This window comes from Rhodobacter flavimaris (assembly GCF_021378075.1).
GTDB lineage: Bacteria > Pseudomonadota > Alphaproteobacteria > Rhodobacterales > Rhodobacteraceae > Rhodobacter > Rhodobacter flavimaris.
In genome coordinates this window covers 114,958-172,628 of the sequence record NZ_JAJUOS010000002.1, presented here as the reverse complement: position 1 = coordinate 172,628, position 57,671 = coordinate 114,958, and the positions used below count along the sequence as shown (strand labels likewise).

The 57,671-nt window shown below is 63.3% G+C and carries 43 protein-coding genes and 2 pseudogenes (2 of these 45 only partly in view); 26 read left to right on the top strand and 19 right to left on the bottom strand.

Features of this window, described 5'->3' with window-relative positions:
• Positions 1-1,976, bottom strand: the 5' portion of a protein-coding gene (locus LZA78_RS03515; RefSeq protein WP_255697144.1) for a cation-translocating P-type ATPase. It extends 730 nt beyond the left edge of the window; the window shows 1,976 of its 2,706 coding nt (coding positions 1-1,976); its start codon is at positions 1,974-1,976; the stop codon falls past the left edge of the window.
• Between the two features lie 943 nt (positions 1,977-2,919).
• On the opposite strand from LZA78_RS03515, the gene LZA78_RS03510 reads away from it, so the two are divergent.
• The gene (locus LZA78_RS03510; RefSeq protein ID WP_233675566.1) at positions 2,920-6,804 is read left to right on the top strand and encodes a DUF2339 domain-containing protein; all 3,885 of its coding nucleotides are present in this window, start codon (positions 2,920-2,922) and stop codon (positions 6,802-6,804) included.
• Positions 6,804-8,720, top strand: a complete 1,917-nt coding sequence (locus LZA78_RS03505) for a M48 family metallopeptidase (RefSeq protein WP_233675565.1) — start codon at positions 6,804-6,806, stop codon at positions 8,718-8,720. Before LZA78_RS03510 ends, LZA78_RS03505 begins: the two co-directional genes overlap by 1 nt.
• Positions 8,721-9,057: 337 nt before the next feature.
• Here LZA78_RS03505 and LZA78_RS03500 read toward each other — a convergent pair.
• Positions 9,058-9,998, bottom strand: a pseudogene (locus LZA78_RS03500) (IS5 family transposase).
• Positions 9,999-10,064: 66 nt separating this feature from the next.
• On the opposite strand from LZA78_RS03500, the pseudogene LZA78_RS03495 reads away from it, so the two are divergent.
• Positions 10,065-11,189 (top strand): annotated as a pseudogene (locus LZA78_RS03495) (O-antigen ligase domain-containing protein); the annotation flags it as partial.
• 3 nt (positions 11,190-11,192) lie between these two features.
• Here LZA78_RS03495 and LZA78_RS03490 read toward each other — a convergent pair.
• The 4 genes from LZA78_RS03490 to LZA78_RS03475 form a co-directional block, all read right to left on the bottom strand.
• The gene (locus LZA78_RS03490; protein WP_233675564.1) at positions 11,193-14,363 is read right to left on the bottom strand and encodes an AAA family ATPase; all 3,171 of its coding nucleotides are present in this window, start codon (positions 14,361-14,363) and stop codon (positions 11,193-11,195) included.
• A 9-nt stretch (positions 14,364-14,372) separates the two neighbouring features.
• Positions 14,373-16,004 (bottom strand): FAD-binding oxidoreductase, encoded by a 1,632-nt coding sequence (locus LZA78_RS03485; protein WP_233675563.1) that lies wholly within the window; start codon positions 16,002-16,004, stop codon positions 14,373-14,375.
• A 182-nt stretch (positions 16,005-16,186) separates the two neighbouring features.
• Positions 16,187-16,561 (bottom strand): DUF3307 domain-containing protein, encoded by a 375-nt coding sequence (locus tag LZA78_RS03480; protein WP_233675562.1) that lies wholly within the window; start codon positions 16,559-16,561, stop codon positions 16,187-16,189.
• A gap of 195 nt (positions 16,562-16,756) precedes the next feature.
• Positions 16,757-17,476: a Crp/Fnr family transcriptional regulator gene (locus LZA78_RS03475; RefSeq protein WP_233675561.1), complete on the bottom strand. Its 720-nt coding sequence runs from the start codon at positions 17,474-17,476 to the stop codon at positions 16,757-16,759.
• 333 nt (positions 17,477-17,809) lie between these two features.
• On the opposite strand from LZA78_RS03475, the gene LZA78_RS03470 reads away from it, so the two are divergent.
• On the top strand, positions 17,810-18,130 hold the full coding sequence (locus LZA78_RS03470; protein ID WP_233675560.1) for a hypothetical protein: 321 nt from the start codon (positions 17,810-17,812) through the stop codon (positions 18,128-18,130).
• A gap of 570 nt (positions 18,131-18,700) precedes the next feature.
• On the opposite strand, the gene LZA78_RS03465 is transcribed toward LZA78_RS03470, so the two are convergent.
• The gene (locus LZA78_RS03465) at positions 18,701-19,462 is read right to left on the bottom strand and encodes a DeoR/GlpR family DNA-binding transcription regulator (protein WP_233675559.1); all 762 of its coding nucleotides are present in this window, start codon (positions 19,460-19,462) and stop codon (positions 18,701-18,703) included.
• Between the two features lie 251 nt (positions 19,463-19,713).
• Between LZA78_RS03465 and glpD the strand changes: the two genes are divergently transcribed.
• From glpD to LZA78_RS03415, 10 genes are all read left to right on the top strand, one after another.
• Positions 19,714-21,312, top strand: a complete 1,599-nt coding sequence (gene glpD, locus LZA78_RS03460) for a glycerol-3-phosphate dehydrogenase (RefSeq protein WP_233675558.1) — start codon at positions 19,714-19,716, stop codon at positions 21,310-21,312.
• A 13-nt stretch (positions 21,313-21,325) separates the two neighbouring features.
• On the top strand, positions 21,326-22,414 hold the full coding sequence (locus LZA78_RS03455) for an ABC transporter ATP-binding protein (RefSeq protein WP_233675557.1): 1,089 nt from the start codon (positions 21,326-21,328) through the stop codon (positions 22,412-22,414).
• Positions 22,415-22,424: 10 nt separating this feature from the next.
• Positions 22,425-23,501 (top strand): ABC transporter ATP-binding protein, encoded by a 1,077-nt coding sequence (locus tag LZA78_RS03450; protein ID WP_233675556.1) that lies wholly within the window; start codon positions 22,425-22,427, stop codon positions 23,499-23,501.
• A 94-nt stretch (positions 23,502-23,595) separates the two neighbouring features.
• Positions 23,596-24,465 (top strand): carbohydrate ABC transporter permease, encoded by an 870-nt coding sequence (locus LZA78_RS03445; protein WP_233675555.1) that lies wholly within the window; start codon positions 23,596-23,598, stop codon positions 24,463-24,465.
• Between the two features lie 2 nt (positions 24,466-24,467).
• Complete coding sequence (locus LZA78_RS03440) at positions 24,468-25,337, top strand: carbohydrate ABC transporter permease (protein WP_233675554.1); 870 nt, start codon at positions 24,468-24,470, stop codon at positions 25,335-25,337.
• A 24-nt stretch (positions 25,338-25,361) separates the two neighbouring features.
• Positions 25,362-25,634, top strand: coding sequence for a DUF2160 domain-containing protein (locus LZA78_RS03435; protein ID WP_233675553.1), 273 nt, complete (start codon positions 25,362-25,364; stop codon positions 25,632-25,634).
• A gap of 81 nt (positions 25,635-25,715) precedes the next feature.
• Complete coding sequence (locus LZA78_RS03430) at positions 25,716-27,428, top strand: ABC transporter substrate-binding protein (protein WP_233675552.1); 1,713 nt, start codon at positions 25,716-25,718, stop codon at positions 27,426-27,428.
• Positions 27,429-27,526: 98 nt separating this feature from the next.
• Positions 27,527-29,011 (top strand): glycerol kinase GlpK, encoded by a 1,485-nt coding sequence (gene glpK / locus LZA78_RS03425; protein ID WP_233675551.1) that lies wholly within the window; start codon positions 27,527-27,529, stop codon positions 29,009-29,011.
• Positions 29,012-29,037: 26 nt separating this feature from the next.
• Positions 29,038-30,186 (top strand): iron-containing alcohol dehydrogenase, encoded by a 1,149-nt coding sequence (locus LZA78_RS03420; protein WP_233675550.1) that lies wholly within the window; start codon positions 29,038-29,040, stop codon positions 30,184-30,186.
• A gap of 83 nt (positions 30,187-30,269) precedes the next feature.
• The gene (locus LZA78_RS03415) at positions 30,270-30,755 is read left to right on the top strand and encodes a hypothetical protein (RefSeq protein ID WP_233675549.1); all 486 of its coding nucleotides are present in this window, start codon (positions 30,270-30,272) and stop codon (positions 30,753-30,755) included.
• A gap of 93 nt (positions 30,756-30,848) precedes the next feature.
• Here LZA78_RS03415 and LZA78_RS03410 read toward each other — a convergent pair whose 3' ends face one another.
• From LZA78_RS03410 to speB, 3 genes are all read right to left on the bottom strand, one after another.
• Entirely contained in the window at positions 30,849-31,013 is a 165-nt protein-coding gene (locus LZA78_RS03410) for a hypothetical protein (RefSeq protein ID WP_233675548.1), read from the bottom strand.
• A 145-nt stretch (positions 31,014-31,158) separates the two neighbouring features.
• On the bottom strand, positions 31,159-32,253 hold the full coding sequence (locus tag LZA78_RS03405) for an extracellular solute-binding protein (RefSeq protein ID WP_233675547.1): 1,095 nt from the start codon (positions 32,251-32,253) through the stop codon (positions 31,159-31,161).
• Positions 32,254-32,274: 21 nt separating this feature from the next.
• Positions 32,275-33,249, bottom strand: coding sequence for an agmatinase (gene speB / locus LZA78_RS03400; protein ID WP_233675546.1), 975 nt, complete (start codon positions 33,247-33,249; stop codon positions 32,275-32,277).
• Positions 33,250-33,373: 124 nt separating this feature from the next.
• Here speB and LZA78_RS03395 point away from each other — a divergent pair, with 124 nt between their 5' ends.
• Positions 33,374-34,153, top strand: a complete 780-nt coding sequence (locus LZA78_RS03395) for a helix-turn-helix transcriptional regulator (protein ID WP_233675545.1) — start codon at positions 33,374-33,376, stop codon at positions 34,151-34,153.
• 43 nt (positions 34,154-34,196) lie between these two features.
• On the opposite strand, the gene LZA78_RS03390 is transcribed toward LZA78_RS03395, so the two are convergent.
• The 3 genes from LZA78_RS03390 to LZA78_RS03380 form a co-directional block, all read right to left on the bottom strand.
• On the bottom strand, positions 34,197-34,631 hold the full coding sequence (locus LZA78_RS03390) for a c-type cytochrome (RefSeq protein ID WP_233675544.1): 435 nt from the start codon (positions 34,629-34,631) through the stop codon (positions 34,197-34,199).
• Positions 34,632-34,720: 89 nt separating this feature from the next.
• A complete protein-coding gene (locus LZA78_RS03385) occupies positions 34,721-35,050 on the bottom strand; it encodes a hypothetical protein (RefSeq protein ID WP_233675543.1) in 330 nt (109 codons plus the stop codon).
• A 260-nt stretch (positions 35,051-35,310) separates the two neighbouring features.
• On the bottom strand, positions 35,311-35,907 hold the full coding sequence (locus LZA78_RS03380; protein WP_233675542.1) for a cupin domain-containing protein: 597 nt from the start codon (positions 35,905-35,907) through the stop codon (positions 35,311-35,313).
• A 368-nt stretch (positions 35,908-36,275) separates the two neighbouring features.
• Here LZA78_RS03380 and LZA78_RS03375 point away from each other — a divergent pair, with 368 nt between their 5' ends.
• The 8 genes from LZA78_RS03375 (at position 36,276) to mgtE (ending at position 48,260) form a co-directional block, all read left to right on the top strand.
• The gene (locus tag LZA78_RS03375; protein ID WP_233675541.1) at positions 36,276-37,232 is read left to right on the top strand and encodes a TAXI family TRAP transporter solute-binding subunit; all 957 of its coding nucleotides are present in this window, start codon (positions 36,276-36,278) and stop codon (positions 37,230-37,232) included.
• A 120-nt stretch (positions 37,233-37,352) separates the two neighbouring features.
• A complete protein-coding gene (locus LZA78_RS03370; protein ID WP_233675540.1) occupies positions 37,353-40,115 on the top strand; it encodes a TRAP transporter permease in 2,763 nt (920 codons plus the stop codon).
• Between the two features lie 10 nt (positions 40,116-40,125).
• Positions 40,126-40,557: a universal stress protein gene (locus tag LZA78_RS03365; RefSeq protein ID WP_233675539.1), complete on the top strand. Its 432-nt coding sequence runs from the start codon at positions 40,126-40,128 to the stop codon at positions 40,555-40,557.
• A 53-nt stretch (positions 40,558-40,610) separates the two neighbouring features.
• On the top strand, positions 40,611-41,588 hold the full coding sequence (locus LZA78_RS03360; RefSeq protein WP_233675538.1) for a carbon-nitrogen hydrolase family protein: 978 nt from the start codon (positions 40,611-40,613) through the stop codon (positions 41,586-41,588).
• A gap of 64 nt (positions 41,589-41,652) precedes the next feature.
• A complete protein-coding gene (locus LZA78_RS03355) occupies positions 41,653-44,385 on the top strand; it encodes an aminotransferase class I/II-fold pyridoxal phosphate-dependent enzyme (protein ID WP_233675537.1) in 2,733 nt (910 codons plus the stop codon).
• A gap of 13 nt (positions 44,386-44,398) precedes the next feature.
• Positions 44,399-45,859, top strand: a complete 1,461-nt coding sequence (locus LZA78_RS03350) for a biotin carboxylase (protein WP_233675536.1) — start codon at positions 44,399-44,401, stop codon at positions 45,857-45,859.
• The gene (locus LZA78_RS03345) at positions 45,859-46,857 is read left to right on the top strand and encodes a C45 family autoproteolytic acyltransferase/hydrolase (RefSeq protein WP_233675535.1); all 999 of its coding nucleotides are present in this window, start codon (positions 45,859-45,861) and stop codon (positions 46,855-46,857) included. The genes LZA78_RS03350 and LZA78_RS03345 overlap by 1 nt, the downstream gene beginning before the upstream one ends.
• Positions 46,854-48,260, top strand: coding sequence for a magnesium transporter (gene mgtE, locus LZA78_RS03340; RefSeq protein ID WP_233675534.1), 1,407 nt, complete (start codon positions 46,854-46,856; stop codon positions 48,258-48,260). Before LZA78_RS03345 ends, mgtE begins: the two co-directional genes overlap by 4 nt.
• 4 nt (positions 48,261-48,264) lie before the next feature.
• On the opposite strand, the gene LZA78_RS03335 is transcribed toward mgtE, so the two are convergent.
• The gene (locus LZA78_RS03335; RefSeq protein WP_233675533.1) at positions 48,265-49,170 is read right to left on the bottom strand and encodes a MurR/RpiR family transcriptional regulator; all 906 of its coding nucleotides are present in this window, start codon (positions 49,168-49,170) and stop codon (positions 48,265-48,267) included.
• A gap of 118 nt (positions 49,171-49,288) precedes the next feature.
• Between LZA78_RS03335 and LZA78_RS03330 the strand changes: the two genes are divergently transcribed.
• Both LZA78_RS03330 and LZA78_RS03325 read left to right on the top strand, forming a co-directional pair.
• Positions 49,289-50,617 (top strand): aspartate aminotransferase family protein, encoded by a 1,329-nt coding sequence (locus LZA78_RS03330; protein WP_233675532.1) that lies wholly within the window; start codon positions 49,289-49,291, stop codon positions 50,615-50,617.
• Positions 50,614-51,393, top strand: coding sequence for a beta-keto acid cleavage family enzyme (locus LZA78_RS03325; protein ID WP_233675531.1), 780 nt, complete (start codon positions 50,614-50,616; stop codon positions 51,391-51,393). Before LZA78_RS03330 ends, LZA78_RS03325 begins: the two co-directional genes overlap by 4 nt.
• A 47-nt stretch (positions 51,394-51,440) precedes the next feature.
• Here the strand turns inward: LZA78_RS03325 and LZA78_RS03320 are convergent, their stop codons facing one another.
• Positions 51,441-52,115 (bottom strand): GntR family transcriptional regulator, encoded by a 675-nt coding sequence (locus LZA78_RS03320; protein WP_233675530.1) that lies wholly within the window; start codon positions 52,113-52,115, stop codon positions 51,441-51,443.
• A 134-nt stretch (positions 52,116-52,249) separates the two neighbouring features.
• On the opposite strand from LZA78_RS03320, the gene LZA78_RS03315 reads away from it, so the two are divergent.
• Positions 52,250-53,284 (top strand): trans-3-hydroxy-L-proline dehydratase, encoded by a 1,035-nt coding sequence (locus LZA78_RS03315; protein ID WP_233675529.1) that lies wholly within the window; start codon positions 52,250-52,252, stop codon positions 53,282-53,284.
• 40 nt (positions 53,285-53,324) lie between these two features.
• Here the strand turns inward: LZA78_RS03315 and LZA78_RS03310 are convergent, their stop codons facing one another.
• The 4 genes from LZA78_RS03310 to lhpI all read right to left on the bottom strand — a co-directional run.
• The gene (locus LZA78_RS03310) at positions 53,325-54,575 is read right to left on the bottom strand and encodes an NAD(P)/FAD-dependent oxidoreductase (RefSeq protein WP_233675528.1); all 1,251 of its coding nucleotides are present in this window, start codon (positions 54,573-54,575) and stop codon (positions 53,325-53,327) included.
• Positions 54,576-54,644: 69 nt separating this feature from the next.
• Complete coding sequence (locus LZA78_RS03305; RefSeq protein WP_233675527.1) at positions 54,645-55,577, bottom strand: 4-hydroxyproline epimerase; 933 nt, start codon at positions 55,575-55,577, stop codon at positions 54,645-54,647.
• On the bottom strand, positions 55,568-56,527 hold the full coding sequence (locus tag LZA78_RS03300) for a dihydrodipicolinate synthase family protein (RefSeq protein WP_233675526.1): 960 nt from the start codon (positions 56,525-56,527) through the stop codon (positions 55,568-55,570). Before LZA78_RS03300 ends, LZA78_RS03305 begins: the two co-directional genes overlap by 10 nt.
• Before the next feature lie 55 nt (positions 56,528-56,582).
• Positions 56,583-57,671, bottom strand: partial view of a cis-3-hydroxy-L-proline dehydratase gene (gene lhpI / locus LZA78_RS03295; protein WP_233675525.1) — the 3' portion only. 600 nt of this gene lie beyond the right edge of the window; only the last 1,089 of its 1,689 coding nucleotides appear in the window; its start codon lies beyond the right edge, outside the window; it ends in the stop codon at positions 56,583-56,585.

The window sequence follows — 57,671 nt, the reverse complement described above, 5'->3', positions numbered from 1 at the left end:
TTGGCCACCTCGGTCCCGCGATGGCCCATGGCGATGCCGATATCTGCCTTTTTAAGCGCAGGAGCGTCGTTCACGCCGTCGCCGGTCATTGCAACCACATGGCCCGCCCGCTGATATACAGAAACCAGTGTCAGCTTGGTTGCCGGATCGAGTCTGGCAAAGACATCGGCACATAGGATACGGGCGCGCAACGCCTCGCTCATTGCCTCAAGCTCAATCCCGTGCAACTCGCTTCCGTCCATAACCTCAAGCGTGCCATCTCCAAGCCCCGCGGCGCGCGCGACTGCGCGGGCCGTGTCAGCATGATCCCCGGTTACCATTACGACCCGCACACCGGCGTTTCGGCTCGCCCGTATGGCGTTGGGCACATCCTCGCGGATTGGATCTCGCAGGCATACAAACCCGATCAGGATCAGATCACAGTAAGGGTCAACCCCAACGTCCTCTCTGTGTTTCATGGCGAGAGCCAACAGGCGTAGGCCTTGTTGCGCGGCCTCGGCATTGCGCCGCTGCCAGTCCTGTCTTGCGCCATCACCAAGCGCTATGGCAGTTCCATCGGCAGCAAGAACCCGCGTGCAAAGCCCCAACACTTCTTCTGCAGCGCCCTTGACGGCGATGAGTTGCCCGGGGGCGTCTTCAAGCACCATCGCCATCATCTTGCGCGAAGGATCGAATGCATGCTCCTTTAGCTCGGGGTAGCGTTGCCGCAGGGCGCTGCGATCAATATTGGCCTTGCGGGCCGCGGCAATCAGCGCAAGCTCCATTGGATCGCCCGCGCGCTCGTCGCGCGACCCATCGCCTGCCTCAGCAGTATTACACAGCGCACCGACCCGAAGCGCCCATGTGAGCCTCTCATCGGGCTGCACCGGTGCTCCGTCGCCGGTCTTGAAAGAGGTATCGTCGTCCTCGGCGCCAACGGTCACATCAAGTCCGTCCAGAAGATAGCCGACGACCGTCATGCGGTTCTCGGTCAGCGTTCCTGTCTTGTCGGTGAGGATGACGGTTGTGGCGCCGAGCGTCTCGACTGAGGAAAGCTGCCGGATCAAGGCGTTTCGCGCGCTCATCCGCCACAGGCCGCGGGCAAGCGAGAGGGTGGCGACCACGGGCAACCCCTCGGGCACCGCAGCCACGGCGAGCGCGACGCCGATCTGGATCATCGTCGCGATATCAAAGCCGCGCAATATACCCGCGCCAATCGTAAGAAGGGCCAGAATGACGGTCAACCAGACCAGTTTGCGCCCGAGCATGTCCAGTCGCCGCTCAAGCGGTGCGACCTCGCCCGACGCGCTCTGGACCATTTCGCTGATCTGGCCGATCTCGGTATCCATGCCCGTCGCGACCACGATCCCCTCACCGGTGCCCTTTGTGATCGCCGTGGCCTGATAGGCCATGCAGAAGCGATCCCCAAGCAGTGCATCCGGCTCGACCGCCTCGATGGATTTTTCGACCGCGCGCGACTCACCCGTCAAAACGGATTCGTCCACCTCAAGGCTGGAAACCTCGACAAGGCGGAGGTCTGCGGGGACAACATCGCCCGGTTCCAAGACGACGATATCCCCGGGAACAAGATCGCAGGCGTCGATCATGCGTTCTTTGCCGCCGCGCCGGACCCGAGCGTGACGTCGGCTAAGCTGGATCAGTTTCTCCATCGACCGCGCTGCACGCAGTTCCGTAAAAAACCCGATGATGCCGTTGATCAGCAAGACCACGATGATCGCGATGCCCTCGGCCACGTCACGCGAAAGGAATGAAATTGCGGCGGCTCCGGCCAAAAGCCAGACGATCACGCTTGCGAACTGATGGCGGAGGATGAGCGTCAGGCTCTTGGGTTTTTGGCGTCGCAGGGTATTCGGCCCATGCGCGCTGAGCCGCGCCGCCGCTTCGTTTGGGGACAGGCCCGTGCCCGTGTCTGTCCCAAGCAGACGTGTCTGCGCCTCTGGTGACGACGCATAGGGGGCTGAGTGCGAAGAGGCCAGCGCCGCGTATCCTTGTTCCTGTCACGGGCAGGGTGCGCAAAGCGTTTGACCTGAACCGCTCCTCGAAGACTGCCAGCGTTTATCCCCTTTCGGCAAGCCCGTTGCCCCGGAGACATCAAGATTTGACGGGGCAGGCCAGGACAAATTCCGCAGAGGGTTTTGTCAGAAGAACCTGGCTTGAGGCGGGTAGGGCGGTCACGTGGTCTTTCTGGGTGACGAGCCGAGCGCCACTGCATGTGGTAGAATGTCGATCGCAAGGGTAACGTTTGTTAGGACTTCGAGAAGACGCAAGGCAAGATAGCGGCATTGAAATTCTTGAAGAAATTTTCCAAATATCTCGGTGCGGTCGATAAGCTTGTGACAATCGCCTTCGTACTTCGGAGATGCACTTGGCGAACTCGGTATCCGTGATTGTCAATTGCCCGGTCGATGCGATGTATGGCCAGGTGGGGAATTTTACGTTCCATTCTGAAGGCGGGAGCGTGCGGTGTTTCTCTTTACACAGATACGAACATTGTAGAACTTCGCATCCGTTCACGCGATCGCGTCAAAGCACTTAACCAGGAACGTCGCCTCTCAAGCAAACCCCAGTTAAATACTAACCTTGCCGCGGCTCTAGCCGAGGCTTGCGTTTCTGCGGTGAATAAGGGGCTGCGCTACGGTCCTAGCTAAGACGGGTTTGACTTTTCTCGCGAGCAGCTTTCAGTGTCTCGGAAACACGCGCGGTCTATCCGGTGGTAAGTGCGTGAAGTATCGCGGCCGCAGTTCAACGCACTCCCATCGGGCAGCGTAAAATGCTTCTGGCACTCATTGGCGTCAATCTAATCAAGGCGAAGACGCTGGGCAGTGCGCAGGAAGGTTGAATACCTGATCGCGCCTGTTGATCTAGGGCAAAGACCGCATGGCCTCTTCGCGAGACGATTGTCCTATGGACGCATTACTCATGATCATCCCGCTCATCGCGGGGTTTGCCCTTATTGCGACTCCTATCGTCGCTTGGATTGCCCTGTCGCGCACCAAGCGGTTGCGGGATGATGTGAGCCGTCTGAAGGCCTCCAACGCGGCGTTATGGGCTGAGATATCTGCGCTCCAGAAGTCTGAGGTTCGGGTGGTCAAGGCGGACCCTCAACAAACCGAAGCTGTCAGGCCTGTCGCGGATCTGGGGGAAGCACCCGCTGCAGAGATTGCGAAGGAGCAAGCCCTCCCGGCGCAGGAGAATGAGCCGGATCTTGGGCTGGAACGGCCCGAGCAACCGCCGAAGGAGGCGGCCACAGTTGGTGAGACGGCCGTAGCTGCCAAGGCCGAAGAGACGTCAGAGATCGTTCAGGGGCCGTGGAACCTGCCTGCGGCCGAGCCCGCCGCGCAGCGTCCGGCGCGAGAGTCGCTCCCTGCCGAATACGAGCCGCCAGCGCTACGCGCCAAGCTTATGCAGCTTGCCGGGAAATTCGATAAGCCATCTATACCTGAAAGCGAGGCGGGAGGGCAGGCCGCGCCAGAGCTCAAACCTGCGGCGAAACCGTTCATCCCACCGCAACCCGGCCTGTTGCGGCGCGTGTGGGGTATGATATTCCCAGCCGATACCGATTGGGAGACATTGATCGGTCGGAACTGGCTCAACATCATCGGCATCATCGTGCTGGTCGTTGGCCTTGTCCTGCTCATCCAGCAAAGCCTCCTGATCGTGTCGGCTCTGGGTAAGATCGCTATCGGCGTGGGTGTCTCGGGCTTGCTGATGGGGTGCGGGGAGTACCTCCGGAGGTCTCGGAAATATCGGGTCTTTGCCTTCACGCTGGTCGGGGGAGGTTGGGGGCTGCTCTATTTCACGGCCTTTGCCGCCTACAACATCGAAGCCGCGCAAGTCATTGACAACGCCTATGTGGCGATGCTTGCGCTGCTTGCCGTGGCCGTCGGGATCATCCTGCAGTCGTTCAGCTACAAGCGCGAGGTCGTCACCGGCCTCGCCTATGGTTTGGCGTTCCTTGCGCTCCATCTCAGCCCGCTGTCGATCTATTCGCTGCTGGCAACTGCCGTTCTCGCGGCGTCCATACCTTTTGTGGTACGCCGCACCGACTGGAGGCTACTGGGCATCGTTACCTCAGTGGCCAGCTACGCGACCCATGCGCGCTGGCTCTGGGCAACCGGACTGCCGGTCGATGCGCCTGAGACCCAGATGATCCTCGGGGGGCTTGTGCCGAGCCAGGCCTTCTGGGGGAACATTGCCATCCTTTGCGTCTACTGGGTTGTATTCGGGGCGAGTGTACTTCTTAGCCGCTCCGATAGCCCGCGCTCCGGGATAATGGACCTCGGGTTGACGGTCATCAACACGGTCGGCTTCGTCGGGCTGCTCGCATGGGAAATGGAGACCTATCTACCCGGCAAGCTGCATTACGCTGCTGTGCCGGCAATGACGGCCTATGTCGCCCTGGCGCTGGCCGATTTGCGGCTTAAACGCTATCGGCTTACGCGCTTCAACGGGTCGATGGGAGTGGCGCTCTTTGCGGGCACATTGCCGCTTGCGATCTATTCCGAGGGGTTGTCATGGAGCTGGCTGGCACCCTATTGGGCGATCGGTGGGCTGATCCTGTGGAAGGTTGTTTTCCGCTTCAATGACCTGCTCTTTCGTTCTCAGGCCGATGTGTTGCTCCTGCTGGCAACTCTCGCGGCTTGCGTCGTCAACCTTTATCCAGAACAGCCATTTCCCGGTTGGAACATCCTGCTGCTGGGGCTCGTGCCGATCTTGTTCGCCGAGTTGGTCGTCGAGACCTTGCATCGGTCTGCTCCTGAAGCACGCTTGAAAGCTGACCAGTTCGCCGCCCAGGTTTCTTTGCTGGTTCTGCCGCTTCTGGGTGGCCTTGCGATCTGGCTCACCCTTCCGCCACTGAATTCTGGGCTTGCCATGGTGGGGGCGGGTGTTGCGCTGCTGGAGTTGGGTGCGTGGACTCGGCGCGGATATGTGCGTGTGCAGTCCTATCTGATTGGCGTCGCCGGTTTTGCAGTGATGGTCGTCAAGGATATCGCGCTTCATTCTTCGGACGAGACCAGGCAGGTTGTTGTCGGTGTCCTGATCGCTGGCGCCGCGCTTGCCTATTGGGCGGCTCTGAGGATGCGTCTCTCCAGCTGGCCGCTGACCAAGCAAGAGCGCGAAGGCGCATGGGTATGGGCCGCAGCCGCGACCACATTTGTTGCCGGGGCGGTTTATCACTGGCAGCCGATCGATCGCGTCCCGGTCGGCTGGGCGATTTGGGCGCTGGTCCTGATGGAATTCGGCCAGCGGCTTCGCTGGACAGCGCAGCGAGTGATCGCCTACGTGCTTTTCCTGCTGTCCGCGCTTGTCGGACTGATGCTTGACGATACGCTGCACCCTGCCGTCATCGGATCTTCGGCATGGCATTTTACAGCCTTGCTGGCGCTGCTTTTTCATGTCGCTTCTTACCGTACCTTGCGCCCGGCTTGCGACTTGACCGTAGAGGAGAAGACCCTTTCCACAGCGTTGCTTGGTGCCGGAGCCGTGTTCGTCGGGCTTAGCACCTGGGACAGGCTGCCATCTGGCTGGGTTGCGCCGACATGGGCCCTCTGGGCTGTGGCGGTCCAGATGATCGCGGGCAGCCTGCGTAAGAGGCAGCCCTTGATGGTCACGGATATGGCGGCGATTGCGGCCTTCGGCCTGAGCGTGGCGGTAAACATTTACGATGTCTTTGGCACCCTTGCACCCGCTACCTTGCAAAACACGGCCAGCCTGTCGGTCGTGATCGGCGCGCTCTACCTCTATGCGTACCGAATGCCGCGTCCCTCGACGCCATTGGGTGCAACGCCTTTCGTTCATCTCGGTACGCTCCTGATGGCTTTGGCGCTTTGGCGGGAATTGCCGTCGATCGCCGTGGCACTTGGGTGGGGCGCAATGGCCTTCGGGCTGATCGAGATCAGCGGGCGCACGAAGTTCCGGGCCTTTCCCCAACAGGCGCAGATGTTGATCCTTGCCGCGACAGTCAGGCTGTTCTTTGCCAACTTCGTCGTGGCTGGAGAGACCATGGGGATCTCTCATCGCCTTGTTTCGGTCGGAGCGATCATCGCGCTGGTCTACTATATGCGTGTGCTTCGGCTTTCCGGTTGGGGAGCGGGCTTGCGTTTGCTTCCTGCTCCCGTCTTCTCGTGGATCGGAGCGGCTCTGCTGGTCATTCTCGCCCGGTTCGAGGTCGGGCGCGAATATGCGGTGGCGCTCTGGTCCCTTCTGATCCTTTGCCTCGCGCTGTTGGGTATGCGCCTTAAGGACCGTGATTTTCGGTATCAGGCCTATATGCTGTGTGTGCTTGTCTTCGGGCGCGCTTGGGCGACGAATGCCTATCTTGAAGGCTCTCTATTCGGGATGTCGGAACGGATCGTCACGACATTGCCCGCGCTCGTGGCGCTGCTGTTTGTGGTAATCCTCCTGCCGAGGGCCTTCAAGCCGGGCGAGGGCGCACCGGTGCGCAGCAGGATCGTCAGGATGCTAAGATATGCAGACGGCCATGCTCGCTCGGTTGTCGCATTGCTCTTTGCCGCGCTTTTGACGTTGCTGATTTTCTACGAGATGGCGATTGATCTTGTCTCGATCGGTTGGGCGATTTCGGCGCTTGCGCTGCTTGCCATGGGCTTTGCCCTTAAAGAGCGCAGCCTGCGGCTATACGGCCTGCTTCTGCTACTCATATGCTTGGTGAAGGTCGTCTTCTACGACCTCGACGGTGTCGAAGCGATCTATCGCGTGATCTCGTTCATTGTGCTTGGTTTCGTGCTGCTGCTTGCCTCTCTCGGGTACAGTCGTTTTCGTGACGTCTTGGGGAGGTATTTGTGATGGGTCTGGGTACTCGAAATCTCTTCCGCGCGATCGTGTTGGCTTTCTTGGTGCTTGGCGGCGTGCTCATCGCCGCGAACCCACCGCGCTACAAAGTCGATCTGCAGACGCTGAGCGAGATCTGGGCCGATGTGTTCCGAGACCTCGATGCCGCGGCGCGCTCGGTGCGGATATCGACGCCGATGGAGGTCGAACTCGGTCGAGAAATCTCAGAGCGTTTCTGGGACAGCCCTGGCTCGGTAGAGGCACAGAAATATGTCGAGTCCGTGGGTCTCCGTCTCAGCCGGCATGTACAGCGTCAGAACATTCCTTGGACCTTCCACGTTGTCAATCAGCGTTACGCGAATGCCTGGGCCATTTTGGGAGGGCAGGTCTACATCACCCAAGGCATGTTGGACCTGATCGGAAGCGAGGCCGAACTGGCCGCGATCCTTGGCCACGAGATGGCGCACGTCGATCTTTATCACTGTGTCAATCGCGTGCAGAACCGTCTCGTTCTGGAAAAGCTCGGACTCGATGCAATCGGTGCGGTACTAGGTTTTGCCGAGGACTTCGTCGGTGTCGGCTACAGCGAGGTGCAAGAGCGCGAGGCTGACCGTCAAGGGATGCTGTTGGCTGCGAGCGCGGGTTATAGCCCACTCAAGTCCTTTGACACTTATTATAAATTCTACCTCAAATACGAGGCTGATGACGAGGCGCAGCGCCCGTCTGGCGGCCCCGAAGGCGAGGTTCTCAAGTCCCTCGGCGGATTTCTAAGCGACTATTTCGCGACGCACCCGCCGTTCGTCGATCGCCTGGAAGCGCTTCGGGCTTTGCTCGCAAGCAACAGCCCAAATTGGGAGGGGCGCCGCTTTTATATCGGTGCGCGTTCGTATCAGAGAATGCAGGCCGTGACGGGGATATTTCCTGCAGACGAGATGTGGAAGTTCTCGACAAAGTCCGCAGATTATCTCGCATTGCGCAGCGAGGTCGCTTTCTATGTCGGCCGACAAGGGGAAGCGGAGCGGTTTCTGAAGGATCTGAAAAGCGGCTATCCTGACGATCCGCGTCTGGAGCATCTTGATGCCCTTGTCACGGGGCAGCTTAAGCCAAAACCTCTGGCCGCACCCGAAGCCGTGCCGCCTACACAGCTTGGCTCGGTACCCACCAAAATCGACGCTCAGACCCGGCAATTCTACGAGATCGCGATGTCGGATTTTCAAGCTGGTGCGTATCCGCAGGCGATCTCAGGGTTCAAGTCGGCGCTAGCGCGTGTACCTGAGTACGACGATGCACTTGTCGGGCTCTCTTGGCTTTACACGTCTGCGGGCGTCCCCGGCTTCCGTGATCAGCAGCAGGCGAAGGAAATCGCCGAAAAGGCGGTGGCCGTCGCCAAGACGAGCGAGGCCTACAACGCCTTGGGCGCTGTATCGGCGCATCTTGGGGAGCTGGCGCAGGCAATGGCCTCCTACAGGAGCGCAATGTCCAATCCGGACTACGCCCAACGCCTGCGTTCCGACTTGGTCTATCAGGGTTACCTCACGGCCCGGTCGAACGCGGGAGATCTTGATAGAGCTCTAGAGCAAGCCTTGGCACATCGGCACATCCCGTTCATTCTCGCGCAATCCGTCGTGCGGGTCGAACATCTGATCGGACACAAGAGTGGATATCAGGCCCGGCAGGAGTTGATTTTCCTCAAGGCCATTTATCCAGAGCACAGGGATGTCTTACGACTCACGGCATATTTCGAGGCGCCAGAAAGGCTCGGGCTGGAGACGCTTGGGGCAGATGAGATCCTTTACTGTTATGATCCGAAGAATGATCGGGCCTTTATTGTCAAAGCAGACGTCCCGTCGAAGCGAGACTGTGGACTGTATGGCTTCAGAACAAGCCGGCAGGGCTATGAAGCCGTAATTGCGCGCCAAACCGCGAATTAAGACATCGCATGAAATGCGCGCCGAGATAGAAATATAACTTGGGACGTGCATGTAACCTGACCCGAGCCACTTCTAGCTATGAACCTGAGTCGAACCTGCAGCGTGGCGCTGGAATTGATCGGCACGGCAGATATGCAGCGAGCTGGTCGTTGGTTGGACGGAGGGGCAGAGAACAAAAAACTGCCACTCCGACCAAGGGGACGGGCAATGCAAGGGGTTCGGGCAGATCCGAAGTCTGCACAAATTCGTTGCGTACTTAGCCCGTGTCTTCAACCATTCAAACGGCGTTGTTGCGTAACTCACGCCTGAGACGTGATGCCCCTTTTCCCCTCCGTCATCATTCCACGCGGACGATCTCGGCCGTTCCGAAGGCCGAGAAGCGGTTCATGAGTGCAATGCGGATTTGGATTTCGGCGGTTTGGCGGTTTGGGGGTCAGGATCTCTTGCGGCGATGCGTTCGCCAAAGGCTTTCAGACATCGCATCTTCTCCTCGATACGGCTTCGGACGTGGTATCCCGTCCAGCGCTTCCAGAATGCCCGGCCGTAATGTCGTGTTGCGCGGAGGGCCTCGTTTCTGGCAGTCGCTGCCGGGCAATCCTCTTTCCAAGAGCGGCCGTTCCTGCGAATGGGGATGACAGCTACGGCCTGCCGGTCGATGATGGCGGTGTGGCCGCGGCGGGTGTCATAAGCGCCATCAGCGGTCACCGTGCCGATTTTTTCAGCCCTGGGAATCTGACCGAGCAGTTCCGGCAAAATCGGACTGTCGCCGTCGCTGCTGGGGGTAAACTCCACTGCCCGGATGTCCGAAGTCGCCGTATCCATGGCCAGATGCACCTTGTGCTACTGGCGCCGGCCCGGAACACCTTGCTTGCAGGCCTGCCATTCCCCGTCGCCGAGGAACTTGATCCCGGTGCTGTCCACCAGCAGATTCAGGGGCCCGTCGGCGCGGCGATAGGGGATCTGCACCTGCAGGGTCTTCTGCAGCCGGCATAGCATCGAGTAATCCGGAACCGGGCAATCAAGCCCGGCCAGGTGCAGGAGGCTCGCGACCATTCCGGTGGTCTGCCTGAGTGGCAGCTTGAACAGCACCTTGATCGACAGGCAGAATTGGATTGCCGCATCCGAGAAAACCGGTGGGCGTCCTGGACGGCCTTCATGCGGTGCGTGCCACGCCATCTTCTTGTCCAGCCAGACCAGCAGAGACCCGCGTGTGCGGAGCGCAGCGTTGTAGGCGGACCAGTTCGTCGCGCGGTAGCGGGCGGGCTTGGGCTTGCTCATGCCATCCGTCTAACCGCATGGATTCGTAGCGTGAATCCTTCACGGTGAGAGTTCTGCAACAATGCCATTGGAATGTTCGTGATGCTTTTGGTGCTTTGGACGGGGCATCTGGATTGGGGCCTCGGGATCAAGCAGACCGTCAAATCCTCAATCGGATGGGCCAAGGGCTGGGCGCTTCTGGCGCTGTTTCCGCTCGCCGGTGCGGTGCTGCCGATCCGGCGTGACCTTTTGATCCGGGCGCAGTGCAAGCTGGCGCTTTGGACGCTCTGCCTCGCGCCAGTGCTTCTGCTGGCCCCCTATCTTGGCCTTCCCGAGCGGATTTTCACCTCTCCGCTAAAGGCCGTGGGCGGCCCGGGGCCCGAGTATTTCTCGGTCTATCTCTTCACGTTCGACCCGGCCACCTGGACCCCGCGATGGCAGTTCTATGCCCCCTGGTCCCCCTTTGCCGCACTTCTGGGGGTGGTCATGGTGGTTTTCGCGCTGGAAGAGAGCGACCGAAAGTGGCGCGCGGCGGGCATGGCCGCGGGCGTTCTGATGATCGTAGCATCGAAGTCCCGGATGGGTGTCGTTGGGCTTGTCGCCTCTTCCCTCGGGCCGCGTCTCTTGCCGCTTGTCCTGAAGAGCTGGGCTTGGGTCGCAATCGGGGCGGCCACTGCGTCGCTGTCCGTTTTTGGTGATTGGCTCCTGCGCAGCCTCGGGGCTGGCATCGACTCGTTCAAAGGGGCCCGCGCAGACAGCACCCGAGTCCGCGCCACCCTGCAACGCATCGCCCATGAACGCTGGCAGGAAGAGGCATTCTGGTTTGGCCACGGAACGGTTCAGCCCAAGCCTCATATCGTGGAGTATATGCCCATCGGCAGTCACCATACATGGTTTGGCCTGCTCTTCGTCAAAGGGCTGGTCGGCGCGCTTGCGTTCGGGGTGCCGCTTGTCTGGCAGATCGTGCTTGCCTCGAAAGACGCAGCGACCAACCCTCGGGGGCGCTTGTCCCTGGGTATCGTCATGGTCCTGGTGCTTCTGTCCTTTGGCGAGAATATCGAGATCGAGGTCTACCTGCTTTGGCCGGCCCTTGTTCTCTTGGGCATACATGCCCGCGAACTGGCTTCCGACCGGGCAGGCAATATTTGTCAGGCTCATGCCCTGCGCAAAGCAACGTGGCCTGAGAAGGCCACGGTTCCCCCGGCGGAATAGGTCTCAAAACGTCGGGCCCACCGCGAATTTTGCTAGGTCGCGCTCCAGTCGCGCGGCGACCAGATCTCCGGATTGGCCGCGGGCGATCCTCAGGCCCTGTTCCATCAAGGCGCGGGCGGCGTCAGCGTCGCAATTGCACTCGAACGCCAGATGGGCGTCCAGCCGGTAAAGCTCTGCGGCGAAACGCACATCGCCGCCCTCGGAAATGGCGCGCGCGCGGTCGAGCGCCCAGGCCACCTCGCGCCAGCGCCCGGCCTTGGCGCAGGCCTCGGCGTAGAGCAGATACCACCAGTTGCCGAAGGCCTTGACGGCGATCAGGCGCTCGACGCCCTCGCGCGCCTTCGCAAGGCCCTCGTCCACGCCCCCTTCGCGGGCCCGCAAGAGGCCGACGAACAGGTCGCGATAGCCGCCCCAGTTCGGCAGAGAATGCTGGGTCATCAGGGCTTCAAGTTCGGCGATATAGGCCTTTGTCAGATCATGGCGGCCGAGCAGCTCGGAATGCATCGAGACGAAAACGAGCATATGGCCGCTGTCATGAACCCGCCGCATCGTGCGGGCATAGGCGAACATCCGGTCGCGCCAGAGGTCGGCATTGGCGATATCGCCCTTTAGCAGATAGGCCTCGGAAAGGCCCAGCATCACCATGGTGACATGGTCCGAATGCCCCTGTCGCATCATCTCGCCGTGCTGGTCGGGGTCGAATAGCGTCATGAAGGCGAGGTAATGGTGCAGGGCTTCGTCGATCTCTCCTACAAAGAGGTGCGAGGTGGCGCACATCCGATGCGCCACCAGCCGGTCGATATCCGAGCCCTTGGCGGCAACTTCGTGCGCCTGACGGGCCAGTTGCAGCGCCGGGCGCCATTCGTTGCCGCTGCCCAGATGAACCCAACGCGCCTGAAGCGCGGGAATAAGCTTGCCGGTGTCGCCCAACTGCTTGGAAAGGCGAATGGCGTGCTCGGTCTGCTCGGAGGCGCCAAGCGACTGATAGCCCGACACGCAGATCATCGCGCTGAGCAGGCTGAGACGGATCTCAAGCTCGTCTGAATCGCGCTGCGGGGAGGGTTCGGCCAGCGTGATCTCGGCCAGCGCTTTCGAGAAGAAAGCCGAGGCTTCCGCATAGGCCGAGCGTTGAAAGGCGCGGCGCCCGGCGCGCAGCCATTCCGAGGCCGATAGAACATGCGCCCCGGCATTGGCATATTGCATCGCCATGATATGCGGTTGCTTGTCGGCGATTTCGGGGAATTGCGTTGTCAGAACCTCGGCGATGCGGGCGTGAAGGGCAGGGCGCTGCCGTTTCAACAGCAGGTCATAGGCAGCCTCGCGCACCAAGGTGTGCTGAAAGCGGACCACATCGCCATAGGCGCTTTTGCCCGGGATCAGCACCTCCGCCTCGATCAACTCGTCGATGGCAGAGCGCGCGGTTTCGGCGGGCATGTCGGTAACCGCAACCAGCAGAGAGATGGGGAATTCACGCCCGATTGCCGCGCCAAGGCACGCCACGCGGCGGCCCTGTGTCAGGCGATCGAGGCGCGCCTGAAGTGCTTGCGACAGCGACACCGGGACGTTTTCGGGGGCGGAGCCCTCGGCGCTAGCCGCCTCGAAATAGCCGCGCGCCAGTTCCTCGGCATAGGTCGGCACACCGTCCGAGCGGGCAACGATGGTTGCAAGCGCCTCGTCGCTGATCGGGCGATCGGCGGCGACGGCGCGCACCAGTTCGGTGACCTCGGCGCTGTTGAGGCGCTCGAGCGCGATGACCTCGGCCTGCGGCGCTTCAAGCCAGGATTTGCGCGGTCCGGTTCCGGCGGTGACGACAAGGGCGGTTCCGGCGTTTGCCAGTGCCTCGCGGTTACGCTCGATCAGGTCCGCGCTTGAGGGGTCGAGCCACTGGGCGTCCTCAACGATCACATGGGCCGAGGGAGCGGACATGGCGACCAGTAATTGACCAAGCAGCGCCATCAGCCGGTTGCGGATCTCGGGCCCGCCCATGGCCGCAAGGGGGCCATCGCTTTGCGGCTGCCGGCCAAGCAACATGCACAGAAGGGCGACGCGCTCATCCTCGGGGTCGAGATAGGGCGACAGAAACGCGACGATCTTCTCGCGGCTCTGTTCCCGGTCGTCATCGGCGCGCAGTTGGCAGGCGGCCTCAAGCAGGTAGCGGATCGGCTCGAACGGCACATCGACACCGTAAGGCGAGCATTGGATGATCATCGCGCGCCGCTCCTCGGGGCAAACGGCCGAGACCGCGCGGCGCGCAAGGCGCGATTTGCCGATGCCGGATTCGCCCGTGACCACCAGCGTCTGGCCGCGTTTGTCGCGCAGCGCCGCCGAAAGCCGTGCCAGCTCGACCGCGCGTCCGACGAAAATACTGCTGCCGCGATTGGAGCGCAGCGCGTCAAAGCGGCTGGTGCGCATGTTGCGCCCGATGACCTGCCAGACGGGGACGGGCTCGGCGATGCCCTTGAGGCGGTGCGGCCCCAGATCGGCGCAGTCGAACACCTTGCCGATCAGATCGCGCGTCTGGGCCGAGATCACGATGGTGCCGGGCTGCGCAAGGGTTTGCAGCCGGGCGGCAAGGTTCGGTGTCTCGCCGATCGCGCTGTCATCCAGAAGTCCGGCACCTGCGTCATTCGCGCCGACGACGGTCAGGCCGGTGGCGATCCCGATCCGTGCCTGCACCTGCCGCCCGGCCAGAGGGGGAAGCTTCGCGACCCGCTCCAGCGCCGCAAGCCCGGCGGCCACGGCGCGTTCTGCGTCATGTTCCGAAGCCGAGGGATAGCCGAAGGTTGCCATGACGCCATCGCCGAGGAACTTGGCCACATAGCCGCCAAGCGGGCGGATCGCGGCCTCGAGCGCACGCCGAAAGAGCGAGATAAAGTCGATATAATCCTCGGGGTCGCTGGCGGCGGCAAGCGAGGTCGAGTCCACCAGATCGCAGAACAGCACCGTCAGAAGGCGCCGCTCGGCCTCCGGGGCCTTGCCGCCCATCGCCTCGATGGAGGACAGCATCCGCCGCCGATGCCCGACCGAGGCGACGCCGATCTCGCGCAGGTCGTCGCTTGTCAACTGGGGCAGGATCGAGGCGTCGATATCGTTGGTGCGGAAGGCTTCGGCGTATTGGGCAAGGCCCAGACCCGTCAGCCATTCCCCGATATCGGCGCCCGCCTCGTGGTTCATTCCATGGCCTCAGAGCGCAAGGCGGACAGGCTGCGCGCCGCCGGTCTCGTCGATGGGAAGCGCGAGCGCGGCGCGGATATCGGCGGGGATCTCGTCTGCGCCAGGTTCGTGGCCTTTCAGGGGCATTGGCACCTCCTGCGCGAAGCGGAAGCAGTGCTCGGGGTCGTATTTCTTGCGGGCCTGGCTCAGCCCCGGCAGGGCGGATTTCCAGTAGTTAAAGGGGTAATCCGGGACGCTGATGCTGGGGTAGTTCTGATAGACGCCGCCATTCCAGAACTGCTGCATCAACTGGATCCAGTCATGCATGAAGGCCTCTGCCGCTGCGCGGTCGCCGGGCATGTACCAGAAGACGTCCAGCACCGCGTCATAAAGCACGTCGCGATGCATGAAGGCACTGTTTTCAATCGGGTAGGAGGCGATCTTGCCGCCATAAACCTCAAGATACATGTACGACATGGTGTTGGGCGATTTCGTCGTGAAGAAGGTCAGGACCTCGATCCACTCCGCCGCCGACAGATCCCTGGCGACATAGCGCGAGGCCTTGTCCTCGTTCGGCATGCCGTGCTCCACGATGGGCTGATCCTGCGGGTCGTTCAGCAGGGCATCCAGAACCTCCATATAAGTGCCGGTTTTCGTCCACTGCACGGTCGCGCCGGGCATCGCCGCCAGGGGCTTCATCGAGGCGATCCCGTCTTGCTGGGCGCCCACCCAAAGGCCGCGCACCATGAAGACATAGCCGGGCGTGGGCATCGGCACACCCTTCTGCAGCTCGGTCTGGTAGACGATCAGCACCTGGAGCGTAAGGGCGTCTCCGTAAACCCCGTTCGGCCCCATGTAATCGCGCTGAAGTTTTAGCATGACATCGGCCGCCTGCGCGATCTGCGCGGGTGTCTCAAGCGTCCAGGCAAGTGCCCAGCCGGTGACCTGCGTCAGCGGGTAAAGCTGGTAGACCACTTCGAGTAGGATCCCGAAATTGCCCCCCGTGCCACCGCGCATGGCCCACCACAGATCGCGGTTCTGGTTCGGTGTCGCAAGGACGATTCGGCCATCCGCCAGCATCACCTTCATCGCCAAGACGTTGTCGCAGTTCATCCCGAAGCTGGCGGAGGTGAACCCCAGCCCGCCGCCCTGCACGAAGCCTCCAACCCGGACGGTGTCGCATTCGCCGCTCGGCACATGCAGGCCGTAAAGCGCCAACGCCCGGTTGAGGCGCGCGAAATCGCAGCCCGCGCCGACGGTGGCCGTTCTCATGACGGGATCGACGACGACATGGTCGAGCCCCTTGACGTCGATCAGAACGCCGTAGCCCGCCGAGAAACCGGCGGTGCAATGCCCGCCCGAGCGCACGGTGAAGGGCATTGTCCCGCGCTTGCCGATCTGGAGCGCGATCGACACGTCGCTTTCACTTTCGCAATAGATGATGACGCAGGGCGCGGGGTTGAACACCGGGTTCGTCAGAAGGCGGTCGGTGTCGTAGCTTGGGTCGCCGGGCATCACGATGCGGCCGACCATCGCCGATTGCGCTGCCTTCAGCGCTTCGCGCGTCAGGCCCAGCTGGGTGAAAAGCGCCTCGGGGTGACTGTCCCAGAGGCTGAACAGGGCAGCGTCGGTCTCTCGCTTGTAGGAATGGTTCTTGGGCATGGCGGGCCTGCACCTTGAAAAGACAGAGAATTCAGAAATCGAGCGCCCGGCGCGATGGATGCCGCGCCGAGCGCTTCGGAAAAACAGTCAGGTGAGTGTGTTGGAAGGATTAAGGGATTACAAACCTTTTCCTGCGCAGGTGGATTAGGTTGTGCGCAGCGGTCGTTCGTTGAGCATTCTGCTCAGGCTGTCAGCGCCGCGATGATCCCGATGTATGTCAGTTGGTGCAGCAGCTGGTCCGCGCCGAAAGAATACCAGTAACTACTGTCGCTTGGCGTGAGGTGTTGATGTGCGCTCAGCCGGTCCTTGGCCCAGTCGATGTGATAGTGGATGAGGGCTTCGGCTCCCATGGTCAGCGCAAGCACTACACCCGCCCCCCCCAGAAACAGCAAGATCGGCAGCGACAGCACCGCGTGCAGGCTTGCGTGCATAAGCCCCGCCGGATGGCCATATTTGCCCTTGTTCGCGACCATGCCTCGGGTCTGAAGCACGAAGTCCGCGACATAGTGCTTGATCTGGAACAGCGCTAACGCGATCAGAATGTAACTGGCCGACAATCGTCTTACTCCGACACCCAGTTCAGCCTATGAGGCAAAAGCTTGCGAAGCAATGAATTCTGCGGCTTCGTGACGGGGGGCGGCGGGTAGTCGCGACTGGCAGGCACGGTTGAGGCTCTCTTGGCTTTTGATGGCACGGGTTTTACGTGCAGCGCAGCCGGGCGCCGTGTTCCCTGGGGAATAGCTGACGCGAGGTTATCCGCTCCCGTGCAGAGGATCGCGCTCGGCGACCTCGGCAAGCTGGGCGACGTGGCAGGTCAGCATCTTGTCCTGGCGGGTCACGATGCCCTCGGCAAGCAGGCTGTTAAGCGCGCGGTTTACCTTGGGGCGACTGGCGCCGAGCATCGCCGCGATGTCGCCCTGCGTTAGGTCGAAGGGCAGTTCGGCCACGGCCGGGATCCGGGCGCCGTGATGCTGGCGCAGCATGGCCAGCAGGAAGCGCGCGAAGCGCGCCTGTAGATCATAGAGCGCCATCGCCTCAAGCTTGTCATTGGTTTCGCGCAGCAACAGCGAAAGGTAACGCGCGGCCGCCAGTGGAACGTCGGGATATTGCGCACAAAGCGCCAGATAGTCGCGCCGGTGCAGGGTCAGGCCGCATAGTTCGTGCAGGGTGGTGCAGTCTGACGAGCGCGGCTCTCCGTCGATCACCGACATTTCGCCCACGCATTCCCCCGGCGCGGCATCGCGCAGCACCAATTCGCGGCCATGCGGCGTCGCCAGTGTCAGCCGGAGTCGGCCCGCGGTGACGATGATCATGTAATCGCCCACATCGCCACGCTGAAAGATCGTAGATCCTGGCGCCCATTTGCGCGGATGCAGAAGCAAGTCGATCTGGGCAATGATTTCGGGGCCCAGTCCCTCGAACAAGGGAAGGCGCTTGATGATTGCGCGTCGTTCTGCCGTCTGACTGTCCATGCCCATTCACGCAAAGCCGTTCCCGGCTGCCGACTCTACCCGATGCCAAGCCCCGCATTAAGCGGCAGTTGCCTGCAAATCGTCATCTCACGGATTTTTCCGCGCATGCGTTCCCTGAGAAACAGCTCGCTGAGGGGATTCGGCACAATGTGGTCTGGTCAAGAATTACCTTACGTCATCCATGGCGCCAAGACGGCAATCCACCCCGAGAAACCCCAGTTTTCTCGACGGTTATGAATTGCCACACGGCCCCACACACAACCCGCGCGCACCGACCTGCCTCGCCCGAGTGCAGGCAGCGACGCCTTGCATCTACTGAAAGGGAGAAAAGAAATGTCGATCCTTCATGCTCACCATCACTCTGCCTGGCCCATGGTTGCGCTGAGCGGCGCCGCCGCGGCACTGGCGCTGCTGCTGACCTTCGATCCGGGCACCGTGCGGTTCTCGGATGACGGAGGGCCGATCCGGGCAAGGGTTGCCCCGCAGCCGGTCGCGACCGGCGCCGCTGTCTCGGGCCTTGATTTCGAGGTCACCGGAAGCCCGAACCACCGCACGCTCACGCCACGCTCGGCGATGGCCATGAATGTTGCGGGCGATGACGTCGGGCCGCCGCGCCGTGCGAAGGCGAACGGTGTGCGCGTGCCGCCGAAGTGAAACGATGCAAACCGCTTGGTTGGCCCGCGTGTTCCGGTTGGTGGCCGGGGCGCGCGGGCCAACCCTTTGGGCGCATCGGGCGGCAGCGTTGCCGGTCACTCCCGGACGGTAGGGCGTTTCGACCGTTCTCCTCAACGGGTCGGAAGTGAGATTTCAGGCTAATCAAAGGAAATTTCAGAAAAAATGCGCCTCATGTTCCCCAAGGAACAGACCTGTCCGCCCGATGTGCCCCAAATGAAGGTGTCAGATCGGACCTCGATGGAGGCCACGCCGGAGATGTCCCGATTTGTCCATTGGTAGTTCGAGAGTGTTACCTACTTCCCATTCCCTGGTGGGGTCGCAATTACGGCGATCTTCGTGGGCGAGCCTAAAGTTCCTTCAGCATGATTGCATAGTTCCCGGCTCGCCCACGGCTTTTCTCGGGAGCGTAGGCGGGCTTAGGCCATCCGGTCAGGACGGCCTTGGGGGCGTGGCGATTAACTGATCTCGTTTCCGGAAACGCTTTCCCCAATGTCGCCGCGGTGTTCGTCGAACGAGCTGCCTTGGCGATGAACTGTGCCAACACTGAAATCAGGGCGCGGTGACCACCTTGGTGCCCCATCCGTCGCAGGCCGCTGCCAGGTCTGGCGCAAGGCTGCGGTCGGTGAAGAACACATCCACATCGGCCAGTGAGGCGATCCGCGCGGGGGCACTGCGGGAAAACTTGGTGTGATCCGCCACAAGGAAGGTCTTGCGTGACTGGCGCAGGATCGTTTGGCTCACGCTGACCTCCTGAATGTCGAAATCAAGCAGGTCGCCTTCGCGATCCAGCGCCGAGCAGCCGATAACAGCCAGGTCGAACTTGAACTGCCGGATCGTCTCGGCCGCGAGGTTGCCGATCAGCCCGCCATCGGCGCGGCGCAGGTGCCCGCCCGTGACGATGATCTCGCAAGACGGGTTGGCCACCAGAATGTTGGCGACGTTCATGTTGTTCGTCACCACCAGCAGGTTCTCGTGGTGCAGCAGCTCTTGCGCGACGGCCTCGGTCGAGGTGCCGATGTTGAGAAACAGCGAGATCCCGTTCGGAATGCGCGCGGCACAGGCGCGTGCAATGGCCTGCTTGGCCTCTGGGTTGAGCGAGCGGCGCTCCTCATAACCGATATTCGTCGTGCCCGAGGGCAGCACGGCGCCGCCATGCACCCGCTCCAGCCGCCCGGCTTCGGCCAGATCGGTCAGGTCGCGCCGGATGGTTTGTAGCGTCACGCCGAAATGCGCGGCCAGCCCCTCGACCGTCACCTTGCCGTCGCGGCGCGCGATATCGAGGATTTCCGGGTGCCGGAAGGTTTGAGACATGGCTCCCGTGCCTTTCCCTTTGGTCGGGTTTGCTGCGCTTTCCTAACGTCATGAGTCGGGGAATGCGCGAAAAATGCAACCCGAAAAGGCGGTTGGGCGCCGGATCGCGCCGATCCAAACATCTGCGCGCGCTGTAACTGCTTGAAATTGCGCATAAAGCTAAAAAACGAAAATATACGAACATAAAGTGGTTGCGAATGGATGCGATGTTAGCGATAAACAGGCAGCAACGCGGCTAGGGGAGGAAACGCGTGTCGCATCCGCAGGACATCGAGATAACGGATCTGTTCATCATCGGTGGTGGCATCAATGGGTGTGGCATCGCGCGGGATGCGGCCGGGCGCGGGCTGAGCGTTGCCTTGGCCGAGATGAACGATCTTGCCAGCGCGACCTCTTCGGCCTCGACCAAGCTTTTTCACGGCGGTCTGCGTTATCTAGAATATTTCGAATTCCGGCTGGTGCGCGAGGCGCTGATCGAGCGCGAAGTGCTGCTGCAAGCCATGCCGCATATCAGCTGGCCTATGCGCTTTGTTCTTCCTTATCATAAGGATATGCGGTTCGAGTCGGATACGCCGACCTCGAAGCTGCTTGGGTTGTTCATGCCTTGGATGAAGGGGCGGAGGCCCGCCTGGCTGATCCGGCTGGGGCTGTTCCTGTATGACCATCTCGGGGGGCGGAAGATCCTGCCGGGAACCTCGACGCTGGAGCTGCCAGGCACGGCAGAGGGCGCGCCTTTACAGGGGCGCTTCGCGAAGGCCTATGAATATTCGGATTGCTGGGTCGAGGACTCTCGCCTTGTTGTGCTGAATGCCCGCGATGCGGCGGCGCGCGGTGCGCGGATCATGACGCGCACCAAGGTGCTCAGCGCGCAGTTCGAGGATGGCCTATGGCGCATCGAAACGCGCAATAGCGAAAATGGCGAGCAGGCGACGCATCATGCGCGGATGCTGGTCAATGCCGGCGGGCCCTGGGTTGGCGATATCATCCACTCGACCGTGCACAGCACCTCGCGCGAGGGGATCCGCCTGGTGCGCGGCAGCCATATCGTCACGCGCAGGCTTTACGATCACGACAAGTGCTATTTCTTCCAGGGCACGGATGGCCGGATCATCTTTGCGATCCCCTACGAGGGCGACTTTACCCTGATCGGGACGACCGATGCCGACCACCCGGATGCCGCGCAAAAGCCCGAGTGCACGCCGCAAGAGCAGGACTACCTGCTGACCTTCGCCAACCAGTATTTCAAGCGCCAGCTGACCCGCGAAGATATCGTCTGGACCTACTCGGGCGTGCGGCCGCTCTATAATGACGGAGCAAGCAGCGCGACTGCGGCGACCCGCGATTACACGCTGAAGGTCGATACCAGCAGCGGCGGCCCGCTTCTGAATATCTTCGGCGGCAAGATCACGACCTATCGGCGTCTGGCGGAAAGTGCGCTGGATAAGATCGGTGCGCAGATTCCGGTGGCCAAAGGGCCCTGGACGGCGGGTGTTCCGCTGCCCGGTGGCGATTTTCCAGTGGATGGTGTTGCGGCCCTGACGTCCGAACTGCGTGCCCGCTACCCGTTTCTGACCGATTTCTGGGCGCGCCGTCTGGTGCGCGCCTATGGCACCGAAGCGGCCGTGATGCTGGGTGATGCACAAAGCGCAGCCGACCTTGGGCGCGATTTCGGCGCGACCCTGACCGAGAAAGAGATTGCGTGGCTGATGGCCCGCGAATTCGCCCGCACCGCCGAAGACGTGGTGTGGCGGCGCAACAAGCTGGGCCTGCGTCTCGGCGAGGAACAGATCGCTGCCCTGGATGGCTGGATGGCCCAATGCCGCTACAGCGCGTCGTCGGCTGCGGAATGAGGAGGAGAACCGAATGACCCTGGAACTGAGGGGCGTTTCAAAGACCGTGGAAGGGCAGACCCATATCTATCCCACGGATCTGACGCTGGAAAATGGCACAATGAACGTGCTGCTGGGGCCGACGCTTTCGGGCAAGACCTCGCTCATGCGTCTGATGGCGGGGCTGGATGTGCCCTCCTCGGGGCGGATCTTCTGGAACGGCGAGGATGTAACCGGCCAGCGCGTGCAGGATCGCAAGGTCGCGATGGTTTACCAGCAGTTCATCAACTACCCCTCGATGAGCGTTTACGACAACATTGCCTCGCCGATGAAGCTGCTCGGCGCGGACAAGGCCGAGATTGACGCCCGCGTGCGCGAAACCGCCGAGCTGATGAAGCTGACGCCGATGCTGGGACGCAAGCCGTTGGAGCTGTCGGGCGGGCAGCAGCAGCGTTGCGCCTTGGCGCGCGCGCTGGTCAAGAATGCGGGGCTGGTTCTGCTCGACGAGCCGCTGGCGAACCTCGACTACAAACTGCGCGAAGAATTGCGCGTCGAAATCCCGAAGATTTTCGAGGCCTCGGGGTCGATTTTCGTCTATGCCACGACCGAGCCCGAGGAGGCGTTGCTGCTGGGGGGCAATACCGCGACCCTATGGGAAGGGCGGGTGACCCAGTTCGGCACGACGCCAGCGGTCTATCGCCAGCCGCTCGATGCCACGACCGCGCGAGTCTTCTCGGACCCGCCGATGAACTTCCTGCAAATCTCCAAGACCGGAAACCGGATCATGTTCGGCGCCGGGCAAAGTGCCGCGGCGACCGGAAAACTGTCTGAACTGCCTGACGGGCGCTACATGGCGGGCTTCCGCCCGAACCATCTGGAAATCGTCAAGCACACGCCCGACGCGCTGGAGTTCACCACGACGCTGAACGTCACCGAGCTGACCGGCTCAGAAACTTTCGTGCATCTTCAACATCATGGCGAGCGCTGGGTCGGCCTTGTGCATGGCGTGCATGACCTTGCGCTGGGCGAGGAACTGCGCGTCTGGCTCGACCCGCGACACGTCTACATCTTTGGCGAAAACGGCAAGCTGGTGGCCCCGGCGGCCTATGCGCTGGCGGCCTGAGGGGGGAACGATGGCCAAGATCACGCTTGATAACCTTGCGCATTCCTACCTGCCGAACCCGGCATCCGAGGACGATTACGCGCTTAAGGAACTCAATCACGACTGGGACGATGGCGCGGCCTATGCGCTGCTTGGGTCTTCGGGGTGCGGCAAGTCCACCTTGCTCAACATCATCTCGGGACTTTTGCAGCCCTCGCAGGGGCGCATCCTGTTCGACGGGCGCGACGTGACCCATGCCCCCACCGCCGCGCGCAATATCGCGCAGGTTTTCCAGTTCCCGGTCGTCTACGACACGATGACCGTGCGCGACAACCTGGCCTTTCCGCTGCGCAACCGGGGCCGCGACGAGGCCTATATCGCCGAGCGCGTTCAGGAAATCGCCCGCATGATCGGCATGGAAGAGATGCTGAACAAGAAGGCGCGCGGGCTGACGGCGGATGCCAAGCAAAAGATCAGCCTCGGGCGCGGCATGGTGCGTAAAGACGTCAACGCGCTGCTGTTCGACGAGCCGCTGACAGTGATCGACCCGCATATGAAGTGGGAACTGCGCACGCAGCTGAAAAAGCTGCACCACGATTTCGGCCACACGATGATCTACGTGACGCACGACCAGACCGAGGCGCTGACCTTCGCCGACAAGGTGGTGGTCATGTATGACGGCCGCGTTGTGCAGATCGGCACGCCCGAAGAGCTGTTCGAGCGCCCCGAGCATACGTTCGTGGGCTATTTCATCGGCTCGCCGGGGATGAACGTGATCCCGGCCCGGATCGACGGCAACAAGGCCTATGTGAACGGCTCCTATGTCGAGCTGTCGCAAAGCTACCGACCGCTCTCGGGCAAGGTCGAGATCGGCGTGCGCCCGGAATATGCCCGCCTGTCGCAGACTGATGGGCTGCCGGTGAAAGTGCGCCGTGTCGAGGACGTCGGCCGCCACAAGATCATCCGGGCCGAGTTTTTCGGAAACGATATCAACATCATCGCTGACGAGGGCGAGCAGATCAGCGCGGATATGAACCGCGTCTCGTTCGATGCGGGCCACGTCAATGTCTATGCCAACGACTGGCGCGTGCAGGGGGAGGCCGCGTGATGGCCGGGTGCCCTCACGCAAAGGCCAAGGGCGCGCCGCCCGTCACTGAATACCCGCGCCGCAGGGCGCAATCGTCCGGGGAGGGGGCGAGGTAATGGAAAAGACAGTCAACCAAAAGGCATGGTTCCTTGTTCTGCCGGTCCTGCTGCTTGTCGCGTTTTCCGCCGTGATCCCGCTGATGACGGTCGTGAACTACTCGGTGCAGGACACGTTCGGCAATAACCAGTTCTTCTGGGCCGGTCTCGACTGGTTCCGCGAGATGCTCAGCTCCGACCGGATGTGGAACGCGCTTGGGCGTCAGCTGGCATTCTCGGGGATCATCCTGGCGATCGAGGTGCCGCTGGGGATTTTCGTTGCGCTCAACATGCCCAAGTCCGGGTTCTGGGCCTCGCTGTGCCTTGTGCTGATGTCGCTGCCGCTGCTGATCCCGTGGAACGTGGTCGGTACCATCTGGCAGATCTTTGGCCGGGTCGATATCGGGCTGCTGGGTTACACGCTTCATGCGATGGGCATCAGCTATAATTACACGCAGGACACGCTGGCCGCCTGGATCACCATCGTGACGATGGATGTCTGGCACTGGACCTCGCTGGTGGCGCTGCTGGCCTATGCCGGGCTCAAGTCGATCCCCGATGCCTATTACCAGGCCGCCAAGATCGACCAGGCCTCGCGCTGGAAGGTGTTCCGCTTCATCGAGCTGCCCAAGATGATGGGCGTGCTGATGATCGCGATCCTGTTGCGTTTCATGGACAGCTTCATGATCTACACCGAACCGTTCGTGGTCACCGGCGGGGGGCCGGGCAACGCGACGACGCTGCTCTCGATCGACCTCGTGAAGATGGCTCTGGGGCAGTTCGACCTCGGCCCGGCGGCGGCGTTCTCGATCATGTATTTCCTCGTGATCCTTCTGATCAGCTGGGTGTTCTACACCGTCATGACCAACCTTGACCGGAAAGGGGCCTGACCATGGTCGATGCAACCGCACAGATCCCCGGCGGCGCGACCGCCAAGGGCCAGGCCCGCCGCAGCAAGGAGCGCATCAACAGCCGTGCCGTCGTGATGACGCTCTACCTGCTGTTCCTGATGCTGCCGATCTACTGGCTCTTGAACATGAGCCTGAAGACCAACACCGAGATCCTCAACACCTTCACGCTGTTCCCGCGCGATCTGACTTTCGCGAATTACGCCACGATCCTGAACGATCCGGCCTGGTACATGGGCTATGTGAACTCGTTGATCTATGTGGTGATGAACACGGTGATCAGCCTCGTGGTGGCGCTTCCGGCGGCCTATGCCTTCTCGCGTTACCAGTTCATGGGCGACAAGCACCTGTTCTTCTGGCTGCTGACGAACCGGATGGCGCCGCCCGCGGTCTTCGCGCTGCCCTTCTTCCAGCTCTACAGCTCGGTGGGGCTGTTTGACACGCATATCGCGGTCGCACTGGCGCATTGCCTGTTCAACGTGCCGCTGGCGGTCTGGATCCTTGAAGGTTTCATGCGCGGTGTCCCCAAGGAGATCGACGAGACCGCCTATATCGACGGCTACAGCTTCGGGCGCTTCTTCGTGAAGATCTTCATGCCGCTGATTGCCTCGGGCATCGGTGTCGCCGCGTTCTTCTGCTTCATGTTCTCGTGGGTCGAGCTGCTGCTGTCGCGCACGCTGACCACCGTCGATGCAAAGCCCATCGCCGCGATCATGACCCGCACGCAGGGTGCCTCGGGGATCGACTGGGGGGTGCTAGCCGCCGCGGGGGTGCTGACGATCGTGCCCGGAGCGCTCGTGATCTACTTCGTGCGCAATTACATCGCCAAGGGCTTCGCCCTGGGCCGCGTGTAAGGCGCGGATAGAGGAGGAAAAACAATGGACTGGATGGCTTGGACCTGGCCCACCGCGACCTTCTTCGCCGTGATCGCCACGCTGCTGATCGTCTTCACCTTGCTGGCGATCAGACACCCCGAGACCCCCCGCGTGGGCATCCTTCGGATCGAGACCACGCGCGGCGACCGGCTTTTCATCACCCTTCTGGGCTCGGCCTTCATCAATCTGGCCTGGCTTGGTGTCGTGGGCGCGGGGCAGCCCTATGCCCTGATCGTCTGCCTGATCTACGCCGCGGCGGTGTTCCGCTGGGTTTAGCGAACGACCCGCGTGGCCGCGCAGGAGGGGCACGGCCACGCTTCAACCTCAATGACTGAACGGTTCAAACGGGAGGACAAAATGAACCTTAAGCTCACATCAACAACGGCGGCGCTGCTGATCCTGTCGGGTCCGGCCTTCGCCGACATGGATGCCGCGCGCGGCTTCCTCGACAAGGAGATCGGCGATCTGTCGTCGCTGAGCCGTGCCGAGCAGGAAGCCGAAATGCAGTTCTTCGTCGATGCGGCGAAGCCTTTCGCGGGCATGGAGATCAAGGTCGTCTCCGAAACGATCACCACCCACGAATACGAAAGCCAGGTGCTGGCCCCGGCCTTCACCGCGATCACCGGCATCAAGGTCACTCATGACCTGATCGGCGAGGGCGACGTGGTCGAGAAGCTGCAAACCCAGATGCAGTCGGGCGAGAATATCTATGACGGCTATGTCAATGACAGCGACCTGATCGGCACCCATTGGCGCTATCAGCAGGTGCGCAACCTGACTGACTGGATGGCGGGCGAGGGCGCCGATGTGACCCTGCCGACGCTCGATCTGGCCGACTTCATCGGCCTGAGCTTCACCACCGGCCCGGATGGCAAGGTCTATCAGATGCCGACCCAGCAGTTCGCGAACCTCTACTGGTTCCGCTACGACTGGTTCAACGACGAGAAGAACAAGGCAGATTTCAAGGCGGCTTACGGCTACGATCTGGGCGTTCCGGTCAACTGGTCGGCCTATGAGGATATCGCCGAGTTCTTCACCGGTCGTGATCTGTCGCACCTGGGTGTTCAGGGCGCGGTCTATGGCAACATGGACTACGGCAAGAAAGACCCCTCGCTTGGCTGGCGCTACACCGATGCGTGGATGTCGATGGCCGGTATGGGCGACGTGGGCGAACCCAACGGCCTTCCGGTCGATGAATGGGGTATCCGCGTGAACGAGAACTCGCAGCCGACGGGTTCTTGCGTGGCACGCGGCGGTGCGACCAACAGCCCCGCGGCCGTCTATGCCGTGACCAAGGCGATCGAGTGGCTGAACAAGTACTCGCCGCCGGCGGCGGCCGGCATGACCTTCTCCGAGGCCGGCCCGATCCCGGCGCAGGGCAACGTCGCGCAGCAGATGTTCTGGTACACCGCCTTCACCGCCGACACCGTCAAGCCGGGCCTGCCGGTGATGAACGAGGACGGCACGCCGAAGTGGCGCATGGCCCCCTCGCCGCATGGCGTTTACTGGAAAGAGGGCCAGAAGGTCGGCTATCAGGACGCCGGTTCGTGGACGCTGATGCAATCCACCCCGGTGGATCGTGCCAAGGCGGCCTGGCTCTATGCCCAGTTCGTTACCTCCAAGACCGTGGACGTGAAGAAATCCCATGTGGGTCTGACCTTCATCCGCGAGTCGACCGTGCAGCACGACAGCTTCACCGAGCGCGCCTCCAAGCTGGGCGGTCTGGTCGAGTTCTACCGCTCGCCCGCCCGTGTGGCATGGTCGCCCACCGGCACCAACGTTCCGGATTACCCGAAGCTGGCGCAGCTGTGGTGGCAGAACATCGGCGATGCCATGTCGGGCGCCAAGAGCCCGCAAGAGGCACTCGATGCGCTCTGCGCCGATCAGGAGCGCGTGCTTGAGCGTCTTGAGCGCGCCGGTATCCAGGGTGACATCGGTCCCAAGCTGAACGAGGAGATGGACGCCCAGTACTGGTTCGACCAGCCCGGCGCGCCCTATCCCAAGCTTGAAAACGAGGACGAAACCCCGCAGACCGTCAGCTACGATGAGCTGATCAAGTCCTGGCAGTAAGCCTTCCTCCCCGGCCGGGGCCCCTCAGGGCCTCGGCTATCCTGAAAACGTCCGGCGCCAGGATGCCGGGCACGACATCGCTCTGAGGAGAAGCGGTTATGACCCACATTCTTGCAATCGATCAGGGAACAACGTCCACACGGGCCATTCTTTTCGATCAGGCGATGAACGTGGTCTCCTCGGCGCAGGAAGAATTTCCCCAGCATTATCCGGCCAGTGGCTGGGTCGAGCATGACCCGGCCGATCTGTGGTCCACCACCGCCGCCACCTGCCGCGCCGCGATCGAGCGCGCGGGCACGGGCGCCGAGGGGATCGCCGCCATCGGCATCACCAACCAGCGCGAGACAACGCTGGTCTGGGACCGCAAGACCGGAAAACCCATTCATAACGCGATCGTCTGGCAGGACCGGCGCACCTCGGCGCTGTGCAAGTCGCTCAAGTCCGAAGGGTTCGAAGAGATCGTGACGGATCGCACGGGCCTGTTGCTCGATCCCTACTTCTCGGGCACCAAACTGGCCTGGATCCTCGACAATGTCGAAGGCGCGCGGGCGCGGGCCGAGGCCGGAGAGATCGTCTTCGGCACGGTCGATACCTGGCTGGTGTGGAACCTGACAGGCGGGGCGGTGCATGTCACCGATGCCACCAATGCCGCGCGAAGCGTGCTTTACGACATTCGTAAGGGGCGCTGGTCGCAGACCATCTGCGAGCGTCTCGGCATCCCGATGGCGATGCTGCCCGAGGTGCGCGACTGCGCCGCCGAGTTCGGCCAGACCCGCCCGGACCTGTTCGGTCGCGCCATCCCGATCCTCGGGATCGCGGGGGATCAGCAAGCCGCGACCGTGGGGCAGGCCTGCTTTGCGCCGGGCATGATGAAATCCACCTATGGCACCGGCTGCTTCGCGCTGCTCAATACCGGCGCGGCACCGGTGCGTTCACAAAACCGGCTGCTGACAACCATCGCCTACCAGTTGGACGGCAAGCCGACCTATGCGCTTGAAGGCTCGATCTTCATTGCTGGCGCAGTGGTGCAGTGGCTGCGCGATGGGATCAAGATCATCCGCGAGGCGAAAGAGGCACAGGGGCTGGCAGACCGGGCCGACCCGACGCAACAGGTGGTTCTGGTGCCGGCCTTCACCGGGCTTGGCGCGCCTTATTGGAACGCCGAGTGTCGTGGCGCGGTCTTCGGGCTGACACGCAACTCGGGCCCGGAAGAGCTGACCCGCGCGGCGCTGGAAAGTGTGGGCTACCAGACGCGCGACCTGTTGCAGGCGATGCGCGCAGATTGGACCGGCGGGGGCGAGACCGCGCTCCGGGTCGATGGCGGCATGAGCGCCTCGGACTTCGCGATGCAATTCCTGTCGGACATCATCGACGCGCGGGTGGACCGCCCCAAGGTGCTTGAGACAACCGCCATGGGCGCGGCCTGGCTCGCAGGGCAGCGCGCGGGGCTCTACCCGAACCAGTCGGAATTTGCCGCACAATGGGCGCTGGAGCGGTGCTTCCAGCCGCAGATGGCGGCCGAGACCCGCGAAGAGAAATACGCGGCCTGGCGCCGCGCGGTGGACGCAACGATGCGTTTCTGACCCGCAGGGCCACCCGAGGAGGAGCGATGACGATCTATTCCGTGACGGCTCCGGCCCAGACGATTTTTGGCCGCGACAGTCGGCTGGGCGCGGCCGCGCATGTGGCGCGGATGGGCACACGCGTCTTGCTGGTCAGCGGCCGCTCGGTTCCCTGGGTGGAGACCTTCGAAGCCGAGTTGCGCGCCGCAGGTCTCGCCGTCGAGCGGATTTTCTCCACCGGCGAACCCAGCCTGGGCGACGTCCGCGCCGGTGTCAGCGCCGCGCGCCGCTTTCGCGCGGAGTGCGTTGTCGCGGTCGGCGGTGGCGCGAGCATTGACCTCGGCAAGGCCATCGCGGGGATGGCCGGGTCAGCGGGTGACCCCGAGGAGTATCTGGAACTGGGGCGACCCCCCGCCCGCAGCCTTGCCGATCCGCTGCCCTTCGTCGCCATGCCGACCACCTCGGGTACCGGGGCCGAGGCCACGCGCAACGCGGTCATCAGTGTGCCCGAACGGCAGTTAAAGATCAGCCTGCGCGATCCCCGGCTGGTTCCAAGGCTCGCGATTGTTGATCCGGCCCTGACCGATGCGCTGCCCAAGGCACTGACGCTTGCCACCGGGCTCGACGCGATCACGCAGTTGATCGAAAGCTACCTGTGCAACCGCGCGAACCCCGTTACCGATGCGCTGTGCCGCGATACGCTACCCGAGGCGATCACCGCCCTGAGGCGCCTGATGGAGGGGCCGTCAGACACCGCGCGCGATACAATGGCGCGGGCGAGCTACCTCAGCGGTCTGGCGCTTGCCAACTCGGGGCTGGGGGTGGTGCATGGGCTTGCCTCGGTGATCGGTGGGCGCGGCGGTGCGCATGGCGCCATCTGCGGGCGGCTTCTGGCGGATGCGCTGCTGGTGAACCGCGATGCGGCCGCGCGCGCGGGCCTGCCCACCCGGCGCTTTGATGAGGTCGAGGCGTGGCTGCGCGAAGGGCTTGGCGGAACGGTTAGCGGGCCCGAGTGTCTGCGCGCCTTCATCGACCGCCATGGCCTGCCGACGCTGAACGATCTACACCTGTCCGAGAGCGATTTCGACGCCGTCGCGCAGGAGGCCCTCGGCGCCTCCTCGACCAAGGCGAATCCTGTTACGCTGAGCGCCGGGGAAATTGCCCGGATCTTGCACGGCGCAGCGCTGAGCAACTGAGCTCGAGGCCACGGTTCCCTGCGTATTTTCAGGGCAGAATAGTGGAGCATCACACGCCCTGCCAAACGCGGCGGGGGAGCGCCATGTTCGTCGCTCGGTCGGAGGTGCGAGGCGGTGGTGCGGGGTGCTTGGGACTTGCCTGCGCCTTGGCGCTTTTGTTTTCGGCAGTGACAGCGAACGCGCGGGATGGCGGCGACTGGACGATGCAGTTCAACCCCTATCTCTGGGGCTCTGGCCTGAGCGGGAGCATGGCGCCCGCGGATATCGGGAATGTCGCCTTCACCATAGGGGGCGATTACGTTATTGCGCGCTCCCCGTGCGGCGAGTTGCGGCTGGCTGACGCGCTTCGCTACTGGAACATCGAGACCGATCTGCGTTTCGGCAGCGGAACCGAGGGGGAGCCAGCGGGAAGAGCCTCGAGCGACCGGGTGGATGTTCTGGCCGGTGTGAACTGGCAGGCCGAGACCGGTGCGAGGACCTTCGCGACGGGGTGGGTGATGGTTGGCGCCGGCGGGTCGAACCTTAGCACGGTTGACTTCGCGGGACTCGACTACCGGATCAATGAGTAAAACCCCATCGTCGGCGGCTACCGCTACCTGGGCGTCGATCGGCGGGGCGGAGACTTCTTGTATGGCGTCGCGCAGCTGGGCCTGAGCCTGCCGTTATAAGCGTGTCGCCCGGTCTCCAGCAGGGAAAATCACTATGCCCGCCGAGCAGGGCGCCGTGTCGTTTCTGTTGATGTCGTGCAGGAATTGATAGGTGTTGTCTTCGTAAATCGGTCGGCTTTTGTCCTGCTTCTGGCGGCTCCGCAGCAGCAGTGCCGCCATATCCGGGATGTCCTGTGCGCCTTCCGTGGCTCTACCGGGCAATCACTCGCTGCCTGCCGCAGCGCCGAAAGAAAAAAACCGGCCCAGGGGCCGGGAGTAGTTTGGGCGCAGAGGTAAGCCCTGCGCCCTTCGCGGGTTTGAATGGTCAGATGCCGGATTTCACCGAGGTCCAGAGCCGCGTGCGGTTCCGCAGGGTCTTGGCGTCCACGCTCTTGTCGGGGAACAGCCGGTTTAGCGTCTCGGCGTCCGGATAGATGCCGGGATCGGAGAGGATCGCGGGGTCGATATGCGCATCTGCTGCCTTGTTTGCATTGGCGAAGAACAGCATGTTCGACACTTCGGCGATCACCTCGGGGCGCAGCATGTGGTCGATGAAAGCGTAGGCCTCATCGACGTTCTTCGCATCGCTCGGGATCGCCATGAGGTCGATCCACATCAGCGTGCCCTCTTTCGGGATGGTGTAAAGCACCTCGACGCCGTTATTGCTTTCGGCTGCGCGGGCCTGCGCGATCCCGGCGTCGCCACTGTAGATGACGGCCATGCAGATATCGCCGGATGCGAGGTCGTTGGTGGATTTCTGGTTGTGGAAATAGCGGATGTTGTCGGCCGTCCCGCTCAGCGCGGCGAGCGTGCGCTCCAGATCGGCGGCGTCATTCGAATAGGGGTCGATCCCGAGGTAGTTCATCGTGACCGACACCATCTCGACCGGCGAGTCCAGCATCGCGATGCCGCAATCGGCCAGCTTGGAGGCGATCTTGGGGTTGAACAGAACGTCCCAGGTGGACATGTCCTGATCGCCAATGCGCTCGGCGACCAGCTTGGGATTGTAGGCGATGCCGATGGTGCCCCAGGTATAGGGCACACCCAGTTCCCGCCCGCCCGGCACCTTGTCGAGCGCGGCCAGAATATCGGGGTCGAGGTTTGCGTAATTGCTCAGCCGCGCGGGGTCGATGGCCAAGAGCGCGCCAGCCTGAAACTCGCGCTCGGCGTTCGAGGCGGCCGGGAAGACCACGTCGTAGCCCGAGGCGCCGGTCAGTAGCTTCGTCTCGAGGATCTCGTTCGAGTCGAAATAGTCGAGCGTCACCGATGTGCCAGTCGCCGCCTCGAAGGTCGAAAGAGAGGTTTGGCCGAGGTAATCGGCCCAGTTGTAGATCGCCAGTTCACTTGCCTGCGCCACGCCCGCGCTGGCGTATGCCAGCGCGAGGGTGATAATCGTGGGGGTAACTCTCCTGTCGGTCATGTTCTTGTTCTCCCGTTGCGATTAGCCGTGGCGCACACGCGCGGCGGCGTAGAGGCACAGCAGATCATTGGCGATGGTGGCGGCCGCCAGCGCGGTGATGTCGCTCACGTCATAGGCGGGGGCGACCTCGACGACATCCATACCGATCACGTTGATGCCTGCGAGGCGGCGCAGCGTTTCCTGCGCCTGATAGGGGCTGAGTCCGCCGATGACCGGCGTGCCGGTGCCCGGCGCCGAAGCGGGTTCCAGCGCGTCAATGTCGAATGTGACATAGGTCTTGTTGTCGCCGACGATCTTGCGGATCTTCTCGGCTACCGCATGAGGGCCGGTCTGCTGCATCTCGATCGCGTCGATGATGTTGAAGCCGAGCGGGTCGGGGTTGTGGGTGCGGATGCCGACCTGAACCGAACGCGCCGGATCGACGAGCCCGTCGCGCACCGCGTGGAACATCATAGTGCCGTGGTCGATGCGGCCCTCGTCATCGGCCCAGGTGTCGCTGTGGGCGTCGAACTGGATCACGCTCAGCGGGCCGCCGTGTTTCTCGGCATGCGCCTTCAGCAGCGGATAGGTGATGAAGTGATCCCCGCCGATTGACAGCAGCGCCGTGTCGGTGGCCAGAACGGCCCGCGCCTCGTCGGCGATCTCGTTGGGGACGTTCGCGGGATAGCCCGAGTCGAACCGGCAATCGCCATAATCCACCACCGAAAGCTGCTCGTACGGGTCTTCTTTCCACGGCCAGGGCGCCGACCACGAGATATGCGCTGAGGCGCCACGCACCGCGCGCGGGCCAAGCCGTGCGCCCGAACGGCTGGAGACCGACAGGTCGAAGGGCACACCCATGATCGCGACATCGGCGGAGCTCAGATCGCGGGTGTAGCGCCGCCGCATGAAGCTCAGCGCGCCCGCATAAGAGGCCTCGGTCACGGTGCCGCGGTCCGACAGGCGCGTGAAGGCCTGATCGCCCGTCGAGGGGTTAACGCTGGAATCCTTGGCCATTGATTTCACTCCCGGTTCAAATCGGCTTTGGGAGAACTTGGCCCAAGAGTCATATGCGGGTAAATTAGTGTGAAGGCATATATCTAAAGGTATATGATCGGATGCAGTTGGGATTGGGATTGCGATGGAAAGCGAAGCACTTGCACTGGATGAAGGCCGTATTCAGGCGATAGCCGGTCTGATCGAGGCCGTCGGCTCTGACCGCTTTCCGGCAGCGTTCCGGCAGTTCATCCGGCAGGTCTGCGGCTTTGATTCCCTGATTGCCACGCGCTACCCGGCGAACCAGCCGCCGGTCTCGCTCTACCATGATCTTGACGATGTGCAGGCGGCCATCACGGTGCAGTTCTACGCGACGGGGCCCTATCTGCTCGACCCGCTGTATCTGGCCTGCAAGGGCGGCAGCGCGCCGGGGGCTTATAGGTTGCTCGACCTCGCTCCCGAGGCGTTCTACCGCTCGCAATACTACCGTGCCTTCTACCGCAGCATTCGCATCGGCGATGAGATCGGCCTTTTGATCCGCGAGCACGCGAGCGACTGGATCATCGTTTCACTGGCGCGCGGGCTGCGCCAGACGCGATTTTCGGAACAGGAACTGGCGCAGTTGCGCCAGCTGTTCCCGATCCTGTCCGTCGCCGTTCTGCGCCATTGGGGGTGCAAGCCCGAGGCCGCGCCCGAGGGGCGGCTGGAGGACCGACTGGAGACCTTCGGCGTCGATATCCTCAGCCCGCGCGAGGCCGAGATCGTGCGCCTGATCCTGCAGGGGCACTCGACCCCCTCGGCGGCGGCTTATCTGGGGATTTCCGAGGGCACAGTGAAGGTGCATCGCCACCATGCGTATGCCAAGCTTGGCATCACGTCGCAGGCTGAACTGTTCTCGCTCGCGACGCGGCATTTCGTGGGCTGAGGCGCCGGCAGCCTTGTGTCGGGGCCACCGGCGAAGCTGCACATTACTGAATCCCGTTAACGCGTTGGATCTCGCGCACATAGGCGACGATGTTGATCACGTCGGACGGGGTCAGCCCCTCCACCGGAGGCATGTCGCCGAACTTCCAGTGGTGGGCGCGCACGCCGTTCTGCACGGCGGCCAGGAAGGACAGATCGCCGTGGTGCGAGGGTTCGTAGATCTTGTGGATCAGCGGCGGGCCGAAGCCCAGTTTCCCGCTGCCGCTTGCGCCGTGGCAATCCGTGCAGACGGCATCGAAGGCGCGCTGCCCCATCTGGGCGTTGGATGAGAGGCTGTCGGGCAGGGAAACCGCCACCATCGGGTCGCCCTCGGCGGGGGCCTTTGCCTGCACATCGGGCGTGCTGCCGGAGTCAAGTGCCAGGTATGCGCCCCCGGCAATGGCCAGGGCTGCGGCTGCGACAAGGTATTTCTTCATCATGGATTCCAATTCGATCAGGGCCCGGAATAGGGCGCAAACAGATGGATGTGGTCCACCCCGAGGGCGGACGAGCATCGGTGTCAGATCGGTCAGGAACGTGGGGGTGGCAGGTCCAGCGCGGGCTCATGCGCGGTGGGCCAAGCCCTTCCGCCGGGCCGCAGATCCAGCGGCAGATTTGCCCGGCGCAGCGCCAGCGCCGGTGCAAAGGGGAGCGGCGCGGAAAGCATCGCCTCGGCATGGGGGCAGGGGGCATTCGGCATCTTTGAATGATGCGAGGCCGGGCATGACGGGCAGTCTTCCATATCGGCAACAGCCGCCATTACCTGCGCATGGCTCATCGCGGCAGCCGGAGCTTCCAGCTGCACAAAGCCGATCAGCATGACCAGCCCGATGATGAGAAGATGCACGATCCTGCGCATGGTTGCCTATCTTGCGTGGCCGGTGAGGGCTGTCAATCGGCCTGTCGTGCAAGTGATCGCGCATGGCGCGTGCGCGCGCCATGACATCGGTCAAGCCCGGTCGGCCCTAGCGATAGGTCCGCTCGCTTATCGCTTTGCGGGCGGCAAGACAGGCCTCTCGGCAGTCGATCGCTTGCGATATGGGGGGGCAACGCCGGGCATGACCGTGGGAGCCTGTTGGACAACGCCAGTGATCGGAACACCAGCGCCCTTCGTCGTCGTCAGAACGAAGGCGGGGTGCAGGCGGATACGAGCACGCAAACCTCATCGCGCAGGTTGCGGAACCTGTGCGGGATGCGGCTGTCGAAGAGATAGGCATCGCCCGGCCCCAGTTCGTTCACCTCATCTCCGACGGTCAATTCGATCCATCCGGACAGAACGAATCCCCCTTCCTCCCCCTCATGGCTGTACTTCTCCATGCCGGTATCGGCACCCGGTTCATAGCGTTCATGCAGGATTTGCAGCATCCGATTGGGGCCGATTCCGACCTGATGCAGCGCGATGCTGGCCGCTTGCGGCGCGTTCCGAAAGACCATTCTGGGATCGATTTCAAGCAGCTCGCGCGCGCGAAAACAGATCTTTCCCCGGTCTTCTGAATCAGGGCCGAAGAACTCGGCCAAGCTCATCGGGATCGCGTCCAGAATGCGTTTGAGCGAGGCTACCGAGGGCGACGAGTGATTTGTTTCTATCTGCGAAATCAACCCGTTGGTGACACCCGAGCGACGTGCCAGTTCGCGCTGCGAAAGCCGCTCTTGTGTGCGCACCGCCCGAAGGCGATGGCCGATGTTGAGATCGGGCTGTTTGGCTTGAACGGGCATGGCGATCCTCCCGTTTCGCTGCTTGCGGGCTGTTGAAGGGCGGAGGTGGATTGGAGGACTAAAAGTCTAACCGGAAGAAAATTCCAAACAAGGTTGATTACTATTTTAAACGGGGTTACGCTTTTACGACACGAAATCTCCTTTTTGCGACCTTTTGGTTCTGCATTTCGGGCGTAAACGCCCATCCGGGAGACAGTCTACGCAAAGACATCCTGGGCCTAGGAGGCCCCTGTGAAAGGTGCCCGAAGTGGCATCCGTGCGCGTCTGCGCATGTTCGATAGGCCGGGTTCGGTCCGGGGGGGGAGCGATCCGACAGGGCGACAAGAACCCGCGGATCAAATTGTCAGTTAGCGACACGGAGTTGGAAAATGACATATCTCAAGACACTCTCGTTCGTCAGTGCCATGGCGCTTGCGACCACTGCCGCCGCCGAGGAGCGGTTCATCACCATCGGCACCGGCGGCCAGACCGGCGTGTATTTCGTGGTCGGCCAGTCGATCTGCCGGCTGGTGAACCGCGACACGCCGACGACCAATCTCAAGTGCACCGCACCTTCGACCGGCGGCTCGATCGCCAATATCAACGCCATCGCGGCCGGTGACATGGACATGGGCGTGGCGCAGTCCGACTGGCAGTATCACGCCTTCAACGGCAGTTCGGAGTTCGAGGGCAAGAAGGTCGACAAGCTGCGCGCCGTCTTCTCGGTGCATGGCGAGCCCTTCACCGTCGTCGCCCGCAAGGATGCGAGCATCGCGAGCTTCGACGATCTCAAGGGCAAGCGCGTCAATGTCGGCAACCCCGGCTCGGGCCAGCGGGCCACCATGGAGGTCGTGCTGAATGCGATGGGCTGGACCGAGGGCGATTTCGCTCTGGCGTCCGAGCTTAAACCCGCCGAGCAGGCCGCCGCCCTCGGCGACAACAAGGTCGATGCGATCATCTACACAGTGGGCCATCCGAACGGTTCGATCCAGGAGGCGACCTCGACCGTCGAGTCCAACCTGGTGCCGGTGACCGGCGAGGCGATCGACAAGCTCGTGGCGGATAACGCCTACTATGCCAAGGCGATGATCCCGGGCGGCATGTATGCCGGCACCCCCGACGACGTCGAGACCTTCGGCGTGAAGGCGACCTTCGTGACCTCGGCCGATGTGCCCGACGAGGTGGTCTACGAAGTGGTCAAGGCAGTGTTCGACAATTTCGATCGCTTCAAGGGCCTGCACCCGGCCTTCGCCAATCTCAAGGAAGAAGAGATGATCAAGGACGGTCTGTCCGCCCCGCTGCATCCCGGCGCGATCAAGTACTACACGGAACGCGGCTGGATGTAAGCCGCTGGCCCGCCCCGCTTCCGGCGGGGCGGCACCTTGCGGCGCGGGATTGAAGTCGCCCGCGCCGATCCTTTGACAATGACCTAGAAAGGGCTCGCGCCGCGGGCACAGGGGGACGTCATGGCACAGAACGATCAGCACGACGCTGGAGAAATGAACGCGGATCAGCCCGTGGTCGGGACCTTGAGTCAGGAAGAACTCGACGAACTCGTGGCGTCCTCGGATACCGGCGCACGCGGATCGACTGGGCCGGTCGGTGCCTTCCTGATGGTCGTCGCACTGGCCTGGTCGCTGTTCCAGCTGTGGATCGCCTCGCCGATCCCGTTCATGGTGGGCTTTGGCGTGTTTAACGACACCGAGGCGCGCTCGATCCATCTTGGCTTTGCGATCTTCCTCGCCTTCGCGGCTTTCCCCGCGGCACAGACGCGCGTTCAGATCGCGCTTGGCGTGGCGGTTCCGCTGATCCTCGGACTGCTGTTCTTTCTTTCGGCGAAGGCGGGCACGCCGGTCTGGTGGGTGCCGCTGATTTCCGTGGCAGTGGTTGCCGCGGTCCTTCTTGGGTCGCCCAAAAAGCAGATCCCGCCGTGGGACTGGGCGCTGGCCGTCATCGGCGCGCTCACGGCACTTTATCTCTACGTCTATTACCGAGACATCTCTTCGCGTGTCGGTGCGCCGATCCTGCAGGATTTCGTGGTCTCGGTCGCGGGTATCATCATCCTGCTTGAGGCGACGCGGCGCGCACTTGGTCCGGCGCTGATGATCGTCGCGGCGGTCTTCCTGGCCTATACCGTGCTTGGCCCGAATATGCCGGACATCATCGCGCACAAGGGCAACAACCTGTCCGAGATCGTGAACCACCAGTGGATCACCACCGAGGGCGTGTTCGGCATCGCGCTTGGGGTTTCGACCTCGTTCGTCTTCCTCTTCGTGCTGTTCGGCTCACTGCTGGATAAGGCCGGGGCGGGGAATTACTTCATTCAGGTCGCCTTCTCGCTGATGGGCCATATGCGCGGCGGGCCTGCCAAGGCGGCTGTCGTATCCTCGGCAATGACCGGCCTGATCTCGGGTTCGTCCATCGCGAATGTTGTGACCACCGGCACCTTCACCATTCCGCTGATGAAGAAGGTGGGCTTCTCGGCCGAGAAGGCGGGCGCGGTCGAGGTGGCCTCGTCGGTCAATGGCCAGATCATGCCGCCGGTCATGGGGGCTGCGGCCTTCCTGATGGTCGAATACGTGGGCATTCCCTATTTCGACGTGGTGCGCCACGCCTTCGTTCCGGCGGTGATCTCGTATATCGCGCTGGTCTATATCGTGCATCTTGAGGCGATGAAGGCCGGGATGGAGGGCCTGCCGCGCGCCTATACGCCCAAGCCCATCGTGCAGCGCCTGATCGGTATCGCTTTCACCATTGCGGCGATCTGCGCGCTGTCGCTGATCGTCTATTACGGCATGGGGTGGATCCGACCGGCCTTCCCGCAAGCGGCGGGCTACATCATCTTTGCGTTCCTCACGGCGGTCTATGTCGGGCTGCTCTGGGTCGCCTCGCGCGAGGCGCCGCTGCAACTCGACGATCCGAACGCACCGGTGACCAAGCTGCCGCTGCCGGGGCCGACGGTGCGCGCGGGGCTGCATTACATCCTGCCGGTTGTGGTGCTCGTCTGGGCGCTGATGGTGGATCGCCTGTCCCCCGGCCTCTCGGCCTTCTGGGCGACGGCCTACATGGTGTTCATCCTGATTACGCAGCGCCCCTTGATGGCGATCCTGCGGGGCGAAGGCGCCTTGGGCTCGGCGATCTCGGCCGGTTTCACCGATCTGATTGACGGTCTGGTCACAGGTGCGCGCAACATGATCGGCATCGGCATCGCCACGGCGACCGCGGGCATCATCGTGGGTGCGGTTAGCCAAACGGGCGTCGGCTCGGCGCTGGCGGACGTGGTCGAAGTGCTCTCGGGCGGCAATATCATGGCGATGCTGGTTCTGACCGCGATCCTGTCGCTGATCCTTGGCATGGGCCTGCCGACCACGGCCAACTATATCGTCGTGTCGGCGTTGCTTGCTCCGGTTATCGTGACGCTTGGGCAGCAAAACGGGCTGATCGTGCCGCTGATCGCGGTACATCTTTTCGTCTTCTACTTCGGCATCATGGCCGATGTGACGCCGCCGGTGGGGCTGGCCAGCTTTGCCGCCGCCGCCGTCTCGGGGGGCGATCCGATCAAGACCGGGGTCGTGGCGTTTTTCTACTCGCTACGCACCGCCGCGCTGCCGTTCCTGTTCATCTTCAACACCGAACTTCTGCTGATCGACGTGACAATGGTGCAGGGGGTCTTCGTGTTCATAATCGCGACGATCGCGATGCTGCTGTTTGCGGCGGCGACACAGGGCTGGTTTCTGGCGCGCAACCGTATCCACGAAACCGTGCTTCTGCTTCTGGTCGCCTTCACGCTGTTCCGACCGGGCTTCTGGATGGACATGGTCTTCCCGCCCTATGCCGAGGCCGCGCCCTCTGAAATCAGTGCCGCCGCCGCCGCGACGCCTCTGGGCGAGGATCTGCGCGTCCGCGTGGCCGGCGTGAACGATCTGGGCGATCCGATCGAGTTCGTGGCCCTCGTGCCGATGGGAGACGGGGCCACCGGCGACGATCGGCTGGCCGCGGCAGGGATCGCGCTGCGTCAGGACGGCGAGCGGATGATCATCGACGATGTCGCCTATGGTTCGGCCGCGCAGCAGGCGGGTCTGGACTGGGATCAAGAGGTGTTGCGCGTGCTGCAACCGGTCTCGGTGCCGTCCAAGTACTGGATGTTCCTGCCCGCGCTGCTGTTGCTGGCATTGGTCGTGATGATGCAACGCGGGCGCGAGCCGAAGTCGCGCACCGCACAAGCCTGAGGAGGGCGCCATGTACAAGACCATCCTCTTGACGATCGACCTTGAGCACGAAGCCTCGTGGAAGCACGCGCTACCGGTGGCTATCGACTTTGCCAAGGTGCCGGGGGCGACGCTGCATGTCCTGTCGGTCGTGCCGAACTTTGGCTCGGCGCTGGTCGCCAGCGAATTCCCGGCAAGCTATCTCGAAAAGGCTCTGGGCAAGGCCAAGGCCAAGCTTGAGGCCCTGGTGGCCGCGCAGGTTCCGGCGCAGGTGAAGACGATCAGCCATGTCGGGGCAGGGCGCGTGCATGAGGCGATCCTGGAATATATCGACAGTTCCGGCGCCGATCTGGTGGTCATGGCCAGCCATGCTCCAGACCGCGTGCGCGAGTTCCTCGTCGGCTCCAATGCCGACCGCGTGGTGCGCCGTTCGCCTGTTTCCATTCACGTTGTGCGGTGCTAGGCAGTGCGGCGGTCCCATCAAGGGGGGCTGAACAAGTGAGAGCAGGAACCGAGATGACTCCCTTCGCGATTGCCGGTGTGCAGATGTACGTCAACGCATTGCATCCCAACACGGATGGCATGCTGCACCGGCTGGATATCCTGATGGCGCGGTTCCCCTGGACGCAGATGGTGCTGTTCTCCGAGCTTTCCCCCTTCGGGCCGCTGCCGAAATTCGCGCAGCCCTTCCATAACGACAGCCTGCGCCAATTCCAGGAGGCCGCGCGCAAGCACAATATCTGGCTGATCCCCGGCTCGATGTTCGAACGCGCCGAGGACGGCAAGATCTACAATTCCTCGGCGGTGATCAACCCGGCGGGCGAGATCGTGGCCAGCTACCGCAAGATGTTCCCGTTCCGGCCCTATGAAACCGAGGTCGAGGCCGGGACCGAATTCTGCGTCTTTGACGTGCCGGGGGTGGGGCGGTTCGGCCTGTCGATCTGCTATGACATCTGGTTCCCGGAAACCACGCGCCAGCTGACCGCGCAGGGGGTCGAGGTGCTGCTGCACCCGGTGCTTACCGGCACGACCGACCGCGACGCCGAGCTGGCCATCGCGCGGGCCACCGCGGCGCAGTTCCAGTGCTACGTTTTCGATGTGAACGGGCTTGGGGCAGGCGGCAACGGGCGGTCCTGCGTGGTCGATCCCTCGGCCACGGTGCTGCACCAGTCTGCCGGGCAAGAGGACATGTTCCCGATCGAGGTCGACCTCGATCTCGTCCGGCGCCAGCGCGAAACCGGCATCAAGGGGCTGGGGCAGGTGCTGAAAAGCTTCCGCGACCGCTCGGTCGATTTCCCGGTCTACGACCGGATGAGCGGGACCGACGCTTATCTGAACAGCCTCGGCGCGCTGGAGATGCCCCGGCAGGGATCGCGCTCGGGGATGAATTTGCGGGATACCTCGGTGACGGGGGGGCAGCATCTGGCGATGGGCCCGCCGTTCCGCGACGACGACGGCACGCCACCGCTGGCGGGCACGAACACAACAGGCTGATCTGACCGATCGAAAAGCGTAAGACGCTCGTCGTTGGTTGGCTGGCCTCAGGGAGGACGGACCGATGCAATCGATGAGCGACTACTACTCTGCGGTGCAGTTGCGCGCAGACCGCTGGAGCGCCCTGCGCGAGAAACTCGATCATCTGGTGCGCGAACCCGAAGGGCGACGTGCGAAAGCGGCCCATGCCGAGGCGCAGAAACTGTTCGGCTCTCTGGCGATCGTCGAACGCTATTGGGCCTTTCCCGGCATGACGGCATTCGAGCACATGCGCCGCCAGTTTGAGGCGGGGCATGTCTCCGAAGCCGCCTATTCGGTGATGCGCGTCAACCGCGCCTTGACCACCGGAGCCTACCGCCGCCGCAAGATCCCGCTGGAGCAGGGTATTCTTGATGAGGATCAGGAAGAGGATGCCCTGCTGCCCCCCGAGGCGCGGGCGCTGTCGAAGCCCTATTTCGAAGTGCTGATCGTCGATGACGTGAACGAGCATCAGGAACGCTGGCTGAAATCCAACATGCTCTCGATGCGCCGCAGCGAGGATGCCTTCACCTACGAGCCGGTCGTCGTCCCCAGCCTGCAGGACGCGTTGATCGGCGTTCTGTTCAATCACAACATCCAGGCGATCATCGTTCGTCCGGGGCTGCGGCTCGAGTCTGACGTCGAACTGGCGATCCTGACGCGATACCTCAATCGCGCGGGAGGCGTGGAGGAGATCGAGGAGATCCCGCCCGAGGATTATGGTCCTGAACTGTGCCGCCTGATCGCCAAGGTGCGGCCCGAACTCGACGCCTATCTCGTCACCGATCGCTCTGTCGAGGATATCGCGGGGCTCGATCTGGGGATCTGTCGGCGGGTCTTCTACAATCAGGAAGACTTCATGGAGTTGCACCTGAACATCCTGCGCGGGGTGCAGGCACGGTTCAAGACGCCGTTCTTCACCGCGCTCAAGGAATATTCCAAGCAGCCCACCGGCGTTTTCCATGCCATGCCGATCAGTCGTGGCAAGTCGATCACGCGCAGCCACTGGATTCAGGATATGGGCGCGTTCTACGGCCCGAATATCTTCCTGGCGGAGACATCGGCGACCTCGGGCGGCCTCGATAGCCTGCTCGAGCCGCACGGGCCGATTAAGGAGGCACAGGAACTGGCCGCGCGGGCCTTTGGCGCCAAGCAGACCTTCTTTGCGACGAACGGCACCTCGACCTGCAACAAGATCGTGGTGCAGGCGCTGGTGCGACCGGGCGATATCGTGCTGGTGGACCGCGACTGCCACAAGTCGCATCACTACGGCATGGTTCTGGCGGGCGCGAATGTGCGCTACCTCGACAGCTATCCGCTCAATGAATACTCGATGTATGGCGCGGTGCCGCTGAAGGAAATCAAGCACCACCTGCTCAAGCTCAAGGCCGCGGGCAAGCTGGACCGCGTGCGGATGCTCTTGCTGACGAACTGCACCTTTGACGGGCTGGTCTACAACGTCGAGCGGGTGATGGAGGAATGCCTTGCCATCAAGCCCGACCTGATCTTCCTGTGGGATGAGGCCTGGTTTGCCTTCGCCCGCTTTGGCCCGACCTACCGGCAGCGCACCGGGATGAATGCCGCCAACAACCTGCGGGAGCGGCTACGCTCGCCCGAGCACGCCAAGGCCCATGCCAAGCAGGTCGAGAAGCTGAAGGATGCGGATGAGGCGACGCTGCTCAAGACCCGCCTGATCCCACCGCCGAATGCGCGGGTGCGCGTTTACACGACGCAATCGACGCATAAGACGCTGACCTCGCTGCGGCAGGGCTCGATGATCCATGTCAACGATCAGGACTTCAAGGGTGAGGTCGAGGCCTCGTTCCAGGAAGCCTACATGACCCATACCTCGACCAGCCCGAACTACCAGATCATCGCCTCGCTCGATGTCGGGCGGCGGCAGGTCGAGCTGGAGGGCTTCGAGTTCGTCCAGCGCCAGGTCGAGGCCGCCATGGCGATGCGCCGCGCGATCTCGACCCATCCTCTGTTGCAGAAGTATTTCAAGGTGCTGACCGCGGGCGACATGATCCCCGAAGAGCATCGCGAAAGCGGGGTCGAGAGTTACTACGACCCCGAGCAGGGCTGGACCGATATCTGGAATTGCTGGGAGAAGGACGAATTCGTTCTGGACGCAACGCGCGTGACGCTCGCCGTGGGCGGCACCGGCTGGGATGGCGACACGTTCAAGACCCAGGTGCTGATGGACAAATACGGTATCCAGATCAACAAGACCTCGCGCAACACGGTGCTGTTCATGACGAATATCGGCACCACGCGCTCTTCGGTTGCCTATCTGATCGAGGTGCTGGTCGAGATCGCCAAGGAACTGGACGACCGGCTCGATGATGCCTCGAAGATGGAACGTCTGGCCTTCGAGCGGCGGGTGAAGAACCTGATGCAGGATCTGCCGCCACTGCCCGATTTCTCGCATTTCCATGAGGCATTCTGCGCCGATCCCGACACTGGCGAGGGCGACATCCGCACGCCCTTCTTCCTGGCCTATGACGAGAACAATTGCGACTATCTCGACCTGCAAGGCGGGATCGAAGCCGAGATGGACAAGGGGCGCGAGGTGGTCTCGGCCTCGTTCATCATCCCCTATCCGCCGGGGTTCCCGATCCTGGTGCCCGGGCAGGTCGTCAGCCGGGAAATCCTGGCCTTCATGCGGGCCTTGGACGTCAACGAAATCCACGGCTACCGTGCCGATCTGGGCCTGAGGGTCTTTACCGACGCAGCACTCGCAAATCAGCTTAAAACACTCGCCACAGCGGCGGAATGAAGGGGGAAGTCACATGAGCAAGTCAGATCTGAAGAACATTTCCGAAATCCGCCGCTACTTCCACAGGAACGAAGACCCGATCTATTTCATCTCGGCGACCAACTTCAACCTGCTGGGCATCGACGAATGGTGCAAGAACTTCAAGTATATCTGCTATATCGACTGCTATGACGGGCGGCATCCGAACGTGTTCTGCCCGTCCGAGCAGCCCCATGCCGAGTTCCAGTCGATCGAAGAGATCAACAACTACCTGCTCCAGCATAAAGAGGTCATCGACCTCGTGAAGCGGCGGGGCGGCAAGCCCAAGTTCGTCTTCCTGATGTTCGACGAAGAGACTGAGCGACTGGCCAAGGAACTCGGGGCCGAGGTCTGGTTCCCCAAGGCGAAGCTGCGCACCAAGATGGACAACAAGATCGAGACCGTGCGCGTCGGCAACAAGGCCGGGGTGCCCTCGGTGCCCAATACGCTGGCCGAGGTCAAATCCTGGGACGACCTGATGAAGACCTGCGACAAGGCGGGTCTGGGCCATGACCTCGTGCTGCAATCGGCCTATGGCGACAGCGGCCACACGACCTTCTTCATCAAGTCCGAGGCCGATTTCCGCCGCCACGAGCATGAAATCGTCGGCGAGGGCGAGATCAAGATCATGAAGCGCATCGACTGCCGCGGTTCAGCGATCGAGGGCTGCGCGACCAGCCAGGGCACCATCGTCGGCCCGCTGATGACCGAGCTGGTCGGCTTCAAGGAGCTGACGCCCTATCGTGGCGGCTGGTGCGGCAACGAGATCTTCTCGACCGCCTTCCCGCCCAAGGTGCGCCAGAAAGCCCGCGACCTGACCTTCAAGTTCGGCGAACAGCTGCGCAAGGAAGGGTATCGGGGCTATTTCGAACTCGATTTCCTGATCGACAAGAAGACCGGCGATATCTGGCTGGGCGAGTTAAATCCGCGCATCACGGGCGCGTCGTCGATGACGAACCACGCGGCCTTTGCCCATGCGGATGCGCCGCTCTTCCTGTTCCACCTGCTCGAATTCTCGAAGGCCAAGTTCAAGCTGGATGTGGACGAGCTGAACGCCCGTTGGGCCGATCCCGACATGATCGACGGTTGGAGCCAGATGGTCATCAAGCATACCGAGGACAATGTCGATATCGTCACAGCCGCACCGCAGTCCGGGATCTACCGGATGCTCGAGGATGGTCGCGTCGTCTTTGACCGCTTCGACTATCACCGCCGAGCGGTCGAATCCGAGAACGAGGCCTTCTTCCTGCGCATCCTCAAGCCGGGTGATTACCGCTACGAGGGCGCCGATCTGGGTATTCTGGTGACGCGCGGGCGCTCGATGACGAACGGCTTCCAGCTGAACGAGCGCGCCAAGAAGTGGATCCACGGCATCAAGTCGGCCTTCGCCGCACAGCCCCTGCCGATGGCCGAGGCTGGCCCGGCGCTGGCAGATCCGGCGTTCAAGATCCTCTGATGGAGCTTTGGTGGCGCGCCATAAGCGAGGCGGAGCCTGGCCCGAAATGGGCCGGGCTTTTCGCTGAGCTTTGGCCCGCCTACAAGGCCTGGTGGCTGCGCGAGGGCGAGGATGCGCGGCCGACCTACCTTGAATGCCTGCGCGCGCTCGAGCGGCACATGCCCGAGATCTTGCCGATCTACGAGCAGCTCTGCGCCCTTGCGGGGGGCGGCGATCTGGCGGCGCGGTTTCTCAGCTTCTATCGCCCGCCGCCCTATCTGTCGGGGTGCAGTCAGGCGATCTGGCCGGGCAAGGAACCCGTGCTGGTGCGCAATTACGATTATGACCCGCGCGCGTTCGAACGCATCGTGCTGCACACCGGCTGGCAGGGCCGCAAGGTCATGGGCACCACGGACGGGCTTTGGGGGCTTGTCGATGGCATGAACGATGCGGGGCTTGCGGTCTCGCTGACCTTCGGGGGGCGGCGCGTGGTCGGCGATGGCTTCGGCGTGCCGATCATCCTGCGCTATGTGCTGCAAACCTGCACAACCGCCGAAGAAGCGGGGCAGGCGCTGGCACGCATCCCCTCGCATATGAGCTACAACGTCACCGTGCTGGACCGGCGCCGCAACTACCTGACGGCATTCCTGTCGCCCGACCGGCCCGCGATCATGACCCATGCAGCGGTCGCCACGAACCATCAGGAGCGCGTCGAATGGGATGCCCACGCCCGCATGACCGCCTCGGTCGAGCGCGAGCGTTTCCTGCTGCAACGCCTGACGCTGCATGTCGAGCCCGAGGAGAAGTTCATCTCGGCCTTCCTGCGCCCGCCGCTTTATTCGACCGCTTATGACCGGGGCTTCGGCACGCTTTACACGGCGGTTTACCGGCCGCGCAAAGGCGAGATGGAACTGCGCTGGCCGCGCGGGTGCTGGCCGCTCGATCTACACGAGTTTCACGAAGCCTCGCATCTGATCATGACCCCCGACCCACGGGCGGTCGCGGAAAGGGAGCAATGACCGAAGACACCGAACTGCTGGAGCGTCCCGAGCCTACGCCCGAGAATGACGCACCCGCCACGCCGACCCTGCGCGAGCGGGTGAAGGCCGCCGTGGACGCGCGCGACGCCGAGCAGTTGCAGGCCTTGCTGGAGCCCCTGCCGCTTTCGGCGGCGCTGCGCCAGCTTCTGGCGCTGTCTGCCGATGACCGCGACCGGGTGCTTGAACTTGTGCCCACCGAACTGGCCGCCGCGCTGGTCGAAGAGGCGCCCCATGCCGCAGCGACCGAGCTGGTCGAACGCCTCGAATGGGACCGCGCCGCCGAGATCATCGACGTGCTCGACAGCGACCTTCAGGCCGACCTCATCGGCGATCTCGACAGCGAGGATGCCGAGGCGATCCTGGCCGAGCTTGAACCCGAGGACGCCGCCGATGTGCGCCGTCTGGTCGCTTATGAGGACGATACCGCAGGTGGGTTGATGGTGGCCGAGGCGTTCAAGTTCCCGGTCACTGCGACAGTGGGCGCGGTGCTGCGCAGTTTTGTCGACGAGGAACAGGACTTTGAGCGGTATCGCGGCCAGCACCCCTATGTGATCGACACCGAAGGCCGCCCCGTAGGGGTCGTCTCGCTGCGCGGGCTTCTGGTGGCGAAACGCTCGGCCAAGCTTGGCGCGATCATGATCGAGCCCATCGTGGTGACGGTGGATACGACACTGGACGACTTGCAGGACCTGTTCGATCGCCACAGCTTCCTTGGCCTGCCGGTGGTCGAGGCCGACGGGCGTCTGGTTGGCGTTGTGTCCAGAGCGGCCATCGACGCGGCCGCGCTTGAGCGTGCGGAAAGCGAGACGCTGCGGCTTCAGGGCGTCGTTGGGGACGAGCTGCGCTCGATGCCGACCTGGCTGCGCTCGCGCCGGCGACTAATGTGGCTGACGGCCAATATCGTGCTGAACGTCATCGCGGCCTCGGTGATCTCGGCCTATGAGGAGACCTTGGCCGCGGTCATCGCCATCGCGGTCTTCCTGCCGATGGTGTCGGATATGTCGGGCTGTTCGGGCAATCAGGCGGTGGGCGTAACCATGCGAGAGCTTTCGCTCGGGGTGGTGCAGCCCAAGGACGCGATGCGCGTCTGGCTCAAAGAGCTGTCGGTCGGCGTGATCAACGGTCTGGCTTTGGGGGTGCTGATAGGCCTTGTCGCCTGGTTCTGGAAGGGCAACGTCTGGCTTGGCGCGGTGATCGGGGCGGCGCTTGCGCTCAATACCGTGCTGGCGGTGTCCATCGGGGGGGTGGTGCCACTTCTGCTTAAGCGGCTGGGGCAAGGCCCGGCGGCGGCCTCCGGGCCGCTTCTGACCACGATCACCGATATGGCGGGCTTCTTCCTGGTGCTCAGCCTCGCCAGCCTGCTGATGCCCTACCTGATCTAAGCCACTATTGCGCGGTATAGCCGCCGAAGCGGGCGATGCGCTCTTCGAACCGCGCGACCCGGTCGGCCGCGCCCTCGCTGCGCGCGGCCATCGCCGCCAGGATCAGCTCGACCGTCAGGAAGGCGCTGTTAAGCGAGGGCATGAGCTGCGGCCCCGACATCGGCAGGCAGATCACCTTCCAGGCGCCAAGCGCGATGGGCGAGGTCTGCGCATCGGTCAGCGCCAGCACCCGCGCCCCGCAATCGCGGGCGATTTGGCAGGCGCGCACGACCTCGGCCGAATAATGCTCGTAGGTGATCGCGACGACGATATCCTCGGGCGTGCTTTGCGACACCTGGTCAAGGATCGCGCCGGGCGCGGCGGGGGCGGGGACGAAATTGTCGAAAGCCATCCCGCCGACATAGGACAGGTAATGCGCAATCGAGTAGCAACTGCGCACGCCGACCGAATAGATCCGGCGGGCGGCCAGCAGCGGCGCGATGCAGTCGTTGGCGGTTTCCAGCAGTCCGGGCGATGAAAGCCGCTGCAGGTTATCGCCGCTCGCCGCAAGCACCTGCGTGAAGATATCGGCATCGGGCAGGTTGCGCAGCGCCCGCGCCCGGTCGCCATAGGTCGCGCCGCCGCGCTGAAGCAGCCGCTGCACATCGGCGCGCAAGGCGTCATAGCCCTCGTAGCCCAACTCGCGCGAGGTGCGGGTGACCAGGTTCGCATCGACCCCGGCCTTTTGCGCCAGTCCGCGAATCGAGTTGAAGGCAATGTCGTTCCAATGATCGAGCAGCCACAGCGCGAAGGCACCAAGCTTGGGCGGCGCGGACTGCGCCAGATCACGTAGCGCAGACTGGAGTTTTTCTTCGGACATCATGGGCTTGCTGCCTTCGTTGCGGTGGTGCTGGCGCATATCAAAGATCAATTTCCGTAAAAATGCAAACGCATCTTTACGGAAATAGAAATAAATCATATGAATTATATACGGGCGGGGATACCCGCCCGCAAACCGATTTGTCCCGGAATTGCATGAGGAACTGCGCATGTCCGATCATATCTTTGGCCGCTCCACCAAGGGCGCTTTGCCGGTCGCGGTGGCGGGCGATGGCTGCTACCTGATCGACGCCAGCGGCAAGCGTTATCTCGATGGTTCGGGCGGGGCGGCAGTATCCTGTCTTGGGCATTCCAATGCGGCGGTGCGCGCGGCGCTGCATGACCAGCTTGACCGGCTGGCCTTCGCGCATACCGGCTTCTTCACCTCGGAACCGGCCGAGCAGCTTGCCGATACGCTGATCGCCAATGCCCCCGAGGGGATCGAGCGCGTCTATCTGGTCTCGGGCGGGTCCGAGGCGGTCGAGGCAGCGCTCAAGTTGGCGCGGCAGTATTTCCTAGAGATCGGCCAGCCGCAGCGGCACCGCGTGATCGCCCGCCGCCAAAGCTACCACGGCAACACGCTTGGCGCACTGGCGACCGGCGGCAACGAATGGCGCCGCGTGCAATTCGCGCCGATGCTGATCGAGACCAGCCATATCTCGGCCTGCTACGAATACCGGGGCAGGGCGGAAGGCGAGAGTGTCGAGGCCTACGGGCTGCGCGCTGCGGATGAGCTGGAGGTCGAGATCCAGCGCCTCGGGCCTGAAAGCGTGATGGCCTTCGTGGCCGAGCCGGTCGTGGGCGCGACGGCGGGCGCGGTGCCTGCGGTCAAGGGTTACCTGAAGCGCATCCGCGAGATCTGTGATCGCCACGGCGTGCTCTTGATCCTCGACGAGGTGATGTGCGGCATGGGCCGCACGGGCTATCTGTTCGCCTGTCAGGAAGACGGTGTGGCGCCCGACATGATCACCATCGCCAAGGGGTTGGGGGCGGGCTATCAGCCCATCGGGGCGCTGCTGGTGCAGGGCCAGATCTACAACGCCATCGCTGCGGGGTCGGGCTTTTTCCAGCACGGCCATACCTACATGGGCCATGCGATGGCGGCGACCGCCGCGAATGCCGTGCTGGCCGAGATCCTGGGCAAGGATCTGCTGGGCCGGGTGCGCGCGCAGGGCGAAAAGCTGCAAGCCGCGCTGGTCGATGCCTTGGGCGATCACCCCAATGTCGGCGATATCCGCGGGCGCGGCCTGTTTCGCGGCGTCGAACTGGTGGCGGACCGTGCGACCAAGGCGCCCTTCGATCCAGCGCGCAAGCTGAATGCAAAGATCAAGGCCGAGGCCTTCAAGGCGGGCCTGATCTGCTACCCGATGGGCGGCACGATCGACGGGCAACTGGGCGATCACGTCCTGCTTGCGCCGCCCTTCATCATCGAGGACGCGCAGATCGACGAGCTTGTCGGCAAGCTCTCGGGGGCCATCGACCGGGCGCTGTCGGCATGAGGTCGCTTCCCCGCATCATGGTCGCGCCGAACGGTGCCCGGCTGACCAAGGCCGATCACCCCGGCATCCCGGTGACCATCCCCGAGATCGTGGACTGCGCGGTTGCCTGCCATAAGGTCGGGGCCGACGGCATCCATGCCCATGTGCGCGACGCGGCTGGCGCGCATGTGCTGGACGCCGGGCTTTACCGTGAACTGCTGGCCGAACTGGGCCTAGTGCTGCCGGGTTTCTACACGCAGATCACCACCGAGGCGGTGGGGCGCTACACTGCGGCCGAGCAGCGGGAGCTGGTTCATGCGGTGCGCCCCGCAGCCGTCTCGGTGGCGCTGCGTGAGATCACCGACGGCGCCGAGCCCGCCGAAACCACCCGCTTCTTTGCCTTCTGTCACGAAGCCGGGATCGAGGTGCAGCACATCCTCTATGATGTTGCGGATATCGAGCGCCTGGCGCAGATGGTAGATCAGGGCGCCGTGCCGCGCGCCGATCTTCGGGCCTTGATCGTCCTAGGTCGATACAGCGCGGGGCAGAAATCCGCCCCCTCCGATCTCGATGCGCCCGCCGCGGCGCTGCTCAGGCTGTTGCCCGAGACGGATTGGGCGGTTTGCGCCTTTGGTGCGCAGGAAACGGCCTGTCTGCTTGCGGCGGCCGAGTGGGGCGGAAAGGCCCGGATCGGGTTCGAGAACAATCGCCTCAATGCCGATCTGTCCGTCGCCACCACCAATGCCGAGCGCGTGGCCGATCTGGTCGCCGCCCTTGAAGCTTCCGGCCTGAACTAGGGAAAGCCGCGGGCTATGGTTGCGCTGCAAAATCTGTCGCAGATGCTCTAAGCCTTCGCCGCGCGTTCCTCGCTGAGGCGCGTGAGCAGCGAGGTCTTGGCGTCCTCGATATGCTGCGCGGTCAGGCGGGCGGCAAGTTCCGCATCGCCCTTTTCAAAGGCGGCCAGGATCAGTGCATGCTCGGCAACCGCTTTTTGCTGCCCGTCGGTCAATGACAGTTGCGCGCGCAGATAGCGGTCGCTGAGGTTCAGCAGGTTCTCGATTACGCCCATGTAGTGGCGCTGCGGGCCCGCGCGGTATAGCGCGCAGTGGAAGCGGCGGTTCTGCGCCATCCATTCGGCAGGATCGGACGCCTGCGCAAAGGCGTCATGCGCCGCGCGGGCCTCGGCCATTGCGGCGGGGTCCATGTCGCTTGCGGCGCGGCGGATCGCATCGCTTTCGACCAGTGCGCGGAGGCGGAAGATCTCTTCGATCTCCTGGATCGGCAGGTCGGTGACGAACGCCCCCTTGTAGCGCCGCGTCTCGACGAGGCCGAGTTGTTCGAGCCGCGCAATCGCTTCGCGCACCGGAATGCGGCTGACGTTGAAGGCGGAGGCAATTTCTTCCTGACGTAGCTGGGCGCCGTTCTCCAGATCGCCCTTCACAATAGCATCGCGCAGCGCCGCGAAGACGATATCGGCGGCGGATCTGGTCTTCGACAGGTCGGTGCGTTCGAATTTCATGGGGCTGGTATGCCTGAAAATTCTGCTTGCTGCTACGGGGAGAATAGCATGCCCACTCATGATTGGATACAATATCCAAAAGGAGAGATTCGACCAAGGCTGCACACAAGGCGGGTCGCAGAATGGAGAAGAGAATGCGCAGTACCAAGGTTATTCACGTCGTCTCGTGCCATGCCGAGGGGGAGGTGGGCGATGTCATCGTCGGCGGGGTCGCGCCTCCCCCCGGTGACACGCTGTGGGAGCAGCGCAAGTGGATCGCCGAGAATGAGGTGCTGCGCAATTTCGTGCTGAACGAGCCGCGCGGCGGGGTGTTTCGGCACGTGAACTTGCTTGTGCCGCCCAAACACCCCGAGGCGCAGGCCGCCTGGATCATCATGGAACCCGAGGACACCCCGCCGATGTCAGGCTCGAACTCGATCTGCGTCTCGACGGTGCTGCTAGATAGCGGCATCCTGCCCATGCAGGAGCCGGTGACCGAGATGGTGCTGGAGGCGCCCGGCGGCCTCGTGCGCGTCCGGGCCGATTGCGCGAATGGCAAGGCCGAGCGGATCCATGTTGAAAACCTGCCCTCCTTCGCGACGCGGCTGGGGGTGCCGCTTGAGGTGCCGGGGCTGGGGGTGATCACCGTCGATACGGCCTTCGGGGGAGACAGCTTCGTTGTCGTCGATCCCGAGGCGCTTGGCGTCGATCTGGTCGCCGAAAATGCACGCGAGATCGCCGCGCTTGGCATTCGGATCACCAACGCCGCGAACGCGCAGTTCCGCTTCGAGCACCCGGAAAAGCCCGATTGGGCGCATCATTCCTTCTGCCTTTTCGCAGGCAAGATCGCCCGGCAGGGGAACGAGTTGCGCGCGCTCTCGGTCGTTGCGATCCAGCCCGGCAAGCTCGACCGCTCGCCCACCGGTACCGCAGTCTCGGCGCGCATGGCGATCTTGCACGCGCGTGGCGAGATGGGTCCGGAAGACCGCTTCACAGGTGTTTCAATCATCGGATCGGAGTTCCACGGCCGCATTCTGGGCGTCACCAAGGTGGGGGCGCGCGACGCGATCCGCCCCGAGATCAGCGGCCGCGCCTGGATCACCGGGACGCATCAGCACATGCTCGATCCGGGCGATCCCTGGCCGGGCGGCTACCGGATCTCGGACACCTGGCCGCGGTTGTTCAAGTGAAACAGGGGCCTGCCCGAGCGGATCGGGCAGGCCCTGCGCCTCAGAAGCGGCGCACGTCGAAGGGGCCGAGCGGGATTTCCGCCTCGCGCCGCGCGGCGATGGACGCGACAAGCTCGGCCGTCCCCGCTGACTGGGTCAGGCCCAGATGGCCGTGACCGAAGGCATAGATCACCCGGTCCGAGCGCGGCGAGCGGCTGATGACCGGCAGGCTGTCGGGCAGCGAGGGGCGGAAACCCATCCATTGCGTGCCGCCGTTCGGGTCGAAGCCGGGCAGGAACTCGACCGTCTTGCGCACCAGCGTCTCGGCGCGTTTGTAGTTTGGGGCAAGCTCCAGTCCGCCAAGTTCGACCGCGCCGCCCACGCGCAGCCCCTCGCCGATGCGGCTGACCACGAAGCCGTGGCTGCTGAATGACAGATGCGTGCGGACGTCGAAGCTGGCGGTGGGGAAGGTGGTATTGTAGCCGCGCTCGGTCTCAAGCGGGATCTTGTCGCCAAGGGTGCGCGCGATCCGGTGCGACCAGGCGCCCGCCGCGATCACGACCTGATCGGCCCGGCGCGGCCCGGCGCTGGTGGCAATCTCGACGCCCGAGGCGGTCGGGGTGACCGACTGGATCTCGACGATTTCGATTTCGCCCCCGGCGGCCACGAACTGGCGTGCAAGGTGTTCAGTCCAGAGCGCCGGATCGGTCACGTTCAGCCAGCCGGGGGTGAAGCCTGCATGGGTGAAGCGGGGGCTGAGGCCCGGCTGGATCTCGGCGATGGCGCCGGGGCTTTCGAGCAGGTCGAAGGCGATGCCGTGTTGGCCGCGCAGCTTCCACGCGGGCAGTGATGCCTCGAATTGCGCGCGGCCCTCGTAAAGCTGCAACTGCCCCTCGCGGCGCATGAATGCCTCGCCATCGACCCGGGGGATGAGGCGTTCCAGCGCCGCTTGCGACACGCGCATCAGCGAGGATTGCGCGGCGACGGCGGGTTCGTAGCGGTCCTTCCAGCTGGCGCGCCAGAAGCGCAGCATCCAGGGCGCGATCCGGGCGGCATAGGCCGGGCGCAGCGACAGCGGGCCAAGTGGGTCAAGCAGCCATTTTGGCGCCTTGCGCATGATGCCGGGGGTTGCCAGCGGCTCGACCTCGGGGAAGGCGAAGGCGCCCGCGTTCCCGCGCGAGGTTTCTGCGGCCACCCCCTTGCGATCAAGCAGGCGCACGCGGTGCTCCTGCGCCTGAAGCGCAAGCGCGCTGGTTACGCCGATGATCCCCGCGCCGATGACGAGAATTTCAGCTTGTTCGGATTGGGCCATGGCGGACCTCGGTCGGGCTGGAAGTGAAACGAAAATGCCCGGCGCCTGCATGGCGCCGGGCGGTATGGATCAAAGGGCGATCCCTTTGTTGAACGGGTCTTGCGGCAGGAAGATCAGCTTGCTTTCCGCCATCACATAGGCCTTGCCGGTGATCGAGGGGATCACGCCGCCGTTCGGCCCCTTGCGATAGGATAGCCGATAGGTGCTGCCGATCACGCTTTCCTGCACGATCTCGTGGCCCTCGGCCAGGCGGCCGTCGGCGGCAAGGCAGGCCAGACGCGCCGAACAGCCGGTGCCACAGGGGGAGCGGTCATAGGCATCGTCCGGGCAAAGCACGAAGTTGCGGCTGTGGCCTTCGGGTGTTTCGGGCGGGCCGTAGAAGATCACGTGATCCACCGGCGCGCCGTTATCGCAGCCGTAACCCTGCGCCAGTAGCGCCTCGCGCACGGCGACGGTCACATCCGTGAGCTGGCGGATGTTCGCGGCGGTGACCGGAATCGGGCTTGGATCGACGAGGAAGAAGCAGTTGCCGCCATAGGCGATATCGCCCGTCAGGGTGCCGATGCCGTCGATCTCAACCGAGACGCCTGTGCTGCAGCGGCGGCTTTCGACATTGGTGACGGTCACGGTGTTGGCATCCAGAACGTCCACCGTGACGACACCGACGGGCGTCTCGATCCGGTGCTGGCCCAGACCGATGCGCCCCATGTGCACCAGCGTCGCCGCAAGGCCGATCGTGCCATGGCCGCACATGCCCAGAACCGCCTCGGAGTCGAAATAGATCACCCCGGTCACACAGCTCGGATCGACCGGCTCGACCAGCAGCGCGCAGACCATTGCGACCTGTCCGCGCGGCTCGAGGATGACCGAGCGGTAGAAGCCGCGATACTCGGTCGCAAGCCGTTGCGCGCGCACGGCCAGCGGGCCGGACCCAAGGTCCGGGCCGCCGTCGAGGATCACCCGCGTGGGCTCTCCGCCGGTATGGCTGTCGATCACATGCATTCGGCGATCACCCCGCCCTGTTTCGACCAGTTGGCGAACCACTTGTTGAACTGATGGAACTGAGCCTCGCAGAAATTCGCCTGCGTGGGCGAGAGCGCATCAGTTTCGTAGATGTTCAGGCGGTATTCCTCTTCGCCCTTCAGCACCATGAGATGCTTGAAGTACAGCACCAGGTCAACGCCCTCGTCGAACTTGGCCAGGACCGAGAAAGCCTCGGCCAGTTCGCGGGCGCGCAGGTCGGCCTCGGGGCAGCCCTCGGCGGCGCGGCGCGACAGGGCGACCTGAAGCAGCGCCTCTTTCGGGAAGATCGTGCCGATGCCGGTGATCGCGCCGACCGCGCCGCATTTCGCAAATCCGTGGTAAACCTCGGTATCGACGCCGACCATCAGGATCACCTCGTCATCTTGCGAGGTGATGTGCTCGGCCGCATAGCTCATGTCGGCCTTGCCGCCGAATTCTTTGAAGCCGATCAGGTTCTTATGCTCGGCCCGCAGCGCAAAGAACAGGTCGGCGCGGGTGGCATAGCCGTAATAGGGGCTGTTGTAGATGATTGCGGGCACATCAGGGGCCGCGTCAAGGATGGCCTTGAAGTGGTTGCGCTGCGCCGCCACCGACTGACCGCGCGAAAGGACGCGCGGGATGACCATGAGGCCCGCGGCGCCGACCTTCTGGGCATGTGCCGCATGGGCCACGGCGGATTTCGTGTTCACCGCACCCGTGCCCACGATTACCGGCACGCCGGCGTTGGTCAGGCGCTCCACGCCCTCCATGCGCTGCTCGTCGGTCAGCAGCGGCCAGTCCCCGCAAGAGCCGCAGTAGACGACGCCCGACATGCCGGCATCCATCATTTCCTGCCCCTTGCGCACCAGCGCGTCGAAATCGGGCTGGCGGTCGGCGGTGCAGGGGGTCAGCAGCGCGGGGATCGTGCCGAAGAATACGTCTTTGTTCATCCGAAGGACTCCGTTGGTTGTTCTGGCGCGGCGGGGGAGTGCCGCGATGGGGTGTTCAGTGAGCGCGCCCGACGATCCAGTCGGGCGGCGAGGAGGGGGCGAGACCGCTGCGCGCGGTCTCGGCGCATTGCTGTAGCGAGCCGAAGCGAACCGCGCGGTTGCTCAGGCCGGGGGCGTAATGGGCGTATTTGCCCGAGTTGGTCATCAGCACCTTGGCGCTCGGCGGGAAGACCGGCTCAGAGATCGAGCACCAGCACAGGTCGGGGATGATCTTGACGCCCGAAGCCTCGAGCCGCGCCTTCACACCGTTCTCGGTGATGGTGGCCAGCGTGCCCCGGCCAAGGGTGACGATGGTCGCGACATCGGGGTGCGTTTGCGTGCCATCCATCAGCGCGGCAAAGGCGGCGCATTCGCTGGCCGAGAAATGTGGGCTGCCAAGCGCGACCAGATCGACCTGCTCCGCGCCCTGGTTGAACTCATCCCACAGGCGGGCGAAATCGGCGGGGCCAATGGTGGTGCGGTCTGCGTCGGGGGTCGGCGGCAGCGAAGCCTCGGGCGTGATGCCCGCGATATGCAGCATGGGCGACGCCGAGGTCGTCCCATAGGCCGCACAAAGTGCCTTGAGGTCGTCGTCCGAGGGGGCGGTGCTCTCAATCCCTCGGATCAGCGGAATGCGATCAGGCGCGGCCTGTCCGACAAGCCAGCCGAGCATCGGCCAGAAGGCATCGTCAAAGCGCGCGGGCAGTGTCACGTCGATCATCCGCCGGGGTGCGCGGTTCTGCTCAAGATAGACACCCGCACGGGCGGCGCGGCCGGTCAGCGCGATGCACAGATCCATGAAGTCGGCGTGTTTTACCGTGCGCGCACCAAGCACGCTGTTGGCATAGATCACCGCGTTGCTTTCGGCCCAGGCGATATCCTCGCGCGCGACGGGGCGGTCTTCGAGAAGGTAGGGGGCGCAGGTGAAGCTTGGCCGTGCGCCCATCTCGACATAGGCATCGGCAAGGCCCGCGGCAGGGGCGCCGAACTCTTCACTTACGCCTTGGGCGCGCCAGTTCGCATGATCGACCGAGATCGCGTTCATCGTGGTCGGCACGCGCACCCGCCCGCCCTTGTCGGCCATCGCGCGCGCAAACGTGAGGAA

What these genes read in the sequence shown, in the direction of transcription:
- LZA78_RS03395 (WP_233675545.1), top strand. Translation starts at nt 33,374, where the DNA reads ATGGAAAGCGAAGCACTTGCACTGGATGAAGGCCGTATTCAGGCGATA.
- LZA78_RS03385 (WP_233675543.1), bottom strand. Translation starts at nt 35,050, where the DNA reads ATGCGCAGGATCGTGCATCTTCTCATCATCGGGCTGGTCATGCTGATC.
- LZA78_RS03315 (WP_233675529.1), top strand. Translation starts at nt 52,250, where the DNA reads ATGCGCAGTACCAAGGTTATTCACGTCGTCTCGTGCCATGCCGAGGGG.
- LZA78_RS03445 (WP_233675555.1), top strand. Translation starts at nt 23,596, where the DNA reads ATGGAAAAGACAGTCAACCAAAAGGCATGGTTCCTTGTTCTGCCGGTC.
- LZA78_RS03390 (WP_233675544.1), bottom strand. Translation starts at nt 34,631, where the DNA reads ATGATGAAGAAATACCTTGTCGCAGCCGCAGCCCTGGCCATTGCCGGG.
- LZA78_RS03375 (WP_233675541.1), top strand. Translation starts at nt 36,276, where the DNA reads ATGACATATCTCAAGACACTCTCGTTCGTCAGTGCCATGGCGCTTGCG.
- LZA78_RS03305 (WP_233675527.1), bottom strand. Translation starts at nt 55,577, where the DNA reads ATGCATGTGATCGACAGCCATACCGGCGGAGAGCCCACGCGGGTGATC.
- LZA78_RS03380 (WP_233675542.1), bottom strand. Translation starts at nt 35,907, where the DNA reads ATGCCCGTTCAAGCCAAACAGCCCGATCTCAACATCGGCCATCGCCTT.
- LZA78_RS03470 (WP_233675560.1), top strand. Translation starts at nt 17,810, where the DNA reads ATGTCGATCCTTCATGCTCACCATCACTCTGCCTGGCCCATGGTTGCG.
- LZA78_RS03310 (WP_233675528.1), bottom strand. Translation starts at nt 54,575, where the DNA reads ATGGCCCAATCCGAACAAGCTGAAATTCTCGTCATCGGCGCGGGGATC.
- LZA78_RS03320 (WP_233675530.1), bottom strand. Translation starts at nt 52,115, where the DNA reads ATGAAATTCGAACGCACCGACCTGTCGAAGACCAGATCCGCCGCCGAT.
- LZA78_RS03440 (WP_233675554.1), top strand. Translation starts at nt 24,468, where the DNA reads ATGGTCGATGCAACCGCACAGATCCCCGGCGGCGCGACCGCCAAGGGC.
- mgtE (WP_233675534.1), top strand. Translation starts at nt 46,854, where the DNA reads ATGACCGAAGACACCGAACTGCTGGAGCGTCCCGAGCCTACGCCCGAG.
- LZA78_RS03510 (WP_233675566.1), top strand. Translation starts at nt 2,920, where the DNA reads ATGATCATCCCGCTCATCGCGGGGTTTGCCCTTATTGCGACTCCTATC.
- LZA78_RS03355 (WP_233675537.1), top strand. Translation starts at nt 41,653, where the DNA reads ATGCAATCGATGAGCGACTACTACTCTGCGGTGCAGTTGCGCGCAGAC.
- LZA78_RS03455 (WP_233675557.1), top strand. Translation starts at nt 21,326, where the DNA reads ATGACCCTGGAACTGAGGGGCGTTTCAAAGACCGTGGAAGGGCAGACC.
- LZA78_RS03345 (WP_233675535.1), top strand. Translation starts at nt 45,859, where the DNA reads ATGGAGCTTTGGTGGCGCGCCATAAGCGAGGCGGAGCCTGGCCCGAAA.
- LZA78_RS03490 (WP_233675564.1), bottom strand. Translation starts at nt 14,363, where the DNA reads ATGAACCACGAGGCGGGCGCCGATATCGGGGAATGGCTGACGGGTCTG.
- LZA78_RS03505 (WP_233675565.1), top strand. Translation starts at nt 6,804, where the DNA reads ATGGGTCTGGGTACTCGAAATCTCTTCCGCGCGATCGTGTTGGCTTTC.
- LZA78_RS03435 (WP_233675553.1), top strand. Translation starts at nt 25,362, where the DNA reads ATGGACTGGATGGCTTGGACCTGGCCCACCGCGACCTTCTTCGCCGTG.
- LZA78_RS03420 (WP_233675550.1), top strand. Translation starts at nt 29,038, where the DNA reads ATGACGATCTATTCCGTGACGGCTCCGGCCCAGACGATTTTTGGCCGC.
- LZA78_RS03325 (WP_233675531.1), top strand. Translation starts at nt 50,614, where the DNA reads ATGAGGTCGCTTCCCCGCATCATGGTCGCGCCGAACGGTGCCCGGCTG.
- LZA78_RS03430 (WP_233675552.1), top strand. Translation starts at nt 25,716, where the DNA reads ATGAACCTTAAGCTCACATCAACAACGGCGGCGCTGCTGATCCTGTCG.
- LZA78_RS03475 (WP_233675561.1), bottom strand. Translation starts at nt 17,476, where the DNA reads ATGGACAGTCAGACGGCAGAACGACGCGCAATCATCAAGCGCCTTCCC.
- glpK (WP_233675551.1), top strand. Translation starts at nt 27,527, where the DNA reads ATGACCCACATTCTTGCAATCGATCAGGGAACAACGTCCACACGGGCC.
- LZA78_RS03350 (WP_233675536.1), top strand. Translation starts at nt 44,399, where the DNA reads ATGAGCAAGTCAGATCTGAAGAACATTTCCGAAATCCGCCGCTACTTC.
- speB (WP_233675546.1), bottom strand. Translation starts at nt 33,249, where the DNA reads ATGGCCAAGGATTCCAGCGTTAACCCCTCGACGGGCGATCAGGCCTTC.
- LZA78_RS03300 (WP_233675526.1), bottom strand. Translation starts at nt 56,527, where the DNA reads ATGAACAAAGACGTATTCTTCGGCACGATCCCCGCGCTGCTGACCCCC.
- LZA78_RS03465 (WP_233675559.1), bottom strand. Translation starts at nt 19,462, where the DNA reads ATGTCTCAAACCTTCCGGCACCCGGAAATCCTCGATATCGCGCGCCGC.
- LZA78_RS03450 (WP_233675556.1), top strand. Translation starts at nt 22,425, where the DNA reads ATGGCCAAGATCACGCTTGATAACCTTGCGCATTCCTACCTGCCGAAC.
- LZA78_RS03415 (WP_233675549.1), top strand. Translation starts at nt 30,270, where the DNA reads ATGTTCGTCGCTCGGTCGGAGGTGCGAGGCGGTGGTGCGGGGTGCTTG.
- LZA78_RS03360 (WP_233675538.1), top strand. Translation starts at nt 40,611, where the DNA reads ATGACTCCCTTCGCGATTGCCGGTGTGCAGATGTACGTCAACGCATTG.
- LZA78_RS03410 (WP_233675548.1), bottom strand. Translation starts at nt 31,013, where the DNA reads ATGGCGGCACTGCTGCTGCGGAGCCGCCAGAAGCAGGACAAAAGCCGA.
- LZA78_RS03330 (WP_233675532.1), top strand. Translation starts at nt 49,289, where the DNA reads ATGTCCGATCATATCTTTGGCCGCTCCACCAAGGGCGCTTTGCCGGTC.
- LZA78_RS03365 (WP_233675539.1), top strand. Translation starts at nt 40,126, where the DNA reads ATGTACAAGACCATCCTCTTGACGATCGACCTTGAGCACGAAGCCTCG.
- LZA78_RS03485 (WP_233675563.1), bottom strand. Translation starts at nt 16,004, where the DNA reads ATGCCCAAGAACCATTCCTACAAGCGAGAGACCGACGCTGCCCTGTTC.
- LZA78_RS03405 (WP_233675547.1), bottom strand. Translation starts at nt 32,253, where the DNA reads ATGACCGACAGGAGAGTTACCCCCACGATTATCACCCTCGCGCTGGCA.
- LZA78_RS03370 (WP_233675540.1), top strand. Translation starts at nt 37,353, where the DNA reads ATGGCACAGAACGATCAGCACGACGCTGGAGAAATGAACGCGGATCAG.